A 53653-nucleotide genomic window follows, 5' to 3' on the forward strand; every position below is an offset into this window, starting at 1 on the left:
CCGCCTGATCCTGCTGGTTGGCAGGCTGAACTACATGTGGACCAACACCGAAAGCCTGTTGATCCACCTCATTGCCGGGTTGAGTGGCACAAACAAGGACGTTGCGGTCATCATTTTCCTGACGCTCAACACGACGCGCGCCCGGATCGACCTGGTGGAGCGGCTGGCCAAAATGGAAGGCCGCCCCGCCGATGTCCGCGATCCAATCCTCAAGCACACCCATCGTCTGAGCAAGCTTTCCGCCATTCGAAACCGGTATAATCACTGCATCTATTCCTTCGACGCCGAAAGCGGAAACCCAAAGACCATCCTGATGCGCATTTCCGACCGGAAAACCGACATCAAACTTGGGCGCGAGGACACTGTCGACGAAAAGGCAATACAAGAGATCGAGGATATCGTGGCCCAGCTTTCAGCTGCGAACCGAGACATCTGGCGCCTGATCGGGCAGTTGGGTTTTCCGATCTGACGGGTTAATGGTGCGGATGGCGGGGATCGAACCCGCAAGTCCTAGGACGAGGGATTTTAAGTCCCTTGCGTTTACCAGTTTCGCCACATCCGCTGGTCACCGGATCAGATTATCCGGTGGCTTGAGGCACTCTTACTGCCAACAAAACTGATTGGAAAGGAGGGAAGTAACTCTTCCTTATTGATTGCCGCTGTTCGACGACGAATCTGATTTGAAGGATCGCTGGTTCGACGGAACATCGCAGACGGGCAGCTTCTTCGGTTCCTGGATGTGATGAACAGTCGATTAAAAGAAAAGTGGTGCCCCCACACGGACTCGAACCGCGGACCTACTGATTACAAATCAGTTGCTCTACCAGCTGAGCTATAGGGGCGCTTCGTGTCGATTACTTTCTCTTGTTCGGGACTGCAAGCCCATATTTTTATCTGAACTTAGGGATTACGAACTTTCCTGTCGGTGTAACGGGCCGGGCTGTTGAAAGGCGGGTGGATTTGACTGTGCGGGTCGCAGATTGTAACCCGTCAGGCAGGGCACAAAAGCAAGGACAAGATCCGAGTATGCAGGTTGCTATCCACGCAGGGGCGGCTTTCACCGACGAGGGCCGGCTGTTGAGTTCGCTGCAGAAGAACGCGGACATCCTTGCGCAGAACGGGGTCTCGTTTGTGGGCCCGCGACGATACCGGCAGGTATTCAAACCTGCCTTTGACGGGATGGACACCGAACCCGTCGACATTGGCGCGTATCAGCGGCTCAGGGGTGTATTGCCCGCGGGGCAAGACGGAGGGCGTATCGTCTTTTCGAGCGAGAACTTCGCGGGTGAGACGCCATCGGCGCTTCGGGAGGGGCAGCTTTACCCAATTGCAGGCAAGCGGATAGCGCTGTTGGAGCAAGCCTTTCAGGATCATCAGGTTGAGCTGTTTCTGGGGCTTCGGAACCCCGGCAGCTTTATTCCCAAGCTTCTGATGTCGCTCCCTCTTGAGACCCGCAAGGACATTATCCGCGATACCGATCTGAGTTGCCTCAGCTGGATTGGAATGGTGGAAGACATCCGGGATCTCGCGCCAGGCGTGCGAATAACATTGTGGAGCAACGAAGACACGCCGCTGATCTGGGGTGACATCCTGCGCGCGGTGGGGGCACTGCCTGAGGATGCCGGGCTAAATGACGAATACGATCTGCTTGTATCCCTGCTGGATGAAACGGGCCGGAAGGCAGCATTGGATGTGATCGCACAGGGCGACACGAAAGATAAGGCGCAGCTGCGGAACGATCTGGCCCGTATTCTTGAGGATCACGCGCAGCCGGAAAAGATAGAAGAGGAACTGGACCTGCCGGGCTGGAGCACCGAAATCGTCGATGCCTTTTCCGAATTATACGAGCAGGATCTGGAGCGGCTGGAGACGATGCCGGGCGTGCGGATGCTGAAGCCCTGACGGCCAGTGTACCTGCTTCATACATTGATACAGGTCTCGCGTTACCCGCCTGTTAAATTCTCCGGTCGGTAGCAGGCTGGTGCGCATTTGGCACAGAGGGAGACGCAGGACAACACCCCGCAGGGTGCCGGCGTCTCATCTGCGGTGGTCAGATCGGCCAGGGCCGGGCTCAGCTCATGCCCAGCGCTTCCTTGTACATTTCCAGCACCGCCTCTTCCTCGGCAATGTCGTCCTTGTCACGCTTTCGCAGCGCAATCACCTTGCGCATGACTTTTGTGTCGTAGCCCCGGGCCTTGGCCTCGGCCATGACTTCCTTTTGCTGTTCCGCCAGATCCTTTTTTTCGGCATCCAAACGTTCGAATCGTTCGATGAACTGGCGCAGTTCGCCCGCGGTCACGCGGTAGTTGGCAGAGGCCTGATCTTCGGTCACGTCATCCATTTACATCTCTCCCAGAGGTGGATTTCCAATGCTGTCACAGCGGGCAATATGCCGGATACATCGCCGCCGCCCGGGCCGCAAGCGCACAATCCCCGGCAGCCTTGTGTGAACCGGACCTATCCGCTAAGCGCAGTTGATATTGATAACCAAATGTGGGGAACCATGTTCGAATTCATCACCTGGGGCGGTGCCGCCCTGTCCCTTGCCGGGCTTGTCGGCCTCGTCTGGTGCATTCTGCGTGTTATGAAGGCGCGCAGGTCGGGTCTGTCGGACGACGAATTGCGCGCCGTGGTTCAAAGCGTACTGCCGTGGAATCTGGCGTCTCTGTTCCTGTCGGTGATCGGCCTGATGGTGGTGATCGTGGGGATTTCCTTCGGCTGACAGCGCGAGTCAGATCGGCAGATTGTCGAAACGCGCTTCCATCGCATCTTCGCACAATGCCGCATCCAGATGCCGCAGGCGCGATGGCACGTGCATCCCCTGCTGACGCATACGCTCGATCACTTTGCTTACGCTGGGCTGAAGTGCAAGACGGGTATCAAGACACGCATCCTTCAGCTTTTTCTCAAGCTGTTCGGCTTCGGAGTACAAGTTTACTGTTGTCATTTGCTTCCTCCCAGACGCGGTTCGTTTTTCCGAATATAAGTAACCGTTTTAAGACCTGCACAGAATAATCCGATTTCACGCGGAAACCCGCCTGCCCGGCCTGCGGTTTTGGCTGTACCGCGCAGATTGGTTAAATTTTACTCTGTTTAGAATTAACCTGCCTTGACCGGCATCAAATAACACAGTGTTGATTAGATCACATTCCGTAAATAATATATGTTCGGCAGCGCATCGACGGAGAGCCAGATGACACCAAAAGTGAAAGCGTTTTTTGATCCGGAGACCTTTACGGTTTCCTATATCGCGCAAGAGCCCGAAGGCGTCGCCTGCGCCATCATCGACAGCGTTCTGGATTTCGACCATGCTTCGGGGCGGACCAATACAGGGTCGGCTGATCAGATCATTGATTATGTTCGGTCAAACGGGCTCAGGGTCGAATGGATACTGGAAAGCCATGTTCACGCCGATCATCTTTCCGCGGCCCCGTACCTGCAACAGGAACTGGGCGGCAAGATCGGGATCGGCGATCAGATCGTCACCATCCAGGAAACCTTTGGCAAAATTTTCAACGAAGGGACCGAGTTCCAGCGCGACGGCAGCCAGTTCGATGCGCTGTTTCGTGAAGGCGACAGTTTCCACGTTGGCCAGATGCGCGGCGATGTCCTGCACACGCCGGGCCACACGCCGGCCTGTCTGACCTATGTGATCGGGGATGCGGCTTTTGTCGGCGACACCCTCTTCATGCCGGATTTCGGCACCGCGCGCTGTGATTTCCCGGGCGGATCGTCAGAGATGCTGTACGCATCCATCCAGAAGATTCTGTCGCTGCCCGATGAAACGCGCATCTTTGTGGGGCATGACTATAAGGCACCGGGGCGCGACGAGTTCGCCTGGGAAACGACGGTGGGAGAGCAGAAGGCGCTGAACGTCCATATCGGACAGGGCCGCTCAATCGAAGAGTTCGTCGAAATGCGCGACGCGCGGGATGCGACGCTGGCCATGCCGCGGCTGATCCTGCCGTCTTTGCAGGTCAATATGCGCGCGGGCCAGATGCCGCCCGCTGACGAGCAGGGCGACGTGTTTCTAAAACTACCCATCAACAAACTCTGACACGTCACAACCGGGTAATCGGAGAAGAGACGATGCAAACAGAATGGCTGTGGGGGCTGGCTGGCGGCCTGATGATCGGGCTGGGCGCCGCGATCTACCTTTTGGGAAACGGGCGCATCATGGGGGCCAGCGGTATACTGGGCGGTTTGATCGACAACAGTGATCGTTCGGTCGAACGGCTGAGCTTTCTGGCTGGCGTGGTCGGAGCACCGTTAGTCATCAGCCTTTTTCTGTCCGAGACCCCGCAGACCCATCTGACCAGCAACATTGCCGTAGTGGTTGTTGCGGGATTGCTGGTGGGCATCGGGACGCGCATTGCCAACGGGTGCACGTCAGGCCATGGGGTTTGTGGCATATCGCGCTTTTCGCTACGCGGCACTGTCGCCACCATCGTGTATATTCTGGCCGGAGCAGTCACCCTCGCCCTGTTGCGTAACGTGTGGGGGCTGATCTGATGCGTGTGATCATTTCCCTGATTGCCGGCTCATTATTTGGGGCGGGTCTGCTGATTTCTGGCATGACGGACACAACCAAAGTGCAGGGCTGGCTGGACGTATTCGGGGATTGGGACCCGACCCTGGCCTTTGTGATGGGCGGTGCGATCCTTCCCATGCTGGCTGCCTGGCGGCTGACTGCCAATCGCCGTCCCCTGATCGGGGGGCAGTTTCCAAAGCCGCCACGCGCCGAGTTGGACCGGCGTCTGATTCTGGGTTCTGTGATGTTCGGAATGGGCTGGGGGCTGGCCGGTCTCTGCCCCGGGCCGGCAATCGCGTCATTGACATACGGAGGATTGGGCGGGCTTGTTTTTCTGTTGGCCATGATGGCCGGAATGTATGCAGCGCCGACACTGGGTGCGCAACTGGACAGAGCCGCCAACGCGGCCTAAGCAATTGACATGGAGATTCGACAAATTACCCCCCGCTACGCCGTCTCACCGCAAATCTCGGTCGAAGACGTCCCAGCCATCGCGGAAGCCGGCTTTGTCAAGGTCATCTGCAACCGGCCAAATTCAGAAGTTCCGGCAGATATGCAGTCGGATCTGATCGGTCAGGCCGTACGCGCGGCTGGAATGGAGTATGAAATCCTGGAACTGACGCATCAGACCATGACGCCCGAAAATGTTGCACGTCAGCGGGAACTGTCCGAAAGCTGTGACGGGCCTGTTCTGGCTTACTGCGCCTCGGGCACCCGCTGCTCGGTCGTTTGGGCGTTGGGCCAGTGCGATCAGATGAGCACTGACGACATTCTAAGCGCGACGACAAAAGCCGGATACACACTGGACGCACTGCGCCCGACCCTTGAACAGGTTCGGAACTCCACTCGCTGAAACACCTGTTAGACCGGGCTTTCCCGGTCTTCTTCCGGCCGCGTCAGACCTGCAAGCTGTGAAATTTCGGCGACCATCTGTTCTGAATCATCGAAGTTGAGACCGCCGTCCAATTCGACCTGATCAGTCGGGACCAAGTTTGCCACCTCCGGTATCGGCTCTTCCGGTTCGGGCAGGTCCGGTGTTTCGAATGGTGAGGAAGCGGAGCGAGCCTCCAGAAAATCCTGCGCCTCGTCCTGGGACAAGGCAGGCAAAGGCGCATACTCGTTCAGCCGAACGGCGCGCATCCCACCGCATTGACCCAAACGGCCAACTGCGGTTCGGGAGCGGTCGATTGTCAGGATCTCAGCATGGTCCAGCCTGGCCCCGGTCAAGGGCAATACGTCCCCTGCCCCAAGGCCCGACAGCGATGCCAGCGGTAGGGTCATCCGGCAAATCACCGTATCCAGTTCAGCCCGCAAAACACCGGATGCGTGTTCGAGGTTCGGACCGGTTGCATCCTGCGCGGTGTCGGCCTCTTCAACCTCTGCTGCGCTTTCGGGCAGAAACACCGAAATCTGCCCCTGACGCAGACCGCCGCCCAGTTCCACGGTCAGATCAAACACCCGGTAGCTGTCTTCGACCATTGCCAGTGACACGGACCGCAGGTCAGGAAAGCGTGCTGCGTATTCGCACCCGGACAGACCGGACCGATCCGCTGGCGCATCAACCAACGCAACTGCCCGCGACAGAGCATCCTCTGCCAAAGGTGCCACCATGGCGGCATCCGTATCGGTAAAACCACGCGGCAAGGGCGTATCCGGCATGATTTCACCGATTGTCTGGACCTGAACAATCGCCGACACGGTGCCAAGATCCATGCAGATGGCGACCGGGGCACCATCATCGTTTTCGAACCGCAAGAACAGCCAGTCTTCCCCGACCGATTCCGTCAGGGCCGCAGGAGTGCGGCAGGACTGTCTGGCACCGATGACCGACAAGGCAAGCTGCAACCGATCACCCGCGGCCCGCGCAAACGCCAGCCGCAAGGCGCGCAGCGCGGAACGGGGTTTGTCGCCCTGCTCAGCCTGCCCGAAGGAAAGCTTACGCGCCAAAGCTGTGCTGCCCGTCTGCGTCATCCCCGAAACCACAATTCAATGCCATACATGGCATCCGGTCTAACCCGGCTCGGGTTACGATTGTCTTTACAGCCGCCTCACTGTGCCGCCTGCTGATACGCAAGCGGCAACCTGACACGGAAGGCCGCGCCGCCCTGACCGGGGAGATAGTCGATCTCTCCACCCAGGCGCTGCATGATCTCGCGGCAGATCGCCAACCCCAACCCGGCCCCGCCCGCCTTGTCCACGCCGACGCGGGCGAATTTTTCGAACACCATCGACCGGGCCTCGTGCGGTATTCCGCTGCCATTGTCGATAAAGTCGATGACAAGCTGCCCGCCGACATCATGCGCGGAAATTGTAAGAACCGGGTCTTCCGCGTCGCAATATTTCTGCGCGTTCGAGATCAGGTTGATAAAGACCTGACCAAGCCGGTCCAGATCCGTGTGCAGCGGGATGCGTTCCGACGCCTTTGTCCGCCGCACGGTCAGGCCCCGACTGGACCCGGCCAACGCGCTGGAAACCGCCCGGTCCAGTACCGAACGCAGCGTGTCGCCCCCGACATTCAAACTGACACGGCCGCTTTCCAACACGCTCAGATCCAGCAGATCGTCCAGCAATCGCGTCAGGCGCAGGGCCTCGTCATGGATAATCGCGGCGTAGCGCGTTTGCTCTGCGTCGCTCAGCCCGTCAGAATCGCGCATGATCTCGGAAAAGGCGCGGATTGAGGTCATGGGCGTGCGCAATTCATGGCTCACCTGACTGAGGAAACTGTCTTTCTGTTCCGAGATTTGCGTCAGCTTGGTATTGGCCTCACGCAATTGGCGGGCGGTTCGGCTGAGTTCGGCAGATTTGACTTCCAACTGGCTGGAATACTCCAGCAATTGGGCGGACTCATCGGCAACGGCCAGCAGGTCCTCGACGGAAACCGAGGACCCGCCCACGATCTGGCCGATCATCGCATGGGCCGTCGCCGCCCCGACCGAGCCGCTCAACTCACGTTCAAGGCGTTCCAGAAAAGCGGGCGTAGGCTCGGGCAGGCCGGATCGTCCGCCTTGCTGTTCCGCCTCGGCCTGAAAGAACTCCTGCGCCGGGCCCGTGCCCAGGATGCGCTGCGTCATGATCATCAGATCCTCGCTTTGCGCCACCGATCCGGTCCAGCCACGCAGTGCCATCGAGTGATCAAAGACATTGACGAACTGCGCGCCCTGCAACCGCTCAAGCGGGCTGGGGAAGCTCAGCAGCGACGCCACGCAAAACGCCACCGTGTTCAGCGATAGCGACCACATCACCGTGTGCACCATGGGGTCCATCCCCTCAATCCCGAACAGAGCCTGCGGGCGCAGCCAACCCAAGCCGAAGGGGCCGTTCTGCAATACCGTTTCGGGCATCAGGACGCCGCCCATTCCGGGCAGCAGCAACGTGTAGATCCACAGAAGAAACCCGACCGTCAGGCCAACCAGCGCGCCGGTGCGCGTGGCACCGCGCCAGAACAGCCCGCCGACCAGCGCTGGCAGAATCTGGGAAATCCCGGCAAAGGCCACAAGCCCGATTGATGCCAGCGCGGCACCGCCCCCGGACAGGCGGTAGTAGAAAAAGCCCAGCGCCATGATGACGGCAATGGAAACCCTGCGCGCGACGAGCACAACGTTACGCACGTCACCCGAAACCGACCCGGAACCTTCCTGTGTGCTCAGCCAGATCGGCATGACCAAATGGTTCGACACCATGGTCGACAGCGCCATTGCTGTTACGATGACCATGGATGTGGCCGAGGAGAAGCCGCCAATGAACGACAGCATCGCCAGCCAGTCGTTACCTTGTGACAAAGGCACTGTCAGTACGAACAGGTCGGGGTTTGATCCCTCGGGCAGCAGGTCCAGCCCGACAACCGCAATCGGAACGACGAACAAGCTCATCAGCAGCAGGTACAGAGGAAAAGCCCAGGCCGCGGTTCTCAGATGCGCTTCATCGGCGTTTTCCACGACCATGACCTGAAACATACGCGGAAGGCAGATGAAGGCCGCCGCGGACAGAAAGATGAATGTCGTCCACCGCCCCGCGTCCACGTTCCATTGCCCAATTTCCGAAGCGTCAATGCGGTCCATCATCGGACCAATTCCGCCGGCGATCCCCCAGACGACGAAAATGCCGACGGCCAGCAAGGCAAACAGCTTCACCACGGATTCCACCGCAATGGCGGTAACTACCCCATGGTGGCGTTCATTTGCATCCAGGTTTCGCGTTCCGAACAGGATCGCAAAAACCGCCAACCCGGCCGCCACCCAGAACACGCTGGAGCCTTCGCGGTAGAGACCGGACGGGTCAGCCTCGGCAAAGATCGAAAAGGAAAGGGTGATGGATTGCAGCTGCAACGCGATATAGGGCGTTCCCCCAAGCACCGCCAGAATGGTCACGCAGATCGCCAGCGTGTTGGACTTGCCGTAGCGTGATGAGATCAGGTCAGCGATCGAGGTCACGCGCTGACTGCGCCCGACGCGCACCAGCTTACGCAGACCCCACCACCAGCTGAGCATCACCAGCGTGGGGCCAAGATAGATCGTCACGAACTCCAGCCCCGACCGCGCGGCATTTCCCACGGCGCCGTAAAACGTCCAGGCCGTGCAATAGATCGACAGGGACAGGGTGTAGATCAGTGGTGAGCGCAGCCAGGCCCCCCTGCCCGCCGCCGCCATCCTGTCTGCGGCAAAGGCGACGCCGAACAGCAACACCACATAGCCAAGGCAGACCAGGATCAGGACGTTCAGCGTGGCCATCGTTCCGCATCCGGCTCGGAGTCGTCACCCGCCGCCAGACGTCTGGCGGCAAATCCGAATATAAGGCTGGCCACGATCAGGGCCGCCCAACAGGCAAAGATGTAGAAAATCGCCGATGACAACGGAACGCCATCCGGACTGCTCCGACCATCCGGCCACAGCAACGGAATTGCGATCAGCGCGGCCCCCAGTATCGGCAACAGGCGCGCGGCATCGGTCAGCCTGCGGCGGCGGTAACTTTGGCGCTCCAGAAAAAGCGAAGGCCGGATGCCTGGCGGCTTGCGGTCCTCGCCCGACGTCATGACCGCGTCGCCTGAGCGTGCAGATCGCGCACCGCTGTCAGCATCTCGGCGTTGGAAAACGGTTTGGTCATAAAGCGGCTGACACCGGCGTTTTCAGCCATCTCCCGGTCTCGCGACTGGCCCCGGGCAGTCAGCATCAACACGGGCAGACCCTGCATGTCATCCAATTCGCGCAGGTCGCGCAAAATTTCCATCCCGCTTTTCCCCGGCAGCATCACATCCAGAATAACAAGATCGGGGTTGGCCCCCTGAATGACCCGCAGCGCATCCGAACCCTCGGCATGCGTCTCGACCTGCCAACCCTCACGCGTCAGCAGGAACCGAATGGCCTCAGCAATGTTCGGCTCATCCTCAATCAACAGAACCCTGCGGCTCATAATTTGCATTCCTCCCCTGACGGGTCACCCATCCGTCAACCTGTCGCCGCCAGCTTACGCGCAGTGTCAGGAAACTGTCAAAAACCTTCACTCAGAATCGAAGGCTCGCGACGGGCTTCGCAATCGCTGTTGGGACAAACCCGACAGCTGGGGCCAACCCTGGCCAGAGCCTGACCGTTCTGCGCGACGTCTTCGACCGAACGCACCAGCATGACCGACCGGTACACTGGCCCGTCATCATAGCCCGAGACGGTCTGAGGCCACGCATAGGCATAACAATCAAAGACAGCCGCTGTTCGCCCAAGCTGTATGATGCGCTTTCGGATCGGGACCAGCGGCCTGTTCAGGGCCTGAAACAACGGCCACAACGGGCAGGCTTCGCCAAATCGGGGCATTGCAAATCCCGGCGCCGATTTGGTGAACAGGATGCTGCCGGATGCATCGCATACCACCAAACCTGTGGGGCGGGACAAATAGCCCTCGGGCAGCGCGGCAAGCCGGCGCAGGACCGACGCGACATCTACCGAAAATGTTGCGGCCAGTTTCAACGGGTCAATCTCACCCCCGTTCAGCGTCGCTTTCATCTCTTCCAGAGGCATGGCGCTGGCGTCCGCGGCATAGATGTCCAGAAAATCGCGGGCCAGGGATCTGGCCGTTGGCGATTCAAGTTCGGTCAGGTCGATATCCTCGACGCGCCCGCCCTCTTCAATTCCGGGAAAATGGTGCCCGTTCGCGTCAAAGAAGGCTTCGACATCCTCCAGCGGGACCCCACGGCGATCGTCGGCGGAATCGCTGTCATCCAGATAGGTGACCAGAGATTTGGAACTGTCGGCCAGACGTTCGGCATCCTGATGCAGGTTGCGATGGAACCGGTCCTGCCATTCGGGCTCAATCTCCTGCGTTTCCGCAAGGATCGCCGCGGTGGAACGAATCGCAGCGGCGGTTGACAGAACTTCGTGCATCGAGGCCGCAAGATGGGGGTCATGGGTCAGCCGGTCGGACAATGTCTCGACCGTGCGTTCCAGGGACACCACCCGTCGGTGCATCTGGACAAGCACGCCCGCCCAGCCGGGAAAACGGCCGGCGAATTCCTCAAGCGCGTCCACCTCGGCCTGCTGGCCCACCGCGTCAACGGCAGCTTCACGCAGCGCCGAGATCAGCGTGGCCTCGATGCCCTGCGTCAGAACGGATGGCTCAACCTCAAGCGCAGCAGCGATATTGACCAGCAGTTTCCCCCCGATCCTGCGGCGGTTATGTTCGATCAGGTTCAGGTAGGACGCAGATATTTCCACCCGGCGCGCAAGTTCGGCCTGCCGCATGCCGGCGATCTGGCGTCTTTCCCGAATTCGGCTGCCTGTCAGCGTATCGCGCATTTGCTTGCCTCTTTCCTGTCGCAGCGACCCTTTAAGAGTATCACCACGAGTTTTCAGAACTCCTGTTGTATTTCTAGTGGTTAAGCCGTGATTTTCATAGTCGCTTTACAAGCTTAACTGCCCCCAGACCTCTTCGACGCGAACCATGTCCCTGCCCGCCGCTCAGATTTTACGCACCACCCCTTCTATTTTCACCGAATTCCCTGCACGATGGCCGGATGAGCGACCCCGCGTTTGAATATGCGCCTATCGGACTTGTTGAGTTGGAAAACCGGATCATCCGGCGCTGCAATCTGCAATTTGCGCGCACTTTTGGCGGCGAGGCCGGGGATTACCGCAACATGCCCCTTCTGCATCTTTACCCGTCGGTTGCCGACTGGGAGCGGATCGGCGCGCGCAGCCTGCAGGTGATGCGGGACACCGGATATTACACGGACGAACGCGTCATGCGGCGCAGAAACAGCGATCTTTTCTGGTGCCGGGCACGGGGACGCTCCCTGACCCCTGATGACCCGTTCCGTCATGGGATTTGGAGCTTTTCCGACATCTCCGAAGAACGGCCGCTTGTCGAACTCACAACGCGCGAGCGCGAGGTCGCCATCCTGTCCTGCCGGGGCTTGTCGGCCAAGGAAATCGGGGCCGAACTTGGGCTTAGCTATCGCACGATCGAAGCCTACCGGGCGCGGCTGCTGGAAAAATTCGGCGCGCGAAAACTTCCTGAACTGGTGGCGAAACTTTCCGGAATGCCGCTGTAACGCCATTTGCCCCTAGGAATATTGGGTGAAACCCCCATCTGACAGCCCGAGACTGCGCTTTTCATGGCCGGACGCATGGCTTATAACGCTGCGTAATTAAACCAAAGCCCGCATGACACAGACGGGCCAAAGGGGAACCGTCGAGGACACTCATGACAGACACCAAACACGAAGCGGATGTGGCATTCATCAAGGCACTGGCCGAATTGCTGCGCGAAAACGACCTGACAGAGTTGCAGGTCAAACGCGAATATGGCGAAGAAGACAGCCTGAACGTGCGCGTCAGCCGTATGACGCAGGTCGCGCCTGCTCCGGTTCAGGTGGCCGTTCCTGCGGCGGCACCTGCTGCCGCGCCGGCGGCACCTGCTGCTGCCCCCGCTCCGGCCGAAGCGCCTACCGCCGTCGAAGATCCGGCCAGCCACCCCGGTGCCGTAACCTCGCCCATGGTCGGCACGGTTTATATGCAGCCCGAACCGGGCGCGCCCGCGTTCATCTCGGTCGGGGCGTCGGTGTCCGAAGGCGACACGCTGCTGATCGTCGAGGCGATGAAAACCATGAACCACATCCACGCGCCGAAATCGGGTACCATCAAGCGTATCCTTGTGGGTGACGGCGACGCGGTTGAATTCGGCACCCCTCTGGTCATTGTTGAGTAAGGCGCGCCCATGTTCGACAAGATCCTGATTGCCAACCGAGGCGAGATCGCCCTGCGCGTGATCCGCGCCGCGCGCGAGATGGGGATTAAGACGGTTGCCGTCCACTCCACCGCCGACAGCGACGCGATGCATGTGCGCATGGCGGATGAATCGGTCTGCATCGGCCCCCCGCCCAGCCCGCAAAGCTATCTGTCTGTGCCTGCGATCATTTCAGCCTGTGAAATCACCGGTGCGCAGGCGATCCATCCGGGCTACGGCTTCCTGTCCGAAAATGCCGAGTTCGTGCAGATCGTCGAAGACCACGGCATCACCTTTATCGGCCCCACCGCGGAACATATCCGCATCATGGGCGACAAGATCACCGCCAAGGACACGATGAAGGAACTGGGCGTGCCTTGCGTTCCGGGCTCGGACGGTGGTGTTCCCACGCTGGCCGAGGCCAAGCGCATCGGTGAGGAATTCGGCTATCCCGTCATCATCAAGGCCACCGCCGGCGGCGGCGGGCGCGGCATGAAAGTCGCGATGAGCGCCGATGAGATGGAAAGCGCCTTCATGACCGCGCGGGCCGAAGGCAAAGCCGCCTTCGGCAATGACGAGGTCTATATCGAGAAATACCTGACCACGCCGCGCCACATCGAAATTCAGGTCTTTGGCGACGGCAAAGGCAAGGCGGTCCATCTGGGCGAACGCGACTGTTCGCTGCAACGTCGCCACCAGAAAGTCTTTGAAGAGGCTCCCGGTCCCTGCATCACCCCGGAAGAACGCGCCAAGATCGGCAAGGTCTGCGCCGACGCTGTGGCCAAGATCAACTATATCGGCGCGGGCACCATCGAGTTCCTGTACGAAAACGGCGAGTTCTATTTCATCGAAATGAATACACGCCTGCAAGTGGAACATCCGGTGACCGAAGGTATCTTTGGCGTCGACCTTGTGCGCGAACAGATTCTAGTGGCCGCGGGCGAGGACATGTCGTTCGGTCAGGACGATCTGGTGATCAACGGCCACGCCATCGAGGTGCGGATCAACGCGGAAAAGCTGCCCAACTTCTCACCGTGCCCGGGTAAGATTTCAGCCTATCACGCGCCGGGCGGTCTGGGTGTGCGGATGGATTCCGCGCTCTATGACGGGTATTCGATCCCGCCCTATTACGACTCACTGATCGCCAAGCTGATCGTGCAGGGCCGCGACCGGGACGAGGCGCTGGCGCGTCTGGAACGGGCTTTGGGTGAGTTGATCGTGGACGGAATCGACACCACGGTTCCCCTGTTCCATGCCCTTTTGCAAGAACCCGATCTTCACAGCGGTGACTACAACATCCACTGGCTGGAGCACTGGCTTGCGGAGAATATGGCCGATTAATACGGAACGGTCGAAGGGCAAACGCTCTTCGACCCCCGGGCATTCCAGATGAGCCTTTCACCGGAACTTTTGCTTCATGGCTACTCCATCGGAATTTTTCCGATGGCTGAACATCGCGACGATCCGGAACTGTTCTGGGTCGATCCCAAATTTCGCGGCGTATTCCCACTGGACGGCTTCCACGTCTCTCGCAGTCTGGCACGTCGCATTCGCAATTGCGGGTTCTCCGTCACCATCAATCAGGACTTTTCCGGTGTGGTCGACGGCTGTGCGGATCGCGCGGATACATGGATCAATTCCGAATTGCGGGACTTGTATCAGCAACTCCATCAGACCGGTCATGCCCACTCGTTGGAGGTGCGTGAACAGGATGTCCTGGTCGGGGGCGTTTACGGGGTGACGCTTGGCGCTGCGTTCTTTGGCGAAAGCATGTTCTCGCGCCGGACGGATGCATCAAAAATTGCTCTGGCCTACCTTGTGGACCGCCTGCGGGAAACCGGATTTCAACTGTTTGATACGCAGTTTCTGACCGCCCATCTGGCTTCGCTGGGCGCGATAGAAATTCCGCGCACGCAGTATCGGATTGAGCTTGAAGAGGCGATCAACGCCAGCGCGGATTTCGCAGCCCCGCTGGATCAGTCGCCCGAGGGCGTGATACAGCGGATCACCCAGACGTCATAGCGGGCATGGTCCAACGCATTCAACGCCGGGGACGTGGCGATCATCCAACCGTCAAATAGTTGATCTGATTTACCTTTCTCCCAGATCGTCAGATATGCAAAGGCATCTCCCGTCGGGTTGTCTGCCGGATAGCGGCAATCGCCCAGCGCCACGTCCAGGCCGAAAATCTCTCCGGTTTCGCCGTTCTGCATTTCGACATCGACGGTCTGACCATTGACCTTGTCCAGCCCCCGCAGCATCGCGCCGGGACCGGATTGCACCTTTTGCTGCGCCGATGCACCTGTCGCGGCCAGAATCGCCGCCATCAGGACCAGCCGCTTCATTCGCTTCCGTCCCCGGCTACAAATTTGACCAACAGCGAAATCAGACTGACCGCGCCCTGCGTGTCTTCGACCTGATCTCCGGCCTCGAAATAGAATGGTGACCCGCCGGGCATCACTTCGACAAAGTTACCGCCCAGCAGACCTTCGGAAGAGATCACGATGGCGCTGTCATCAGGCACCAGAATGCCCTCTGAAATCGAAAACGTTGTGTCCGCGCGATAGGTATCAGGGTTCAGGGTAACGCCGGTGACGGTTCCGATCTTGACACCCGCTAGCCGCACATCCGTGCCGACACCGACGCCTTCCAGCGACCGGAACGACGCCCCGAGTTCATACCCCGTGCCATTCTGCGACAAACCGGTGGACTGGCTTGCATAGACACCAAACGCTAGCGCGCAGGCCAAGACGGCCCCGCCGACAAGAACTTCGGTTACATTATAGGTCGACATTGCTCGCCTCGTTTATTCCGGGCTCCAGGCTTCGTAATCCTTGCGATCGACCGGGTCGGGACGACGCAGGGACCCCGCGGGCGTATAAGCCAGCGCTGTGCCCGTCAGATTTTCCTGATGTGGTTTTTCCCAGGATTTATGCGGCAGTGGCTTGTCTGTCGGCGGCTCGTCCCAGGTGCGGTGCAGCCAGCCGTGCCAGTCCGGGTCGATCCGGCTGGCCTCGGCCTCGCCGTTGAAAATCACCCAGCGTTTGCTGTCATCGGCAGTGCGGTAGAACACATTGCCCTCATCATCCTCACCGACCTTGACGCCCTTGCGCGCGGTGTAGAACTGCGTGTTCAGAGTGGCCCCGTTCCACCAGGTTACCGCCCGCAAAAGACTGTTCAGGATACCCATCGGCTGCCTCCGGCATTTCTGTTCCCGCAGATATGGACCAAAGGCACGCCAAGGTCCAGTGTCACAAGGACCGCAGTCACTATTTGGGCAAAGCTGCGGTAACTTCGATCTCGATGCGATCCTTTGGGGTAATAAGATTGCATTCTGTCACCGTGGCAGCGGGCGGGTTGGCACCAAACGCTTCAACCAGCAAAGGCCAGCACGCCTCAAACTCGCTCATATCGGGAAGGTAGTAGTTCACCCTGACAACATCGGCAAAGCTTGCACCAGCTTCCGCCAACGCTTTCCCAATTGCCTCAAGCGCCGATTGGCACTGACCGACGATATCGTCTGGGATGTCATCACCCTGAGCACAGGTTCCGGCAACAAAGACGAAACCGTTTGCAACCACAGCTCGGCAATAACCGACCTTGGCCTCATATTCGCCGCCCGATGAAATGCGTTTGATTGCCATCACATCCCTCATAAGAAAACGGCGCGGTTGATACCGCGCCGCATGTTTCCAGATTTTCCGATCTTATCCGGCTGAAGCGGATTCCGCTGCATCCGCATAGATGATCAAAGGCTGTTTGTCAGAGGACACTGCCTCTTCGTTTACCACGACCTCAGTCACGTTCTTCATGCCGGGCAGTTCGAACATGGTATCCAACAGGATGTCTTCGAGGATCGAACGCAGCCCGCGCGCACCGGTCTTCCGTTCGATGGCCTTCTTGGCAATCGCCTTCAACGCATCGTCGGTAAAGGCCAGTTCGGCATCTTCCAGCTCGAACAAGCGCTGATACTGCTTGACCAGAGCGTTCTTGGGCTTGGTCAGGATGGTGACCAGCGCGTCTTCGTCCAGATCTTCCAGCGTCGCCAGAACCGGCAGACGGCCGACGAATTCCGGGATCAGGCCGAATTTCAGCAGGTCTTCGGGCTCCAGGTCCTTGAAGATTTCGCCCACACCCCGTTCATCATTGTCCCGCACGTCCGCGCCAAAGCCCATGGCAGAACCTTTGCCGCGCTGCGCGATGATCTTGTCCAGGCCGGCAAACGCACCACCGCAGATGAACAGGATGTTTGTCGTGTCCACTTGCAGGAACTCCTGCTGCGGATGCTTGCGCCCGCCCTGCGGCGGAACGCTGGCCACGGTGCCTTCCATCAGCTTCAGAAGCGCCTGCTGCACACCCTCGCCCGATACGTCGCGGGTGATCGAGGGGTTTTCGGACTTGCGTGTGATCTTGTCGACCTCGTCGATATAGACGATGCCGCGCTGCGCGCGTTCGACGTTGTATTCGCTGGCCTGCAGCAGCTTGAGAATGATGTTTTCGACGTCCTCACCCACATAACCGGCTTCGGTCAGGGTGGTTGCGTCGGCCATGGTGAATGGCACGTCCAGAATCCGCGCCAGCGTCTGCGCCAGCAAGGTCTTGCCGCAGCCGGTCGGGCCGATCAGCAGGATATTCGATTTCGCCAGCTCAATATCGCTGCCCGCCTTTTGGGCGTGGTTCAGGCGCTTATAGTGGTTGTGTACCGCAACCGACAGCACCCGCTTGGCGGTGGCCTGACCGATCACATAATCGTCCAGAACTTCGCAGATATCCTTGGGCGTCGGCACCCCGTCGCTGGACTTCAGCCCGCTGGCCTTGGTCTCTTCGCGGATGATGTCCATACACAGTTCGACGCACTCATCACAGATGAACACGGTCGGGCCAGCAATCAGCTTGCGCACCTCATGCTGGCTCTTGCCGCAGAAGCTACAGTAGAGCGTGTTCTTGCCGTCACCGCCTGAATTCGTCGCCATGTTCTACCTTTCGGGCTTCTTCCCTGCGGCCCGGTCGGGCCGCGCTTGCCGCATGTTGGTGCAGCTTAGGCCAGCACCGGGACGGCTACAATCTCAAAATGCGCCCCGCGCCGTTGACGCGGGGGCTAAAACTCAGGCGTCGTCGCCGTCCATTTTGGCACGATTTTCGACGATTTCGTCGATGTGACCCCATTCCTTCGCTTCTTCCGGGCTCATGAAATTGTCACGATCCAGCGCCTTTTCAACCGCCTTTTTGGTCTGGCCGGTATGACGGACATAAATATCGTACAGACGATCCTTGAGCTTCTGCGTCTCGGCCGCATGAATCATGATGTCACTGGCCTGACCCTGATACCCGCCGCTGGGCTGGTGAACCATGATGCGGCTGTTGGGCAGCGAGAATCGCATCCCCGTTTCACCGCCGGCCAACAGGACAGACCCCATCGAGGCCGCCTGACCGATGACCAATGTGGAACATTTTGGCTTGATGTACTGCATTGTGTCGTAGATCGACAGGCCGCTGGTCACGACGCCACCGGGCGAATTGATATAGATCGAGATTTCCTTGTTCGGGTTTTCCGCCTCAAGGTGCAGCAACTGGGCGACGACCAGATGGCTCATGCCGTCATGGATCGGGCCGTTGATGAAAATGATCCGTTCTTTCAGAAGGCGCGAGAAAATATCATATGCGCGTTCGCCCCGGCTGGTCTGTTCGACGACCATGGGAACAAGTGTATTCATATATGTATCAACGGGATCGAACATGAGAAACCTGCCTGTTTTGCGATGGGTCGGGACATTACCCGAAGAAACGTTACCCGAGTCTTAGTGTCGCCACCGGGGGGCTGCAAGGGGGGCCGATTACTTCCTGCACTGCCGGTGCGCATTAACACGTGACCATCCGTGATCACGGGTCTGCGATCCTGGCCTTGCACTGGCAGAATGGCGCTATGGGCACTAATTATGGTAAGTTCCCCTTTTCCCATCACGGCATTTTGATTCATGCATATAGAGATACATGGTCAAAATATGAAACCGCCAAGACTGCTATTGCGGACCCGACAACGGAAACACGCGCCCGGTTCCGGGCTGATAAGGAAAGAACGATGGCCCTTCCCCAGCTTTCGCAAGACATGTCCCCCGAGCAATTCGACAAAATGGTTGGAAACGCGACCCGTGCCTCGAATTTTCTAAAGGCCATCAGCCATGAAGGCCGGCTGATGATCCTGTGTCATCTCGTTTCCGGCGAAAAATCCGTTACCGAACTCGAAGAACTGTTGTCCGCCCGGCAGGCGGCCGTTTCCCAGCAACTGTCCCGCCTGCGCCTTGAAGGTCTGGTGACGCCCCGCCGCGAGGGCAAGGCGATCTTTTACCGTTTGGCCGATGATCGCCCGCGCCGCATGCTCGAAGTGGTTTACGAGCTGTTCTGCAACGATGACGAGGCCTGACCGCCCGTCCCCAAATCACGAACCGCTTGCGCAGCTTTGATAACTGTTGGCCAATCCACGCAACAAATCCGCGTATTGGCCTACGCCCGGATCAAGGTCCACACCGATCGGGTCCAGTTCAAAGATCGTCGCGCCGGATCCCTCGATCGCCGTTTCCACAAGCCGCATGTCATATTGCGGTTCGGCAAATGCGCAGGTGATATTGTCCTCGGCCACTTTTTCCTGCAACGCCGCCAAACGGGCCGGACCGGGGGCCGCAGCATCGCCCAGGCTGACCGAGCCTGACGTTTCCAGCCCGAACCGCTTTTCGAAATACTGGTAAGCGTCGTGGAAGGTAATAAAGCGGCGCGCCTGCATGCCATTCATGCCTTCGGCAATCTCGTCCCGCAGTTCAACCAGTTCCGCATCCGCAGCCTGAGCATTGTCGCGGTATTGCTGAGCGTTCTCAGGATCTGCCTTGGCCAGAGTATCTGCAATCACATGAACCCAAACGCGCGCGTTTTCCGGGTCCAGCCAGGCATGAGGGTCTACGCCTTCGTGATCATGTCCGTGATCGTCATGCGCATGGGAATCGTCGTGTTCGGCCTCGGCGTGATCGTCGTGGTCGTCATGACCGGCGTGGTCTTTGTGGTCGCCGTCATGATCCGCATGGTCCTCGTGGTCCGCGTGATCTTCGTGGTCGGCATGATCCTCATGGTCGTCATGTTCATCATGTTCGTCGTGATGGTCGTCCGCGGCCACGTCCCGAAACTCATAGAGCGCCGTTCCATCCGCATCCAGCAACGCGACGTGCTGAGCATCCGCTGACAAGGCGCCAAGGGGTTTGGTCATCCAGGGGGTCAGTTCCTCGCCAACCCAGAATACAACATCCGCCGATTGCAACGCGCGCGCCTCGGATGGGCGCATTGCATGATCGTGCGGCGACGCGCCGGGCGGAATGATCAGATCAGGCTCACCCACACCCGACATGACCCGGGCGACCAGCGAATGAACGGGGGCAATATCGGCGGCGACGTTCGGGGTTTCAGCGGCGGCATGGCTGGCGACACCGACGCCAATCACACAAAGGGCAGATCGTATCATATGCGCTCCGGGATGATATGTTATTACATTATGCGCCCGCTTGATAAGCCCCACGTTATAACATATCAAGCGCAAAATACGCGGAGCCCTCTATGAGCACAGTTGGATTCAGACAACACGACCACACGCATTGCGTTCACACGGCGCTGGCTCAGGCCGAGGCGAAGTGCAAAGCGCAGCGGTTGCAGTTCACGCCCGTCAGGCGGCGCGTTCTTGAGATTCTGCTGGAAAAACACCGGGCCATGGGTGCGTATGACATCCTGAGCGTTTTGTCCGCCGAAGGCATGGGCTCACAGCCGCCCGTCGCATACCGCGCCCTGGATTTTCTGGTGCAGAATGGATTCGTGCACCGCATCGAACAGCTCAACGCCTACGCCGCCTGCGCGCACCCAACCCACGACCACGTTCCGGCCTTTCTGATCTGCCGCTCCTGCAAGGCGGTCGCGGAAACCGAGACCGAGCTGACTCAGGGCCGTCTGGGCGCCGCGGCGAATACCTCGGGGTTTCGGATCGAACGGGTTGTTGTCGAGGCCGAAGGTCTGTGCCCCGAATGCGTCGGATCACAACCGTGAAGAAAACGCTCATATCCCTGAACGACATGTCCATTCGTGTGGACGGCAGAACCATTCTGGAACGGGTGAACGCCTCGGTTTGCGAAGGCGAGATCGTCACGATTGTCGGCCCGAACGGATCGGGTAAATCGACCCTGCTGCGCGCCATGATTGGAGCGGTGTCCCCGGCCGCGGGCGACGTCCAGCGCGCTGCGGGCCTGCGCATCGGCTATGTGCCTCAAAAGCTGGCGCTGGACGCGGCCCTTCCTTTGACCGTGCAGCGTTTTCTGGGGCTGCCCCGGCGTATATCCGCCCGCGATGCAATCAACGCGCTGGAGCTTGCCGGCGTTCCCGATTTGCGCAACCGGCAGATGACAAAGCTGTCCGGGGGTCAGTTTCAACGCGTTCTGCTGGCGCGTGCCCTGCTGGAAAACCCTCGACTTCTGCTTTTGGACGAGGCGACTCAGGGCCTCGACCAACCTGGTGCAGCAGCCTTCTATCAACGCATTGAACAGGTTCGCCGGGACATGGGATGCGCGGTTGTCATGGTCAGCCATGACTTGCATGTCGTCATGGCGGCTTCGGATCGCGTTCTGTGCCTGAACGGCCATATCTGCTGTGAAGGATCCCCCCGCACGGTGGCCGACGCGCCCGAATATCGCGCCCTGTTCGGCAGCGGCACCAAGGGAACCATGGCTCTGTACCAGCACCAGCACAGCCATTCACACGATCACGATCACCACCACGCACAGGACAAGACGCACTGATGCTGGACGATTTCATGGTTCGCGCCGCCCTTGCCGGGGTTGGCGTCGCGGTTGCGGCAGCCCCATTGGGCTGTTTCGTGGTTTGGCGCCGGATGGCTTATCTGGGCGAAGCAACAGCGCACGCTTCGGTGCTGGGCGTTGCCTTTGCGTTGGCGTTCTCACTGCCGCTTTTACCGGCCATCATCGCCTCGGCGCTGGCGATGGGGATCACTGTAACCCTTTTGCGCGGCAAGGGGTTTGCAATGGACACGTTGCTGGGTGTCATTGCCCACACGGCGCTGGCTGCCGGTCTGGTTACGGTTGCTCTGTTGTCGGACGTCCGGCTGGACCTGAACGCGTTTCTGTTCGGCGACATTCTCGCAGTTTCAAAAAGCGATCTGGTCACGATCTGGGGCGGTGGCCTGCTGATCCTGACAGTGATGATCTGGCGATGGTCCGCGCTGTTGGTCGCCACCCTGAATCCGGATATGGCCTATGCCTCGGGCATTGATCCAAAACGCGAAGAGATGTGGCTGACGCTGGCCATGGCGCTGGCAGTTGCCGTTGCAATCAAAGTCGTTGGCGTTCTGCTTATTGCGGCATTGCTGGTTATTCCGGCAGCTGCGGCGCGATCCCTGGTCAGGACCCCGGAAAGCATGGCGTTTTTTGCAGCCGCGATCGGATCTCTGGCGGCATTGGCAGGGCTGGGTGGCGCGTATCTCGCGGACACACCGGCCGGCCCCAGCATTGTCTGCGCAGCGGCTCTGGCCTTCGTTGTAACCGCTTTGTTCGGGCCGCTGATCCGCCGCGATTAACACCGGTGCAAAGCTCTGGTTCCCTTTTGGAAAAACTGCTACGCAACTGAAAACCCGCACAAAAGGAGACACCGATGATCCGCACAATTCTGATGGGATTGGCCCTGTTCACCCTGACCGCCTGCGAAACCGCAAAAGGCGCCGGAAAAGACATCGAAAAAGCCGGCGACGCAATTCAGAGCGCGGCGACCGACGTTCAGCAAAATCTGTAAACCGGATCAGAATGTAGCGAATATTGGGCAAGCACTCGCAACATGTAGTTGATGTGCGCAGCCATCCACTATAGAGTGCAGGCACAGGTGCATAGACGCGGCATTGCAATTCTGACACAACTTCGGGGTTCCTGTGTTTCCGCAGGAACCCCGTTCTCATTGTAATATTGAGAAAAGTGGCAGCTTGTTTGTTCGTCGCGTCAGACAAAAGGAAAAGGCGTCAGGTGCGCAGACGCGGTCTTTGCACGTACCCTTGCGGATACCCCTGACGCCTTGCCGGGCCGACACGTCCGAGGGGACGTCCCGGTCCAGTTGCTCTGGCCCCCGAAAGGGTCACAGCCGCCGCACAACACCCGAAGACGCTCCGCAGCACACATTGACCTTCTGAGAGTCTGGTCATCTGAACCGGGTCTGACACCCAAATCAGCTAACCATCCACCGGTAAGTCTTTGCGGTTCAACATAAATCCTAAGATCTGCCCTCACCGCTCTGACCCCCTAGGTCTTTGCGTCCCACCCTGGCTCCTAAGAACCGAAGCGGTAACGTGACTGTTACACCCGCGTCATAATCCGACAAGAAAATAGCACTGCAGCATGAAAATTAGACGGGGATAAAGTGTTGATATCCGCTGGGAAAGGAATGTGGATAACTCCAGAATCGCCGCAACGGCACAGGGTTGAGGATGGAAAACTCCTGCCCGTTGCACAGGGCCGGATTCCTGGCTTTTTCTGCGTGTGCAAAGGCCAGCGCGTGCGTCGGAAAGTGTAAATTACCAGTCTGGTTCAGCGGCAGACCGACGAATCTCTCGGATCGAGCACCCACAGATTCGCCAATGCCCCGCCCGACCGGGCTCCTTGTTTTCCCGATCGCGGGACAAGTGGGACGTGATCAAAGTACCGACGAACGGCACAATGGAACCAGGGCCGGGCGGCATCCGCGACACCGCACGGGACACCGCGCTGAAGGATCGCGAGGTTCGGATGACCCGTGCCGGGGGAACGCCGCAATCCGGCACGGGCTTGTCCGGACCCTGTCGCAGGCGGTTAGGGTGCCGCCCGACCCGTCTCCTCCCTGCGGAGACGTTGGTTCCGTTTTTGCGAAGCGCCCCGACCCGATCGGTACCAATTACGCGCTGCATCATAGCGCAGCCAGTACCCCCTACCGACCGACCGGGCCGGGGACGCTTCAGTTCACCTGCCGTTCCAGAACGGTGCTGTAGGTCGTTCCATTCCGCAGGCTACGGAAATCCGCATAGATCTTGCCGTCTTCGTACCGGGCGTCGATCAGCGCATTGGCACCGATCACCAGAGGGGCGGTTTCCACGATGCCGATCACGCCTGACCCATCCAGGCTGATGGTTCCTGTGGCTTCGTATTCGTTCCACTCGGTATCACCGTCCCGGCGCCACTTGCTGGGCCCCCAAAAGACGTTGTCTTCCTGAATCTGGACATCCAGCATCCATTCGGCCTGATTGAACCGGGGATCCCCGCCGCGGTGAAAATGGCTGGGCGACACTGTTGTGTAGGTTCCCAGCCAGGTGCCGCGCAGGTCTGGCGTGGTGTCGGCCAGCGCGGCCGTCCCAAGGGTGAGGGTCGTGGCCAGAGCGGCTGCTCCGGCAGTCATGTATCTGGTCATTGGCTCTCTCCTCCAAAATTTCGGGCCGTTGCTGGCCTGCTGAACAGATTGGAAGGCGGAGAGCCGGTTGCAACTTACCTAAGGGAAACTTCATGATTGCTTTAGAAGGACGTTACGCAGCGCCCGTTCAGGCCCAGGCCAGCGCGGTGCCGATCAGGACCAGACCGATGCCAAACGCTTCACGGTGCGAGAAGTTCTCGCCGAACAGAAAGAACGAGGCGACGGCGATCAGGATGACCTCGGCCCCCAGAATACCGGTGTAGATGATCCCCAATCGCTCCTCGCGCAGCGCGGCAAGCTCAAGCGTCGCCCCGGCCAGCAGGGTTGCGACGATCAAAAACCCCAGCCCGACGCCCGGAACCTTCCACCAGAACTTCATCGCGATCATGGCAACGGAATAGAGACCGGCCGATCCGAGGGCGATGATGGGGATCATGGACATCTGGGCCTCCTGCCGAGGGTTCCGTTAGGTCACCCTAGCAGGTCATTGCGGCAAAGGCTGTGAGGTGGATCACAATGGACTGCGCCGGCGCTTATCCCGTGATCTTGCGGGCCACCAGATAAGAGGCCGGGAAAGCCGCCACAAAGCCAACGGCCGCTGCGGCCAGGATCGGGGTCACCGACGTGTATCCCATCGACAAAACCGCGATCACAGCGGACCCGGCAAGGGTGGAGCCAAGGAAGATATGGACGATCAGCATCAGGGGAAACATGGGTGCCTCGTTTCAGGATTCGTTTGCCGCAGATCCTATGGCCTAGGGAGGCATCGGTCCTTGATCTGGGTCAGGATAGGCTCTGGTACGTGGCCGAGTTTCGTCAGTTGATCAGAAGAACTGAGGGTTGTGACCGACCCGAGGGGGTGAGGCCCGTCTCGGAAACGGTCCAGTGGACCGTTTCAGGGCCGAACGGGCGGAGCCCCGGGGCGCAAACGCGCCGCCCGTTTTGCCGGAGGCAAACCTTCGGTTTGACGGGGGCAGGTCATGCCGGAGGCATGCTTTCAGCATGACGTGGCCCGGCGGTGCCGCCGGGCGGGTAACAACGTCGCAACCAATTCGTTTCCGAAAGGAGCATTATCCTAATGGGCGGATACCATCTCAGACTTGAATTTAGAAGGCGACTCTCAAAGAGTACAAGATACTCGCAATAGAACAATAGATTGGCTTTTCAAACATAATGGCACTGATTAAATCCTTAGCCGAATATCTTAAGTGGGTTTCAACGTTAAGCTCCACCGACGGTGACCGGCGGCTCTTGTTTAGAGGGCATCGTGACAAGAAGTATCACGCGACACCGTCAGCATTCCGGACAACCCAAAGAACGGAAAGTGAAGGTGAGATGTTGAAACGCTTACTCGCGTCCCACCCGGCGGATTTTGATAAAGACGACACAACATTGGAAAGACTTGTCCGGGCTCAGCACTATGGACTGCCAACGAGGTTACTAGATGTAACTAGGAATCCACTGGTTGCGTTGTTCTTCGCATGCGAAACAAAAACCGACCCCATTAAGAGGGAAACGACAGGTGAAGTTATTGTTTTTTCTCCACTTCCGGCGAGACAAAAGTATTTCGACAGTGACACCATTAGCTGTCTATCAAATTTGAGTTTAATGTCACACGAACAAAGGGAGGATATCCATAAGCACGTTTTGAGGAGCCGCTCGAAGGCTTTCGAAGAGGCACCAGATGATGAAGAAGAATTCAGTAAAAAGTGGGTTAGCAACTTTAATCAAAATGAAAACGTTCAGCGTTTAGCCCAGTTGGTAGCTATTGAACGCCCCGGTTTCGTTTCTCGTATCGATCCGCGAGATGTGTCGAACATCTTTGCGGTAATACCTAGGAAGCTAAATGAAAGAATGGCAGCACAAGACGGGGAGTTTCTAGTTCATGGCCTTCGTCTTAACGCTGAAGAACATTTTTTTGTCGACGACGTTGAGGTACAAGAAGTCTATATTTCGGGCGTCTACAAGCAACGAATACTAAACGAGCTTCGCATTTTGACCATCAGCAAAGAAACAATGTTTCCAGAGATAGAGAAAACCGCCGAATATATCGCAAATTCGTCGGAATGACGGCTTAAAGTGAAGCTGTGTTCTTACGTCGAGCGCCCGTCAAAAAATTTCGACTCTACGCAGTATCAAACCCTTGGCCTATGACCCACCGTGTGGGCACGTAGTTGGCTACGCCAACCGCTTTCGCCCACCGTCACTTAATATGGACAGCCCTAGCTATCCATCTTCAACGCTGAAATAAACGCCTCCTGCGGGATATCGACCTTCCCGAACTGGCGCATCTTCTTCTTACCCGCCTTCTGCTTGTCCAGCAGTTTGCGTTTCCGCGTGGCGTCGCCGCCGTAGCATTTCGCCGTCACGTCCTTGCGCAGGGCCGAGAGGGTTTCGCGGGCGATGACCTTGCCTCCGATGGCGGCCTGGATCGGGATTTTGAACATGTGGCGCGGGATCAGATCCTTGAGCTTTTCGCACATCGCCCGGCCGCGCATCTCGGCCCGGTCGCGGTGAACCATGGTTGACAGCGCGTCCACGGGTTCGTCATTCACCAGCACCGACATCTTGACCAGATTGTCCTCGGTATAGCCGGTCATCTGGTAGTCGAACGAGGCATAACCCTTGGTCACCGATTTCAGGCGGTCGTAGAAATCGAAGACGACCTCGTTCAGCGGCAGATCATAGACGACCATGGCGCGGCTGCCCGCATAGGTCAGGTCCAGCTGGATGCCGCGGCGGTCCTGGCAGAGTTTCAGCACGTCGCCGAGGTATTCATCGGGCACCAGAATGGTCGCCTTGATGCGCGGCTCTTCGATATGGTCGACCTTCGAGGGATCGGGCATGTCGGCGGGGTTGTGCAGCTCGATCATCTCGCCGTCTTTCATGTAGACGTGATAGATCACCGAGGGCGCGGTGGTGATGAGCTCGATATCATATTCTCGTTCGATCCGGTCGCGGATGACCTCAAGGTGCAGAAGGCCCAGAAAGCCGCAGCGGAAGCCAAAGCCCAGCGCGGCCGAGGTTTCCATTTCGAACGAGAACGAGGCGTCGTTCAGGGCCAGCTTGTCGATCGCGTCGCGCAGGTCTTCGAATTCCGCCGAGTCCACTGGGAACAGACCACAGAACACCACCGGCTGCGCGGGTTTGAAGCCCGGCAGGGCGACCTCGGTGCCGTTACGGTCATTGGTGATTGTATCACCGACGCGGGTGTCGCGGACCTGTTTGATCGAAGCCGTCAGAAAGCCGATCTCACCGGGGCCAAGACTGTCGACCATCTCCATCTCGGGGCGGAAGACGCCAACGCGGTCGACATGGTGCAGGGTGTTGTTCGACATGAACTTGACCCGCATCCCCTTTTTCAGGGTGCCGTCCATGATGCGGACCAGAACGATGACGCCGAGATAGGCGTCGTACCACGAGTCGACCAGCATCGCCTTGAGTGGGGCGTCGAGGGTGCCTTGCGGGGCGGGCAGCAGGTTGACGATGGATTCCAGCGTTTGGTGGATGCCCTGCCCGGTTTTGGCGCTGACCTGGATAGCGTCGGTCGCGTCGATGCCGATCACATCCTCGATCTGTTCGGCCACGCGGTCACAGTCGGATGCGGGCAGGTCAATCTTGTTCAGCACCGGCACGATCTCATGATCGGCATCAATGGCTTGATACACATTGGCCAGCGTCTGCGCCTCGACGCCTTGGGTCGAGTCCACGACCAGCAGCGAGCCTTCAACCGCACGCATGGACCGGCTGACCTCATAGGCAAAGTCCACGTGGCCGGGGGTGTCGATCAGGTTCAGCACGTATGCCTCGCCATTGTCGGCGGTATAGTCGATGCGGACCGTGTTGGCCTTGATGGTGATGCCGCGTTCACGCTCGATATCCATGCTGTCGAGCAGCTGTTCCTTCATGTCGCGATCCTTGACCGTTCCGGTCTCTTGAATGAGCCGGTCAGCAAGGGTGGATTTGCCATGGTCGATATGCGCGACGATGGAGAAATTGCGGATATGAGCGAGGTCTGTCATAGCGACGGGATATGGTTCGAAAACGGGCGTTGGTCAAGGTGGGACGATACGGTCCGAAAGCCTTTGTTTGATGGGCGGGTCGGGCTGAATTGCAATCCAGGACCGTGGCATCCGAAAAGCTTGACTTTCAGCGTAACACGTTCTTCGTCGGATCGGGCGTCTCGCCAGGCACGCCCTGACCAAAAACCAGACTTACCGGGCGTTTTAGAGGGGTTTTCGCGCTGTTGTCGCAAGAGCGGCAATCATGGAAAACGAACTGGACGTTCGCATTTTCGCAGCGTTTTCAAAGCAAACGCCATCTCGGCAGGTCGTCTGCACGCAAAGTTGCGACAAATCCGGTGCCGAAGATCACATTTGTCACAACGTATGATTGATCCGCATCCCCGTTTGATTCATACTCCCGCGCAGACCGAGAGGGGCAGAAGACCCGTCCGGGCAGGCAAAAACGAGGTTCGAGCATGAAAAAGTTCCTACTTATGGCATTTTGCGCCACGTCGTTGACGGCGGTGGCCCCGGCACCGGCCGAGGCCGCGCAGATCAAGCGGGCGTGTCTGGCCTCTGACCGCGCAGCGGCGACACGGGCGCGGTGCAGTTGCATTCAGCGGGTGGCCAATCAGGCCCTGACGCGCGGCGACCAGAAGACGGTTGCCAAGTGGTTCAGCGATCCGCATCAGGCGCAGGAGCTGAAGATGTCACAGTCCGCGCGCGACGACGCGCTTTGGGATCGGTATCAGAACTTTGGCCAGATGGCGCAGGCGATCTGCAGCTAAGCCGCTCGCAATCCTTGACCTGACCCGCCCTGCGCCGCAGAAAGGCGCAGCGAAAGGTATATCTGATGGTTATCAAAGGGCTGACCCTGCGCGGGCTCGAAGTGTTCGAGGCACTGGCGCGGACGGGATCGGTGGCGCAGGCCGCCGAGATCACCGGACTCAGTCAGCCATCAGTGTCCCAGCAACTGCGCAATCTGGAAAACGCTCTGGGCACCGAGTTGGTGGATCACGGGCGGCGACCGATGCGGCTGACGCAGGCCGGGCGCAGTTTTCTGGCGCGTGCCGAGACGGTTCTGGCGGAACTCCAGATGGCCCAGAGCGAACTGACCGTGATGGATCTGGGGCATCTGACGACGCTGTCGATCGGGCTGATCGACGATTTCGACAATGACCTGACCCCGCGGCTGGCGACCCTGCTGGCCGACAGTCTGACGCGGTCGAAGTTCAAACTGATCACCTTGCCCAGCCTGGACCTGTTCGCAGATCTCGCAGCGCAGCGGCTGCACCTGGCCGTATCGGCCCATAGCGGTGAGGTACTGGAGGGCGTGGTCGAATACCCTTTGGTTCAGGATCCGTTCATTCTGGTCACACCCAAGGGCGCCGGGAACGCCATGCAAGACCTGCCCTTTCTGCGATATGCCCGAGAACAACTGATCAGCCGCCAGATCGAAGGTCATCTGGCACGGCAACAGATGGAGTTCGAAGAACGGTTCGAGATCGGTTCCCATCTGGCATTGATGGCGATGGTCGCACGGGGCCTGGGCTGGTCGATTACGACACCTCTTGGCTATATGCGGGCGGCGCGGTTCCACGACGCCCTGCAGGCACATCCCGCACCGTTCGGAGAGTTTTCGCGCACGATTTCCCTGTTCACCCGCACCGACTGGTCCGATCAGGTTCCGCGAGAGGTCGCCGGGATGATCCGCCGTCTTATGCGCAGCCAGATCGTCGATCCGGCGTTGGCGCAGCTGCCGTGGCTGCAGGACCGGCTGAAAGTGATCAGCTAGCCGCGCAGATGGGCATCAAGCCCCTCGACGGCGGCTTCGATCAGGTCAAGTGCGCCGTTGAAATCACGGGTGTAATATGGGTCTGGCACATGATCTGAACCGGTATGTGGCGCAAAGTCGGTCAACAGGCGTACCGGGGTATCGTTGCCGTTCGGCCGTAGATCCTCAATCCCGGCAATATTGTCCAGGTCCATGCCGATGATCAGATCGAACCGGTCGAAATCTTCGGCCACGAATTTTCGGGCGCGCAGATCACTCAGGTCGATATCGCGCTGCTGCGCGGCCTTTTGCATCGGGCCATAGGGCGGATCGCCGATATGCCAGCCCGAGGTTCCGGCGCTGTCGGTGATGTATTGCGGCGCGCGGGCCCGGAAAACGCCCTCGGCTGCAGGCGAGCGGCAGATATTGCCCAGACAGACAAACAGGATACGGTGGGTCATGGGTCAAGGTGTAACGCGCGGGGCGGAAATGGAAAAGATCGTCATTCTGACAGGGGCCGGAATTTCCGCCGAAAGTGGCCTGGGAACGTTTCGCGACGAAGGCGGCCTGTGGGCACAGCACCGGATCGAGGATGTCGCCACGCCCGAAGGCTTTGCGCGCAACCCTGCGCTGGTTCACGGATTTTATAATGCCCGCCGCGCTCAGGCGGCCAAGGCGCAGGCCAACCCAGCGCACGAAGCTCTGGCCCGACTGCAACAGGACTGGCCCGGAGAGGTCGTGATCGTCACGCAAAACGTCGACAGCCTGCACGAAGCCGGGGGCGCAACAGACGTGATTCACATGCACGGCACTTTGGCCGGGGCGCTCTGCGCAGCTTGCGGCCACCGCTGGCCTGCGCCACCGGAAATGGCAGTAGGTGAACCCTGCCCGGCCTGCCAGGCACCATCTGCACGTCCGGACGTCGTATGGTTCGGAGAGATGCCCTATCGGATGGATGAAATTTACGATCATCTGGCCGCGGCCTCGGTTTTTGCGGCCATCGGCACGTCGGGGCAGGTCTACCCCGCCGCAGCTTTCGTCCACGAAGCCATCATGGCGGGCGCCAGAGCGGTCGAATTGAACCTCGCCCCATCGGACGGGGCCTCAAGCTTTGACGAGGTCATTCTGGGTCCGGCCACAGAAACCGTACCGCGCTGGGTCAACGCGCTTTTGACCCGGGGCTGAGGGTAAAACCCGCAGACACCGGCCGTTTTTTTCGTTTATGGTGAAGGCGTAACAAGCCCGGAGACCGCAATGACTGACCCCCAATCCCCCCGCGAAGAAATCCTTGATGATGGCGCCCGGGACCAGCGCGACGCGCTGGGAGATCAATTGGCGAACCTGTGGTGGACGTTCCTGTTGCGCGGAATACTGGCCGGAGCGCTTGGGATTGCTGCGTTGTTCTGGCCGACCAACAGCATCGCGCTGCTGCTGCGCCTTGTAGGTCTGTTGCTGATCCTGGACGGCGGCCTGACCCTGCTGGGCTTTGGACGGCGCGGACTGATCGGAGGCGTCGGGGTCGGTGCGCTGCTGATCGGGCTGGTGCTGCTGATCTGGCCCGAAGGCGTGGCCCGCCTGACATTCTTTCTGCTCGGCGCCTGGGCGCTGATTGTCGGCATCGGTTCGTTGATGGCGTGGCGGCAGATGCCGGACCAGAACCCGGACGCGCCAACGGTGCGCAATTCGGGTCTCGTGGCGCTGTTGATCGGGCTGGTTCTGCTGTTCTGGCCCGGCAGCGGCATGGTGGCGCTGGGTTGGGCCATCGCATTCCTGGCCCTGGCCTTTGCCGCGGTCATGTTCTGGCTGACGGCCCGGTTCAAGCGGGCCCATGACCGCGTGGCCATGCGGGTGGTCAACCGCTGATCCGGTTCTCGTAACGGCAACAGGCCGGGCTCTGCCCGGCCTGACGCATGAATGACGGCCGTAAAACGGCCTGAAGACAGGCGTTGCCTCAGTTGGAATGCGATCCGTGCCCGCCCGTATCCTGACGTTCGAGGTCGACAGGGATTTCGACCTCAACCTCACCTGCGTTCTCGAAGATCAGGGTCACGGGAACCGTTGCGCCCTGTTCGAACGGCGCGGAAAGCCCCATGAACATCACGTGATCACCGCCGCGCTTCAGCATGTGGGTCTCTCCGGCGGGGATGACAAACCCCTCTTCGACATGAGTCATCTTGGCGACACCGTTTGCGTCGATCAGGTGAGTATGCAGTTCCACCCGCGCGGCGATATCGGATTCGACACCGACCAGCCGGTCGTCGGCCTCACCGGCATTCCGGATCATCATAAACGCCGCACCGGCTTTGGCCGACTTGCCCGAGGAACGGGCATAAGCATCGTCGATGGTGATCGTATCCTGCGCAAAGGCGGCGGTGGCCATGGTTGCGGCGGCCAGAGTTGCAAGCAGTTTGGATTTGAGGGACATGATGCCTCTCCTTCGTAAATATCTGAAAGGTTTCGAAAACGGGTCAGATCACGATCGGAGGGGCACGGGCCGGCCTGCGCGGAACCGGCAGGGCAATCAGATTTTCGGCAACACGCTCAGGCGCTGGCTGGACTATCTTCGGCGCAGCCGGAACGGATACGGCCGCCATGTCAACCGCTCCCAGCAGGGTCAGCGCGTAGTCAGGGCAGAAATGCGGAGCTTGGGTCGGCTGCCCATCACCATCCATATAGACGACCACCGGCCCCGAGCCGGTGCAAAGCACCATCTGCCCCACCGCATTGTCCACGCCGCGCGAGGCGGCAATCCCCTGCCCCGTCAAAAAGACGAGCAGAGAAAGCACCAAAGGCAGAATTCTGTTCAGAGCGGGTTTCATCCTGCGTCCGATATAGGCCGGACGCAAAGCGGGCTTCAAGCGCATTCAGGTGCGCCCGAAGCCCGCAGTCTTAAGTTTCGTGTCAGCTGTCCAGACCCGGACGTTTGACAGAACCTTTGGTCAGGCTGGTATGCAGCCTGTTCACCTGACGTTGCATTCGAATACATGTTCCAAATGATTTGCCGATAAAGGCCGTCAACAGGGAGAAAAAATCAAAGGATTTGAAAGACATAATACTCAACTCCACCAGATGAATATGCACAAACATAATGCAGGGTGGGCGCAGCGTATGTGAACAATTTCACCCAGATCGGAAATTTAATTCCAATTCGGGAACAACTGTGGATCAGGCAAAAGAAAAGGCCCCGCACCGCAAGGTACAGGGCCCGAAAATCCGCTGAAAAAAGGCTTAGGCCGAGGCTTGTGCCTTGGCGATTTCCTTTTTCACTTTCAGTGCGTTGGCGGACAGCTCATCGTCCTTGGCTTTGGCCAGGAACGCGTCCAGACCACCGCGGTGGTCCACCGAACGCAGCGCAGCCGCCGAGATGCGCAGCTTGACGCCACGACCCAGGGTTTCCGACTGCAGGGTGACGTCGTTCAGGTTGGGCAGGAAACGACGACGAGTTCTGTTTTTGGCGTGGCTGACATTGTTGCCAGTCATCGGGCCTTTTCCGGTCAGTTCGCAACGGCGCGACATGGTTTCTTCCTTTGTTTCTGGAGGCCGGGCAGATGCCCTCGGCCAAATCACAAGGGGCGCAACCCGAAGTCGCGCCCGAAAACTGGTTGGATGCGTGTAGTGGGAATCGCCGGAAGGGTCAAGTGCGTGGCGCGAAATCTTTGCGCACCGGTCAAATTCCTATACGCCTTCTGCTGAACGGCCTTGTAGCAGAGGTTTGTTGTTCTTTAAATGCCGGGCAACCAGTTGGGCCTGTTGCCGCCCTTTGGGGATGAAACGGGCCGGATCGACGACCGGGTGATTGTGGGCCAAATCGGGGAAAATCTCAAAAATCTCGCGCTGGGCCGCCGAGCTGAGGGATTTCAGCGCCTCCGGCCCGGTATACAGGCTTTCTGTCGGAGCCTGCTCGGCAAAGATCACCTGATGCTGATCAAACAGCAGGTGGAAATACTCGACCTCCTCCACCGTTTCATCGACGTAGATACCCGGCAGTTCGGTCAGTTTGACTGCGGGGATAAGAACCTCGGTCGCGCCGAACATCCGCTTGGCAATTCTCGACTGCACCAGCATCCGGTGCTGACGCGACACCAGCAGGTCGCGATGTGGCAGTCCCTCACCCAAAGCGCCTGCAAGGATACGCACCGGGCAGAGCCGCGGATTGGCCCGCAGCGCAGCGGTGTCAAACCTTCGCCGGCCGATCCAGCGGATCGCTTGAAGGCCATCCCCCAGCGTGTGGATCAGGTCACCGGGGCGCAGGGTCTGGATGGGAACCGAACCGTTCTGCGAGCGGATGCGTGTATCGCGGGTGAAACAGGGCACACCCGACCCGTTTTCAAAACTCTGATACGAGACCGTGATCCCCGACGGCAGCGTGAAACTGCCGCTGGACAGGGAATAACTGACGCCGTCCTGAACCGTGAAAGTGCCAAACGTATTGTCATTGATCACCGTACCGACCGGCAGGTTCAGCGTATCGGTGCCGCTGCCGCCGCGTACATCCCCCGAAACGCTGGTGCTGCTGAAATTCAGGGTGTCGTTGCTGTTGCCCAGCCGGATCGTGTTGACGGACGACCCGCTGACATTGACCGTGTCCGCCCCCGACCCGCCGGCGATGCGCCCGCCCACCGTACTGCTGGTGATCGTAATCGTGTCGCTGCCTGCGTTGCCGACAACCACGCCCGAAACGGTGCTGTTGATGATCTCGATATCGTCGGCACCGCCCTGTCCCCGGACGTTATCAATCGGCGACCCCTGCGGTGTTCCATTCAGGGTTCCGCTGTTGTTCGTGACATCAATGTCGTCGTTGCCGTTGGTCCCATTTATGTTGGGCATATCAGACGGTTCCCGAACGTTTCGCCAAGCGCCAGCCGTCCGACCATAACATCAAATCGCTGTCGGGTCAGCCCCGGCCACAACTTATAATTGCAGCCCGCCCTTCCGGGAGCCCTTTGTTCAGTCTGACACCAGAGTCGACAACATCCGCTCGGCCGCCGCCGAGGGGCTGATCTGACCGTCGCTTACCTGTGCGCCGAGCTGCTCCATTGCGGCGCGGGCCTGCGGGGTGGACAGCCGCGCCAGCAGGGCCGAGCGCACTTCCTGATCAAACCAATAGCGCGCCTGCGCCGCCCGGTTCGCGTCCCAGTGGCCGTTGTCGCGGCGCCACCGGGTCAGCGACTGCATCTCGTCCCACGCCTGTTCCAGCCCGTGTTCCTCAACCGCCGACACCGTCATCGCCCGGGGAAACCCTTCGGGGTCCTGCGGGCGCTTGCGCAACAGGCGAAGCGCCCCGGCATAATCGGCACAGGTGCGCGTGGCGGTGGCCTTCAGGTCCCCGTCCGCCTTGTTGACCAGGATCATGTCCGCCATTTCCATGATACCGCGCTTGACGCCCTGCAGCTCATCCCCGCCCGCAGGTGCAAGCAGCAAAAGAAACAGATCGGACATTTCCGACACCACCGTCTCGGACTGGCCCACGCCCACGGTTTCGATCAGCACCACGTCGAACCCCGCCGCTTCGCACAGGGCGATGGCCTCGCGGGTGCGGCGCGCGACCCCGCCCAGATGGCTTTGGCTGGGAGAAGGGCGGATAAAGGCGTTCTTGTCGCGGCTCAGGCGCTCCATCCGGGTTTTGTCGCCCAGAATCGATCCTCCGGACCGGGTCGAGCTGGGATCGACGGCCAGAACCGCCACACGCAACCCCTGCCCGGTCAGCATCATGCCAAAGCTTTCGATAAAGGTGGACTTACCCACACCCGGCGTGCCCGACATACCAATGCGCAGGGATTGCCGCCCGGACTCGGCCAGTTGGGCCAGCAACCCGGCCGCCTGTTCTCTGTGATCGGCACGGCCGCTTTCGACCAAAGTGATCGCACGGGCCAGCGCGCGCCGATCCCCTTTCAATATCCTGTCGCCCAGGCTGCCTGTTTCCATCTCGACCCCAATCATTTGCGGCACGACTACTTGCCGCCCGAAGGGGCGGTTTGTCCAGACCGATCCGCCGATCTTTCCAATGCTTGTTGCCGGGGATATGGGCCTGACCGCGAAACTGGACCTTCCCGGATAGTTGGCGGATAAAGCCCGCATGACGACGCGCCTGCCAATTGATGACGCCATTCCCGAATTGCTTGAGGCTCTGACAGCCTCGGGCCGCGCTGTTTTGCAGGCCCCGCCGGGTGCGGGGAAGACGACGCGGGTGCCTCTGGCCATGCTGGATGCAGGGCTGTGCAAAGGTAAAATCGTGATGCTGGAGCCGCGGCGTCTGGCCGCCCGCGCCGCTGCGGAACGCATGGCGCAAACATTAGGGCAGCGTGTAGGCGAAACCGTCGGCTATCGGGTGCGCGGTGAGGCCAAAACCTCCGGCGCAACGCGGATCGAGGTCGTGACCGAAGGTATCCTGACAAGGATGCTGCAATCTGATCCCGACCTGCCCGGAATCGGCGCAGTGATTTTCGACGAGTTTCACGAACGGTCTCTGAACGCCGATCTTGGGCTGGCACTATGTCTGGAAGTGACAGGTGCGCTGCGCGACGATCTGATCCTGCTGGCGATGTCCGCAACGCTGGATGCCGATCCGGTTGGGCGGTTGATGCAGGCCCCTCTGGTCACATCGCAAGGGCGCATCTACGCGGTCGAAACGCGCTGGCTCGATCGCCCGTTGGGGGCACAGGCGCGGCGGCTGGACGCGCTGGTCGATCTGGTTGTCAGGGCCGAACGGGACACGCGCGACATCGGCGGCGGTGTGCTGGTGTTTCTTCCGGGCGAAGGAGAAATCCGTCGGGCCGAGGCCGCGCTGGCCACCCGGTTGCCCGGCAATTGCGAATTGCGGCCTCTGTTCGGGGCGATGCCGTTTGCCGCCCAACGCGCGGCCATTGCACCGGCGGAAACCGGTCGCAAAGTGGTTCTGGCCACGTCGATCGCCGAAACCTCGCTGACCATCCCCGACATTCGCGTCGTGGTGGATATGGGTCAGGCGCGCCGGGCCCGGTTCGATCCGGGTTCGGGCATGTCCCGTCTGGTGACAGAACGGGTGACGCGCGCCGAAGCGACCCAGCGCGCCGGCCGTGCGGGTCGCGTGGCCGAGGGCGTATGCTATCGCCTGTGGTCCAAGGGTGAGGAAGGCGCTCTGGCTGCCTATCCCCCGGCCGAAATCGAAGCGGCAGACCTGACCGGTCTGGCATTGGAGCTGGCGTTGTGGGGCGCAGCGCCGGATGATCTGGCCTTCCTGACACCGCCGCCCGAGGGAACGCTGGCCGAGGCCCGCGCGTTGCTGAAAATGCTTGGCGCTCTGGATGGCAAAGGCAGGATCACAGATCACGGGCGGGCGCTGGCCGCCCTGCCCCTGCATCCGCGTCTTGGGCACATGCTGGAGCATGCCGGCGCGGGTGCCGCGCCCTTGGCCGCTTTGCTGGCCGAGCGCGATCCGCTGAAAGGGGCCCCAGCCGATCTGTTGCTGCGGCTTGAGGCGCTGCGCGACCCACGTGCGTTTCAGCGCAACCGGGTCTGGCAGGTGAATACGGGAACTTTGGACCGGATCCGGGCCGAGGCGAAACGGTTACGCCCGCAGCGCGGGACCGGCGAACTCGGCCCGGCAACAATGGCTGCGCTGGCCTATCCCGACCGGATCGGAAAACGCCGCAAGGGCGACGTCCCGCGCTATGTTCTGTCCGGCGGTAAAGGCGTGGTGCTGGACGGCGGCGACACGCTGGCAAACGCACCGTATCTGGTGGTCACGGACACCGATGGAAACCCACGCGAGGCGCGGGTGCGGATGGCCGTGCAGATTGCGAAACAGGAAATTCGTGATCTGTTCGCGGATCAGATCACCTGGGTCGACTTCTGCGAATGGTCGAAACGCGAGCGCCGCGTCGTGGCGCGCCAACAGGAAAGGTTCGGCGCGATCACTTTGGGCGACCGCATTTGGCGGGATGTGCCTGATGACGCCGTGGCACGGGCCATGCTGGACGGCGTGCGCGATCTGGGGGTGCGGCTGGACGGGGCCGCGGCCCGGCTGGCGGCACGGGTCGAGCTGGTCCGGGCCGAAGGCGCGGATTTGCCCGACTTTTCAACTGAAGGGCTAACCGAAACGCTGGAAGACTGGCTGCTGCCCATGCTCTCGGGCGTGCGCAACGCCGAAGACTGGAAACGGTTCGACCTTTTGCCTGCCCTGCGGACCCGACTGGATTGGGGACAGACGCAAGAGCTGGACCGCCGTGCGCCGGGATCGTTTATCACCCCGCTGGGACGGAAGGTGCCGATTGACTATGGCGGCGCGGTGCCGGAAATCTCGGTCCGGTTGCAGGAATTGTTCGGTGTGACCTACCACCCTGTGGTGGGCGGCGAGGCCCTGAAAATCACCCTGCTGTCCCCGGCCCAGCGCCCGATCCAGATAACCCGCGACCTGCCTGGATTCTGGGCCGGGTCTTATGCTGACGTGCGTAAAGACATGCGTGCGCAATACCCAAAACACCCCTGGCCCGAAGACCCGACACAGGCCGATCCGACACTGCGGGCAAAGCGGCGGAGTTGAGATTGGAACCGGACCCATTTTCCCGGGGATTTTACCGGAAACGTTGAATCTCATATGTTTGATTGGTATGAATTGGCGGTTTCAGGAAAGAATTGCGCGAAATCACTCAAACAATGTCCGCATGGCTGCGAAATATCTGGGAAGAGGTCGCCCGACCGTTTTTCCTGCGCCCGCGCCGGGTGCAGTTCGCGGCCCTGTGCGTGCGCGACTCCGGGGATGGAAAAGAGGTTTTGCTGATCACCAGCCGCGACACCGGACGCTGGGTGATCCCCAAGGGCTGGCCCATGGACGGCAAGGACGGTGCGGAAACGGCCCTGCAGGAAGCCTGGGAAGAGGCCGGCGTGCGGGCCGAACACCTGCATCGGAACTCGGTCGGGCACTTCACCTATGACAAGGTTCTGGATGACGGTTCGGCCCTGCCGGTTCGCACCAGCGTCTATCGCGTGGATGTCAGGGAACTGGCTGATGAATTCCCCGAGGCCGGTCAGCGTGAACGGCGCTGGTTCACTCCGGAAGACGCCGCCACGCAGGTTCAGGAACCGGAATTGAGCGCTTTGCTGCGCCAGATGTAACAATTTCGCAAAGATTTGATGACGGGGCGCTTGCCCGCGCCAAGGAAACCGGATAGCCGCACGCGTCAAATTAACGTCGCCCGATGTGAAACAATGTCTAACTCGAACATAAAATCCCGCTGGCAGGCTCTGGACAGCGACCTGCACCGCATTTCGCGTGTTGAAAACGCGAATGTCCACGTGGCGCGTCCGATGCTGGCACCCGGGATTGCGCTTGCGTTCATCGCGCTGGCCGGGTTGTCGGCGGCGGTATTTTTCGGGCGCGCGGATGGCGGTCTGATCGTCGTCGCAGCAGCAGCTTTCGGCGCCTATATGGCGATCAACATCGGTGCAAATGACGTTGCCAACAACATGGGCCCGGCGGTTGGGGCTAACGCGCTGACCATGGGCGGTGCGATCGTCATTGCCGCCATAGCCGAAAGCGCAGGGGCGCTGCTGGCCGGTGGTGATGTGGTCTCGACCATTTCCAAGGGGATCATCGACCCGGCTTCGGTCCAGAACAGCAACGTGTTCATCTGGGCGATGATGGCAGCGCTGATCTCATCTGCAATGTGGGTCAATCTGGCCACATGGGTCGGCGCACCGGTTTCAACCACGCATTCCGTCGTCGGGGGCGTGATGGGCGCGGGCATCGCCGCCGCGGGCCTCAGCGCTGTCAGCTGGGGCACGATGAGCGCTATTGCAGCCAGTTGGGTGATCTCGCCCGTGCTGGGCGGTGTAATCGCGGCCGGATTTCTGGCCCTGATCAAGGCAAAGATTCAATATCAGGAAGACAAGATCGCCGCCGCACAGCGCTGGGTTCCGATCCTTGTCGCGCTTATGGCGGGCGCATTTGCGACCTATCTGGCGGTCAAGGGCCTGAAGCGGATCGTCAAGGTCGATCTGGAAGTGGCCCTGCTGATCGGTCTGGCCTTTGGTCTTTTGGTCTGGTCGCTGACAGTGCCCTGGGTCCGTCGCAAGTCCGAAGGGTTGGAGAACCGCACGCGGTCGCTGAAGACGCTGTTCGGCTTGCCCCTGGTGATCTCGGCCACGTTCCTGAGTTTTGCCCATGGTGCAAATGACGTGGCCAATGCAGTCGGGCCGCTGGCGGCCATCGTTCACGCGGCAGAGTTCGGCGATTTCGCCTCGAAAGTGTCGATCCCAAGCTGGGTCATGGTGATCGGAGCGTTCGGGATCTCATTCGGTCTGTTCCTGTTCGGTCCCAAGCTGATCCGGATGGTGGGCAGCCAGATCACCAAACTGAACCCGATGCGCGCCTTCTGCGTGGCTTTGTCGGCGGCGATAACCGTGATTGTGGCCAGTTGGATGGGTCTGCCCGTCAGTTCGACCCATATCGCTGTGGGCGCAGTATTCGGGGTTGGGTTCTACCGCGAATGGCATTCGGATCGCCGATGGAAGCACTCGAACCGGCAGCGCCCGCCCGAGCGGCGGCTGGCCCGAGAAGAACATCAGAGGCGCAAACTGGTGCGCCGGTCCCATTTCATGACCATCGTGGCGGCCTGGGTCATTACGGTGCCTGCCGCTGCAACCATGTCCGCCGTGATTTTCTGGATGCTGACCGCCTTTCACTGAGCGCGCGTTACCGGGCGATCTGTTCCGGTGTCATCGCAGCGGATGGCCCCTGCTCGATCATCTTTCGCACTCGGTTACAGATCGGCGTTGGCACCCCGACCTGGGCACCCAGCCGGATGATTTCACCTTGCAGGCTGTCGATCTCGGTCGGCCTGCCCGCCATCAGATCATAGGCCATGGAGGTGCGGGCGCTGGGGTCGATGGTCAGCATCCGCGCCGCAATCCGGGTAAAGATCGGCGTCGGCAGGCGCAGGATAAATGGGGTCATCCCCGCCGGCAGCGGTGTGGTCGAGGCAACCGGCTGACCGGCTGATTTCAGCACTCTCAACGCCTCGGCCATCTGGTCAGCCATCAGGCGACGCCATGAGCGGTCCAGCAACTGGTCTTTCAGGGTCAGTCCGGACAACGCGTTCAGTGCGTTGTTTAGATTGATGACCAGCTTGCCCCATTGCACAGCTTCAATTTCATCGCTTTCGATGACGGGTAGATCGCCGCTGCTGAGCGCTGAGCCCAGATCGCCGGGCCCGCCCTGTACCACAATCTCACCGGAAGTGGCGCGGTGAAAGCTGGCCGGTTCCGTCGGCACCACGTTAAAGGGCACCATTCCGGCCCTAACATCATGATCCGGCAGTGCCGCGCGCAAGGAACGGGCGTTTTCCATCCCGTTCTGCCAGGACAGTACCAGGGCGGATGCCGGCGTATATTTTGCGATCTCGATCGCCATTTGCGCCGTCGCCCCTGTCTTGATTGTCACGATCACCATTTCGGCTTCGCGCAGACAGGCCGCATCCTCGGTCAGCGTCAGATCAGAGGCGGCGACATGGCGGCTCAGACCCGAGAAATCCGTGGCCGTCAGTCCACGTTCACGGATCGGGTCCAGAATGCGAGCACGGCCCAGCAAGGTCACTTCGTGCCCCGCGCTGGCCAGCAAAGCCCCGCAGTAACACCCGATGCTGCCTGCCCCGGCAATCACGATTTTCATGGCGTTCCTCCCTTGGTGGCAGGATTGCCGGGATCAGAAGGGCCGACAAGGCCCCCTGACGTTTGGTCAGCGCGCCAGCCTGGGCCGCATGCGTTCCAGATCCTCAGAGATGGGGATAAACTCCTGATCGTCGCCGGGTGGCAGGTGAAAGGCCCCATTGGCCCAGTCCGCCGTCTTCCATTCGCGCGTCGCGTTTTCGATCTTGTCCTTTGATGAGGAAACGAAGTTCCACCAGATATAGCGGTCTTCGTTCAGCGTCGCGCCGCCCAGCAACATCAGCCGCGCACCCCGAGCCCCGGCCCTGACCGAGAGGTGATCGCCCGGGCGGAACACCATCATGCGCCCCTCTTCGAACCGATCGCCCGAGACTTCGACCGATCCCTGCGTGACATATACACCCCGATCCTCATGATCGTCAGGCAGCGGGAACGATGCGCCCGGGTCCAGCTGCACATCCAGATAGAAGGTTTCCGACAACATCTTCACCGGGCTGGCCACCCCATAAGCGTTACCTAGGATAAGCCGGGCACTGACGCCGGTGTCCTCGATATGAGGCAGCGCACCCTGCTTGTGATGTTCAAAATCCGGGGCCATGTCCTCATGCGCTTCGGGCAGTGCGATCCAGGTCTGAATGCCGAACAGGCTGTGTTTCTTCCCCCGCGTTTCCTTGCTGGTGCGCTCGGAATGGGTCACGCCGCGCCCGGCCACCATCCAGTTGACCTCGCCGGGGTAAATCATCTGATGGGTCCCAAGGCTGTCGCGGTGTTCGAATTCACCTTGATACAGATAAGTTACGGTCCCCAACCCGATATGAGGGTGCGGGCGAACGTCTATGCCGCCATCGGTGATGAATTCGGCGGGGCCCATCTGATCAAAAAAAATAAACGGGCCAACCAGCTGACGTTTGACCGAAGGCAGCGCCCGGCGCACTTCGAACCCACCCAGATCCCGAGCACGGGGGATGATCAAGGCCTCAAGGGCGGGGTTTTCAGACTGGCATTCTGGGTTGTGGGACGGGTTCCAGCTCATTCCTGCTCTCCGATGATCCAAAGACAAGGTTCATTGATGCAGGATATAGGTCTGTTTTTACCAAAACCATTCGCAAATCCGCACAGTCACAGTGCAGATCGCCTGTTATGTCATGCCGTGACCATCGTCATCCGGCGCTACCGCGCGGCCATAATTGTGGGAAAAACGGACCGTCCAGGCGGTCGCCCTCCCGATAGCCGGCAGCTTCGAACTGGGCGCGTTCCCCTTTGGCCCAGTCGCCGCGATAGCGGATGATCCCGTCGGGACCTGTCATCCTGAGCGTGAACCGGCGAACCGTTTCCGTCGGGGTCATGGAAGACAGCCCCCCATGCAACGTGCGCATGTCGAAAAAGATGCAATCCCCAAGGTCCATGTCCCATTGCAGCAGGTCATAGGACTGCGGGTCGGCATTTACGTCGGGCGGCGGGTGATAGGTGCGGCCGGCGACCTCGGTCGGTTCATAGCTGGGATGCCCGTCGGCGAAGCGCACCCGCATGAACAGCTTGTCCCACAGATGCGACCCCTTCACAAAGGCAATGCCGTTATCCCTGCTCACCGGTTCAAGCGGCAGCCACAACACACACATCGTGCCTTCGAAGTCGAAATAGGACAGGTCCTGATGGAAGGGCGGGCGCGACGTCGACCCGGCCTCGCGCAGAAACCAGTTATCCATGACCAGATTAATCTTTGGTGCACCAAGCAGGCCGGCGGCCAGCGGGGCGCAGGGTGAATTGAGGACAAAATCGCGAAATTGCGGGATTTTGTTCCAGGCCCAGTAGTCTTCGAAATAGGCCGGGGCGCGCGGATCTTTGGTGTGGCGGGTGAAATTCCCGGTTGGATTGGCAAGATCCGCGTCGATACCTGCGCGCAGCAACTCAATCCATTGGGTGGCAAATTTCGCCCGCAGGACGATCGCACCGTCCCGCCGGAATGCGGCAATGTCTTCGGCGGTAACAAGGTCATTGGCGGTCATAGGATGGGTTTTCCACGCGATTGTTTTCGTTCGGGAGGATTGCACCCGGCCCATTTCGCGTCAAAGGAAATCACAATTTGGCGGGATAGCCCGCCTGCGACCTCGGCAACGGGATCAATCGTGCTATTATCTGTGCCATTACGGCAGCAGAACGCCAACCAAGCGCGGTTTCGGGGAGGTTTTCATGGCCAACGCTTTTCTTACGCGTCGCAGACTTGTCCTTGTTGGCGGTGCGGCCCTTGTTTCGGCAACATCTGGCCTGACGGTTCCGGCGCGGGCCAAGGGGCTGGCACCCACCCCGTCGATGCGCGGCGGGGCCAACAACTATCGCCCCGGCGCGCCCATCGTGAAACGGATTGGCGGCGGCGGGTTCTGGATGACCGGCACAGTGCGGCGCGCGGGCGATGGCGCCCCCTTGCCCGGACAGCGTATCCAGATCTGGGCGCATACGACCGAAGGGCACGAGCGCGAGCCGCAAAGCCACGGCGCAACGCTGACCGATGCGAACGGGGAATTCCGGCTGGAAATGCCGCAGATCGTGCCTGCATTTGGTCAGCCGCACGGACATCTGGCGTATGACAGCGGTGAATTCGAAACCGTATTCCTGCGGCCGATCATGCCGAGTTCCAGGGATAAGACGCTGGCCGCGCATTTCGTGTTGCAGCCCATCTGACTTTCCGTGAGCAGATCGTTTGTAATCTGGGCGGCGCTGATCGCAGTTATTGCCGCGCCGCTGTTGGCGGCGGCGACCAGCCCTTTGCTGGCCTGGCGTCAGCCGGTCTATATCCTGGCCGGGTTCGCCGGGGTGATCAGCATGGCGCTGCTGCTGATGCAGCCGCTTTTGGCTGCAAAGGACTTGCCCGGGCTGGCCCCAATGACCAGCCGCCGCCTGCATCGGTGGATTGGCTTAAGCCTGGTGATTGCCATTCTGATCCATGTTGGCGGGCTGTGGATCACCAGCCCTCCTGACGTTGTTGACGCCTTGCTTTTCGTGTCTCCCACCCCGTTTTCGGCATGGGGGGCGATCGCGATGTGGGTGGCGTTTGCCGTGGCTTTACTGGGTTTGTTTCGCAAGCGCCTGACCCTGCGGTTTCGGGTCTGGCGGCTGTATCATACGGGGCTGGCTTCGGTGACCATTCTCGGCAGCGTCGTTCACGCCATGCTGATTGAAGGCACGATGGAGGTCATCACAAAAACCGCGCTTTGCATGCTGGTGTTGTTGGCGAGCGCGCGAACGCTCGCCAAATTACGTGTGTGGGATATCAGGCGTCGCGCGGATTAAACACCAAGGCACCAGCGCATCACCGCTTTTTGCGCGTGCAGCCGGTTTTCGGCCTCGTCAAAAATGACCGAGTTCGGACCGTCCATAACCTCGGATGTCGCCTCTTCCTCGCGATGCGCAGGCAGACAGTGCATGAACAACGCGTCGGGCTTGGCGTGCGACATCAGGTCGGTGTTTACCTGATACGGGCGCAGCAGGTTGTGGCGACGTTCCTTGGCCGATTGGGAATCATGCATCGACACCCAGGTATCGGCCACAACCAGATCAGCGCCCTTAACCGCCTTGTACGGATCCCGTTCGACAACGATTTGCGAGCCCTTGCGACGGGCGAATCCCATGAACTCTTCCTCGGGGTCGAACTGCGCAGGGCCGGTGAAGGTCAGGTCGAACCCGAACTGCCCCGCCGCGTGCAGGAAAGAGGCGCAGACATTGTTGCCATCGCCGGTCCAGACCACCTTTTTGCCGGCAATGGGACCGCGATGTTCCTCGAAGGTCAGCACGTCGGCCATGATCTGGCAGGGATGGGTACGGTCGGTCAGTCCGTTGATCACCGGCACGTCCGAGTATTCCGCCATTTCGGTCAGGATCGTTTCATCGAAGGTCCGGATCATGATCATGTCGACATAGCGCGACAACACGCGCGCAGTATCGGCAATGGTTTCGCCGTGGCCCAGCTGCATGTCCTTGCCCGAAAGCACCATGGTCTGGCCGCCCATCTGGCGCACCCCGACATCGAATGAGACGCGCGTCCTTGTGGACGGCTTTTCAAAGATCAGGGCAACCATGCGCCCCTTGAGAGGCTGTTCATCATCCAGCGCTGCCTTGGGGCGGCCAAGGCGGGCCTGTTTCATCGCACCGGCCTTGTCGATCATGGCCCGCAGGTCGGCGGCATCGGTCTTGTGGATATCAAGGAAGTGGTTCATATCATGTCGCTTTTGGCTGTCGGTCGCCGGGGGATCGGCCCCCGGTGACTTTGGAAATATTCAGTCGTCAGGCGGTGGCGTGTTGCGTTTCGACCTGCGTTGCGGCTTTTTCCAGACGGATCATCGCCTGCGCGATGTCATCCTCGGTCAGCGTAAGAGGCGGCAACAGGCGGATGACGTTATCGGCAGCGGGAACGGTGATGACCTCATTGTCATAGCCCGCATTCACGACATCCAGATTAGCCGGCTTGCATTTCAGACCCAGCATCAGGCCGGCCCCGCGCACCTCTTCAAAGACCTCAGGGTGATCGGCGATCAATCCTTCGAGCTTTTGGCGCAGAAGCCCTGCCTTGCGGTTGACGCCTTCTAAAAAGGCAGGCGTGGCCACCTGATCAATCACAGCGCAGCCCACGGCACAGCCCAGCGGGTTGCCGCCATAGGTTGAACCATGTGTGCCCGCGGTCATGCCATTTGCCGCGTCTTCGGTGGCCAGGACAGCACCCAGCGGGAAGCCGCCGCCGATACCCTTGGCCACCATCATGATGTCGGGGGTAATCCCCGCCCATTCATGGGCGAACAGCTTGCCGGTACGGCCGACGCCGCACTGCACCTCGTCCAGGATCAGCAGCAGGCCGTTGTCGTCGCAGATCTGACGCAGAGCCTTGAGCTCGGCATCGGGCACCGGACGGATACCGCCTTCACCCTGAATGGGCTCGATCAGGATCGCGGCGGTCTTGTCGGTGATGGCATCAGTGACACCGTCGAGATCGCCGAAGGCGACATGCACGAAACCGGGCAACAGCGGGCCAAAACCCTTGGTCATTTTCTCGGACCCGGCGGCGGCGATTCCCGCCGAAGACCGCCCGTGGAACGATCCGTCAAACGTGATAATCTCGACCCGTTCCGGCTGCTCCTTGTCGTAGAAGTGCTTGCGGGCCATTTTCACGGCCAGCTCGCAGGCTTCGGTACCGGAATTGGTGAAAAACACCGTGTCGGCAAAAGTATGCTCCACAAGCTTGTCGGCCAGCGATTGTTGCTGCGGAATGTTATAGAGGTTCGAGACATGCCACAGCGCATGAGCCTGTTCGGTGAGCGCGGCCACCAGCGCCGGGTGCGCATGGCCCAGCGCATTGACGGCGATCCCGGCACCCAGATCCAGAAAACGTCGGCCATCTGCCTCGGTCAGCCAGGCACCTTCGCCCTTCACGAAGGTCAGAGGCGCGCGGTTATAGGTCGGCAGGACGGACGGGATCATGGGATCATCCTTTTCAGATAGGTTAAGCCCCGTGAGTGATACACGAAGGCCGGGTTCGTCAACTGATTTGGTTGGGATTGCGCGGAATTGGACAGCGCAAAAGGATCAAACGGGCCGGTTACGCAAAAATGCGTCGGCGTCGGAGGCGCAGGATATGTGCAGGTCTGATCATGCGCGCCGTATAGCGGGGCGCGGGCTTTCTGGAAACCCCGAAAATCGCAGACTTCGGTAAATTCTCCTCTGACACCCGGTATTTGGCGCTTGCTATTTTTCCGGCGCTGACGCACCCGTGAGCCATGACTCCGGTACGCCAGAACCCTGCCCTCGCCGCTATGCTGATTGTCGCGGCCAGTGCCTTTATCGCCAGCACAACATTGCTGGCCAAGGCGCTGGGGACGGACACGCTGGGGCCTGCACTGCATCCGATGCAGATCAGCCACGGGCGGTTTTTGTTTGCGTTTCTGGTGATCGTCAGCGCGGTTGGCATCCTGCGCCCGACCCTTCGGCGACCCCATTGGGGGTTGCATATCGGGCGGACAAGCTTTGGCTGGGTGGGGATCACGCTGATGTTCGCTTCGGTCGCTTTTATCCCGATTGCGGACGCCACGGCGATTTCATTCCTGAACCCGGTCTTCGCGATGGTTCTGGCGATCCCGCTGCTGAAAGAGGGTGTCGGCCCGTGGCGATGGCTGGCCGCGGCAGTGGCCTTGTCCGGCGCATTGATCCTGCTGCGTCCGACACCGGCCAGTTTCCAGCCTGCCGCCCTGCTGGCATTGGCCGCGGCGGCTGTGATCGGGATGGAACTGATTTTCATCAAGAAACTCTCTGGCCGGGAAATCCCGATCCAGATCCTTCTGGTCAACAATGCAATGGGTCTGACGATTGCCTCGGTCGCTGTCAGCTTCGTGTTCCAGATGCCAACCCCCGCGCAATGGGCGGCGCTGGCCGGGATCGGCGTACTGATGGCATGTGCGCAGGCCTGTTTCGTCAACGGCATGGCACGGGCGGATGCATCCTTTGTGGCTCCGATCAGTTACGCAACACTGATCTTTGCTGCGTTTTATGACTTTCTGATATTCGACGTGATCCCGGACTGGGTCAGCCAGGTCGGCTCGGCCATCATCCTGACGGGCGGGTTGATCCTGGTCTGGCGCGAGGCGCGACAACGTCACGCCTTGAGCCGATAGCCCGTCCGCAGCATCTGCCAGGTCAGCGCGCCAACCAGCAGCGTCGCAAAGGTGCACACTGCCATCCCCAGAATGGGCGAGCTGTCGGACACGCCGATCATGCCATAGCGCAACCCGTCGATCAGATAGAACACCGGGTTCACATGGCTGACGCAGTTCAGGACGGGCGGCAGGGCCTCGACCGAGTAAAATGTACCCGACAGAAACGCCAATGGCGTAACGATGAAATTGGTGATCGCCGCCATCTGGTCGAACTTGTTGGCAAAAATTCCGGCAAACAGCCCCAGCGCGCCCATGAACGCGCCGCCAAGTATGACAAAAACGGCAGCGACCAGCGGATTTTGCGGCACTATTCCCAGCACCACCGCCAGCGCGGTGGCAACCACGCAGGCGATCAGCACTCCGCGCGCGATGCCACCGGCCAGATAACCCAAGAGAATTTCAAGCGGTGACAGCGGCGGCATCAGCGTATCGACGATATTGCCCTGAACTTTGGCGATCACCATCGAGGACGAGGTATTCGCAAAGGCGTTCTGGATCACCGTCATCATCATAATGCCCGGCGCAAGAAAGGTCAGAAACGGCACACCCATGACATCGGGCCTGCCAGGCCCGATGGCGATGGTGAAGATCAGCAGGAACAACCCTGCCGTCACCAGCGGCGCCAGAAGGGTCTGGGTCCACACCGCCAGAAAGCGCAGGGTCTCGCGCTGCGCCAGCGTATAAAGGCCCATCCAGTTGACCGCTCCAAAGCGGCGCGCGTTCTGATCTGCGGGAATCTGCATGTTTTGCCCTCAACCTGATTCGAAGACAGCTTGTAACTCGGGCTGCAGTGATTAAAATAGGGGGCTGAGACGATTTCCCAAGGCGGCCCGAATCCGAGGCCGCTTTCCGCTTTTGAAAGGCAAATGATGTCCTGGACTGACGAGCGTGTAGAACTGCTGAAAAAGATGTGGGGCGAGGGCCAGTCGGCCAGCCAGATTGCAAAGGAACTGGGCGGTGTGACCCGCAACGCCGTGATCGGCAAGGTACACCGGCTGGGCCTGTCCAACCGCGCCACCGGCGCTGCCCCGGCCAAGGCGGAACCCAAGGAAAAACCGGCGCCCGCGCCCAAGGCCGAGGCCAAGCCGAAACCGGCCCCCAAGACCGAACCGGCCCGCCCGGCCCCCGCACCCGCGGCCGAAGCCAAGCCCGCGATGCCCGCGCGGCGTCAGATCATCCCCGCCGGTCAGCCGCTGCCGCCGCAACCCTCGGCCAACGAAATCAGCCCCGAGGCGCTGGCCAAGGTCAACGAGGTCGAGAAAAAGGCCAAGAAGCTGACGCTGATGGAGCTGACTGAGAAAACCTGCAAATGGCCTGTGGGCGACCCGGCGACCGAGGATTTCTGGTTCTGCGGCCTGCCCGTTGAGGCGGGTAAGCCCTATTGCGAGGCGCATGTGGGCGTGGCGTTCCAGCCGATGAGCTCGCGTCGGGATCGGCGTCGCTGATCGCTGATGCGCCAGGATCCGACAGCTTTGGAGGATGCCTGGCTGGCCAGGGCGAAACGGCTGTTGGCGCTGTCCGAAACCGGCCAGCATTTCACCAAAGATCCTTTCGACCGTGAACGGTACGAGGAAATCGCCGGCATGGCCCGCGCCATGCTGGCCGATCTGGGTCGTGTGCCCCTGTCGCGGATCGAAGGGCTGGTCTCTGAACATGCGGGTGGCTACGCCTCGCCCGGTATCGATATTCGCGGCGCGGTAATCCGAGACGGGCGTATCCTGCTGGTGCGCGAACGCAGCGACGGCCGCTGGGCCATGCCGGGCGGATTTGCGGATATCGGCAGCTCCCCTGCCGAAAACATCGAACGCGAGGTGTGGGAAGAGGCCGGATTGCGCGTCCGTGCACGGCAGCTTTATGCCCTGCGCCACAAGGCGCGGCACCCCTACCCGCCGGATGCCCGCGATTTCTACAAGATGTTCTTTCTGTGCGACGAGGAAAACGCGGGCATCCCGACCGCCGGGGCTGAAACCAGCGAGGCCAAGTTCTTTGCCCCCGATGCGTTGCCTGAGCTCTCACAGGTGCGGGTATTGGCCTCGGACATAGCGGCGGCGTTTCACGCAACGACCGCGGATCAGGCACAAACCGTATTTGACTGAGCTACTGTGCCGGATGTGACGGCAAATCCGGCATTGGCACCCAGCGCGGCAGATCGTCCGGCGACACCGAAACATGCAGTTTCTCCGAACGATCCTTGCCCACTTTCCGATGCTTTCGCAGCAGGAATATCTTGCCCCAGCCGCGCCAAGTACCGACAGACGGCGCCTGAGGGCTGATCGGGAACCTGTCTCGCCAGCCTTCGGGCAGGGGCAGGCCGTGCAGTTCGGCCTTGTCCAGCATCCAGATCAGAGAGATGTTGCTCAGCGGTCGCGCCTCTTCAAACCCGTTCAGTTGCCCGCCGACATCGCCATGCGTGCCCCGGAACCAGACCTGTTCGACATGACCCTTGAAATCGGGCGTACATTTCCACAGGACCGGCTCGTAAACCTCGCGCGTTTCGTCCAGCGCCATGGCGTGATACCCGTGGCGCGTAGCAGGCCCAAGCTGATGGTTGTGGAAGGCGTGGCGTTCTTCGGCCCAGCGCCACAGCAGGGGCAGGCGCAGACCCAGCGCCTTAACGGTATCCCAGACACCGACCATTTCGATCGCCACATCCTCATGGCAGAACTGACTGCGGAAAGCCGCTGCCGCTGCACCATTGGCATTGCATTCATAATGCCTGTAGGCCTGTTTGATATTGCGCTCGGTGGCATGTTCCGACTTGAGCAGACCGATCATGTCGATCACGCCCGCAAGGCTGCGCACACCGTAAGCCCCACGTGAATATCCGATGAAATAGATCCGGTCGCCGGGTTTGTAACGCGACGCCAGATACCCGTAGGCGCGGCGGATCTGGCGGTTGATCCCCCTGCCCATCATCACGTCCAGCGAGGATTTCCAGCTATCCCATTGCACGCCGGACTCGTAAAAGACCGAAACCTTGCTGCCCATTTCGCAGCACAGGCGCAGGGTCCGGCCGGCATGGGTTTCATATCCCGGCTCCAGCGTCGACATGGTGCCGTCCAGAATGATCACATGGCTGATCGGTTCGCGATGGCGCGTCTCGGCGGAATGCTCGGAGCGTAGGGGCCGTCCAAGCCATCCCAGTACCTTTTTACTCAGCCGCGACAGAACCATGCGTCAGCAATTCCCATACTTTATGCGGTGTGAAAGGCATATCCGCCTGCCGCACCCCGTGATCCCAAAGCGCGTCCTGAACCGCGTTTGCCACTGCGGCCAGTGCTCCGACGGTGCCGGCCTCGCCGCATCCTTTCATCCCCATCGGGTTGGAAGTTGACGGAACCGGCGCCGAGGTAAACTTAATCATGGGTATCTCAGCCGCGCGGGGCAAGGCGTAATCCATCAACGAAGCCGTGAGCAGTTGCCCCTGCGCATCATGTACAACATGCTCTGACAACGCCTGTCCGATGCCCTGCACGACGCCGCCATGCACCTGACCTTCGGCCAGCATCGGATTGATAAGGTTGCCGAAATCATCGACTACTGTGTAACGATCGACCCAGGTTTCGCCAGTGAAAGAATCGATAACGATTTCGGCAACATGCGCGCCATTGGGATAGCTGCGCGCATCCAGATTGGCGCGCGCCTCGTGCTGCAACAGGTCGATACGACCATCGGCGCGGGCCGTCTCGGCGGCCTCGGTCAGCGTTGGTGTCAGGTTCGAGCCGGGCGCGCGAAAGGTCTCGTGATCAAAACTCACATCGTTTTCCTCCGCGCCCATCTTATCGGCCAGATAGGGCGTGAATGCGGCGATCATCACGTCGATTGTGGCCAATGTCGCCGTGCTTTGAACTGTGACCGAACGGGACCCACCGGTCCCGCCCCCATGTGTCAGCCGGTCGCTGTCGCCCTGCACTATGTTGATCAGATCCACCGGAATGCCGGTCTGGTCGGACAGGAACTGCGCATAGACCGTCTCGTGCCCCTGCCCGTTCGACTGGGTTCCGACACACAGGTTCACGGTGCCATCTTCGCAGAATTCCACTTTTGCGTTCTCTGACGGGTCGCCCAAAATGCTTTCGATATAATAACATAGCCCCTGACCGCGGATCAGCCCGCGCTCCGCATCAGCAGCCTTGCGGGCGGCAAACCCTTGCGTCTGTTCCGCGGCGCGGTTCAGAACCATGTCGAAATCGCCCACATCATAGGTCTCACCCGTGGCGCTTTTGTACGGGAAATTCTCGGGACGGATGAAGTTCCTGCGCCGCAGTTCCCAGGGGTCAATGCCCAGTTCGCGCGCGGCACGGTCGATGACGCGCTCAAGGACATAGATCGCTTCGGGCCGACCCGCACCGCGATAAGCATCGACCTGAGTGGTATTGGTAAAGAACCCCTCGACCCGCAAATGGGTGGTCTGCACGTCATAGACGCCCATCAGCACCTTGCTGAAAAGGTCGGTCTGGATCGCCTGCCCGAAATGGCTGTTGTAAGCCCCCAGATTGACCTTGCTGTGCACCCTGTAGGCCGTGATCCTGTAATCGGCGTCAAAGGCCAGTTCGGCCTGCGAGGTCAGGTCGCGGCCGTGATGATCCGACAGCATTGCTTCGGACCGGTCGGACATCCAATGGACCGGCTGGCCCAGTTTCATCGCAGCGACGGCAACGCAGAAATATTCCGGGTAGGGCATCACCTTCATGCCGAACCCGCCGCCCACATCCGGGGTTGTGACGCGGATGGCCTTTGCATCCAGGTTCAGTTTCTGTGCCAATTGTCCCCGCATCGCCCAGACGCCCTGCCCGCCATAGGCAAAGTGCAGTCGCCCGTCGGCCCAGGTCGCCTGACAGCCGCGCGGTTCGATCGAGGTGATGATCACCCGATTGTCCGCTACATTCAGTGAAACCGTATGCGCAGCGGCCTGAAACGCCGCCTCGGTCGCCGCTTCGTCGCCCAGACCCCAGTCAAAGGCGCGGTTGTCCGGGGCCTCGGGGTGCAGGGTTTCACCGCCCGCATCGACATCCAGCTTGGCGGGCAGATCGTCGGTCTCCATCCAGATCAACTCGACCGCGTCGCGGGCCTGCGCCGGGCTGTCCGCTATCACCGCGGCCACCGGCTCACCCACGAACCGCACCCGGTCCTTAGCCAGCATATGGCGATCCGGCGCCGCGGCTTTCGAGCCGTCGCGGTTGGTCACCGTGGCTGCGTTCATCACCGTGTCGATCCCGGCCTCTGTCAGATCATCCAGCGACAGGACCAGACGCACCCCTTCGGCCGCCCGCGCGGCGTCCAGATCCAGCGCGGTGATCCGCCCATGGGCCACCGGGCTGCGGAAGAAAGCAGC

At 60.2% G+C, this 53653-nt stretch carries 62 protein-coding genes and 2 tRNA genes (2 of these 64 only partly in view); 29 read left to right on the forward strand and 35 right to left on the reverse strand.

The window, feature by feature from the left end; all coding sequences use genetic code 11:
- Nucleotides 1–469 carry the 3' portion of a hypothetical protein gene (locus ACR0D8_RS09750; protein WP_475162257.1) on the forward strand. 29 nt of this gene lie to the left of the window's left edge, so 469 of the gene's 498 nt are visible here — the last part of the coding sequence; the start codon falls outside the window, past its left edge; its stop codon occupies nt 467–469.
- An 8-nt stretch (nt 470–477) separates the two neighbouring features.
- On the opposite strand, the gene ACR0D8_RS09755 is transcribed toward ACR0D8_RS09750, so the two are convergent.
- Together ACR0D8_RS09755 and ACR0D8_RS09760 are read right to left on the reverse strand one after the other, a co-directional pair.
- Nucleotides 478–562 (reverse strand) — tRNA-Leu (locus ACR0D8_RS09755).
- 204 nt (nt 563–766) lie between these two features.
- Nucleotides 767–842 (reverse strand) — tRNA-Thr (locus ACR0D8_RS09760).
- Between the two features lie 184 nt (nt 843–1026).
- Here ACR0D8_RS09760 and ACR0D8_RS09765 point away from each other — a divergent pair.
- On the forward strand, nt 1027–1902 hold the full coding sequence (locus ACR0D8_RS09765; RefSeq protein ID WP_480645934.1) for a hypothetical protein: 876 nt from the start codon (nt 1027–1029) through the stop codon (nt 1900–1902).
- Nucleotides 1903–2071: 169 nt separating this feature from the next.
- On the opposite strand, the gene ACR0D8_RS09770 is transcribed toward ACR0D8_RS09765, so the two are convergent.
- The gene (locus ACR0D8_RS09770) at nt 2072–2341 is read right to left on the reverse strand and encodes a DUF2312 domain-containing protein (protein ID WP_480645935.1); all 270 of its coding nucleotides are present in this window, start codon (nt 2339–2341) and stop codon (nt 2072–2074) included.
- Between the two features lie 162 nt (nt 2342–2503).
- On the opposite strand from ACR0D8_RS09770, the gene ACR0D8_RS09775 reads away from it, so the two are divergent.
- Nucleotides 2504–2722 carry a hypothetical protein gene (locus ACR0D8_RS09775; protein WP_480645936.1) on the forward strand — a complete coding sequence of 73 codons (219 nt, stop codon included), beginning with the start codon at nt 2504–2506 and terminating at the stop codon, nt 2720–2722.
- A gap of 9 nt (nt 2723–2731) precedes the next feature.
- On the opposite strand, the gene ACR0D8_RS09780 is transcribed toward ACR0D8_RS09775, so the two are convergent.
- A complete protein-coding gene (locus ACR0D8_RS09780) occupies nt 2732–2947 on the reverse strand; it encodes a hypothetical protein (protein WP_480645937.1) in 216 nt (71 codons plus the stop codon).
- 246 nt (nt 2948–3193) lie between these two features.
- On the opposite strand from ACR0D8_RS09780, the gene ACR0D8_RS09785 reads away from it, so the two are divergent.
- Genes ACR0D8_RS09785 through ACR0D8_RS09800 form a run of 4 tightly spaced genes read left to right on the forward strand, consistent with a single transcriptional unit; the run spans nt 3194 to nt 5384 of the window.
- On the forward strand, nt 3194–4057 hold the full coding sequence (locus ACR0D8_RS09785) for an MBL fold metallo-hydrolase (protein WP_480645938.1): 864 nt from the start codon (nt 3194–3196) through the stop codon (nt 4055–4057).
- Between the two features lie 32 nt (nt 4058–4089).
- On the forward strand, nt 4090–4512 hold the full coding sequence (locus tag ACR0D8_RS09790; protein ID WP_480645939.1) for a YeeE/YedE family protein: 423 nt from the start codon (nt 4090–4092) through the stop codon (nt 4510–4512).
- A complete protein-coding gene (locus ACR0D8_RS09795; RefSeq protein WP_480645940.1) occupies nt 4512–4943 on the forward strand; it encodes a DUF6691 family protein in 432 nt (143 codons plus the stop codon). The genes ACR0D8_RS09790 and ACR0D8_RS09795 overlap by 1 nt, the downstream gene beginning before the upstream one ends.
- A 9-nt stretch (nt 4944–4952) precedes the next feature.
- The gene (locus ACR0D8_RS09800) at nt 4953–5384 is read left to right on the forward strand and encodes a protein tyrosine phosphatase family protein (protein WP_480645941.1); all 432 of its coding nucleotides are present in this window, start codon (nt 4953–4955) and stop codon (nt 5382–5384) included.
- 8 nt (nt 5385–5392) lie between these two features.
- On the opposite strand, the gene ACR0D8_RS09805 is transcribed toward ACR0D8_RS09800, so the two are convergent.
- The 5 genes from ACR0D8_RS09805 to ACR0D8_RS09825 form a co-directional block, all read right to left on the reverse strand.
- The gene (locus tag ACR0D8_RS09805; protein WP_480645942.1) at nt 5393–6502 is read right to left on the reverse strand and encodes a FliM/FliN family flagellar motor C-terminal domain-containing protein; all 1110 of its coding nucleotides are present in this window, start codon (nt 6500–6502) and stop codon (nt 5393–5395) included.
- A gap of 77 nt (nt 6503–6579) precedes the next feature.
- Complete coding sequence (locus tag ACR0D8_RS09810) at nt 6580–9258, reverse strand: ATP-binding protein (RefSeq protein ID WP_480645943.1); 2679 nt, start codon at nt 9256–9258, stop codon at nt 6580–6582.
- On the reverse strand, nt 9246–9560 hold the full coding sequence (locus tag ACR0D8_RS09815) for a hypothetical protein (RefSeq protein ID WP_480645945.1): 315 nt from the start codon (nt 9558–9560) through the stop codon (nt 9246–9248). Before ACR0D8_RS09815 ends, ACR0D8_RS09810 begins: the two co-directional genes overlap by 13 nt.
- Nucleotides 9557–9937, reverse strand: coding sequence for a response regulator transcription factor (locus ACR0D8_RS09820; RefSeq protein WP_480645947.1), 381 nt, complete (start codon nt 9935–9937; stop codon nt 9557–9559). Before ACR0D8_RS09820 ends, ACR0D8_RS09815 begins: the two co-directional genes overlap by 4 nt.
- 77 nt (nt 9938–10014) lie before the next feature.
- Nucleotides 10015–11310 (reverse strand): short-chain fatty acyl-CoA regulator family protein, encoded by a 1296-nt coding sequence (locus ACR0D8_RS09825; protein ID WP_480645949.1) that lies wholly within the window; start codon nt 11308–11310, stop codon nt 10015–10017.
- 218 nt (nt 11311–11528) lie between these two features.
- Between ACR0D8_RS09825 and ACR0D8_RS09830 the strand changes: the two genes are divergently transcribed.
- The 4 genes from ACR0D8_RS09830 to aat all read left to right on the forward strand — a co-directional run bounded on the left by ACR0D8_RS09830 (nt 11529) and on the right by aat (nt 14761).
- Nucleotides 11529–12065 (forward strand): LuxR C-terminal-related transcriptional regulator, encoded by a 537-nt coding sequence (locus ACR0D8_RS09830; RefSeq protein WP_475162297.1) that lies wholly within the window; start codon nt 11529–11531, stop codon nt 12063–12065.
- 152 nt (nt 12066–12217) lie between these two features.
- Entirely contained in the window at nt 12218–12721 is a 504-nt protein-coding gene (accB, locus tag ACR0D8_RS09835; RefSeq protein ID WP_480645952.1) for an acetyl-CoA carboxylase biotin carboxyl carrier protein, read from the forward strand.
- A gap of 9 nt (nt 12722–12730) precedes the next feature.
- On the forward strand, nt 12731–14080 hold the full coding sequence (gene accC / locus ACR0D8_RS09840; RefSeq protein WP_480645954.1) for an acetyl-CoA carboxylase biotin carboxylase subunit: 1350 nt from the start codon (nt 12731–12733) through the stop codon (nt 14078–14080).
- A 48-nt stretch (nt 14081–14128) separates the two neighbouring features.
- Entirely contained in the window at nt 14129–14761 is a 633-nt protein-coding gene (aat, locus tag ACR0D8_RS09845; protein WP_480645955.1) for a leucyl/phenylalanyl-tRNA--protein transferase, read from the forward strand.
- Here aat and ACR0D8_RS09850 read toward each other — a convergent pair.
- The 6 genes from ACR0D8_RS09850 to ACR0D8_RS09875 form a co-directional block, all read right to left on the reverse strand.
- A complete protein-coding gene (locus tag ACR0D8_RS09850) occupies nt 14716–15084 on the reverse strand; it encodes a DUF2155 domain-containing protein (RefSeq protein WP_475162312.1) in 369 nt (122 codons plus the stop codon). The genes aat and ACR0D8_RS09850 overlap by 46 nt on opposite strands.
- On the reverse strand, nt 15081–15533 hold the full coding sequence (gene mlaD, locus ACR0D8_RS09855; RefSeq protein ID WP_475162316.1) for an outer membrane lipid asymmetry maintenance protein MlaD: 453 nt from the start codon (nt 15531–15533) through the stop codon (nt 15081–15083). Before mlaD ends, ACR0D8_RS09850 begins: the two co-directional genes overlap by 4 nt.
- A gap of 12 nt (nt 15534–15545) precedes the next feature.
- A complete protein-coding gene (locus ACR0D8_RS09860; protein WP_475162320.1) occupies nt 15546–15929 on the reverse strand; it encodes an NADH:ubiquinone oxidoreductase subunit NDUFA12 in 384 nt (127 codons plus the stop codon).
- Nucleotides 15930–16008: 79 nt separating this feature from the next.
- Nucleotides 16009–16383: a RidA family protein gene (locus tag ACR0D8_RS09865; protein ID WP_475162322.1), complete on the reverse strand. Its 375-nt coding sequence runs from the start codon at nt 16381–16383 to the stop codon at nt 16009–16011.
- Nucleotides 16384–16446: 63 nt separating this feature from the next.
- A complete protein-coding gene (gene clpX / locus ACR0D8_RS09870; protein WP_170332602.1) occupies nt 16447–17712 on the reverse strand; it encodes an ATP-dependent Clp protease ATP-binding subunit ClpX in 1266 nt (421 codons plus the stop codon).
- Nucleotides 17713–17844: 132 nt separating this feature from the next.
- Nucleotides 17845–18477 carry an ATP-dependent Clp protease proteolytic subunit gene (locus ACR0D8_RS09875; RefSeq protein ID WP_480645959.1) on the reverse strand — a complete coding sequence of 211 codons (633 nt, stop codon included), beginning with the start codon at nt 18475–18477 and terminating at the stop codon, nt 17845–17847.
- A 341-nt stretch (nt 18478–18818) separates the two neighbouring features.
- On the opposite strand from ACR0D8_RS09875, the gene ACR0D8_RS09880 reads away from it, so the two are divergent.
- Complete coding sequence (locus ACR0D8_RS09880; RefSeq protein WP_475162329.1) at nt 18819–19160, forward strand: ArsR/SmtB family transcription factor; 342 nt, start codon at nt 18819–18821, stop codon at nt 19158–19160.
- Between the two features lie 15 nt (nt 19161–19175).
- Here the strand turns inward: ACR0D8_RS09880 and ACR0D8_RS09885 are convergent, their stop codons facing one another.
- Nucleotides 19176–20243 carry a zinc ABC transporter substrate-binding protein gene (locus tag ACR0D8_RS09885; protein WP_480645961.1) on the reverse strand — a complete coding sequence of 356 codons (1068 nt, stop codon included), beginning with the start codon at nt 20241–20243 and terminating at the stop codon, nt 19176–19178.
- A gap of 92 nt (nt 20244–20335) precedes the next feature.
- On the opposite strand from ACR0D8_RS09885, the gene ACR0D8_RS09890 reads away from it, so the two are divergent.
- The 4 genes from ACR0D8_RS09890 to ACR0D8_RS09905 all read left to right on the forward strand — a co-directional run bounded on the left by ACR0D8_RS09890 (nt 20336) and on the right by ACR0D8_RS09905 (nt 22567).
- Nucleotides 20336–20815: a Fur family transcriptional regulator gene (locus ACR0D8_RS09890; RefSeq protein WP_475162332.1), complete on the forward strand. Its 480-nt coding sequence runs from the start codon at nt 20336–20338 to the stop codon at nt 20813–20815.
- Between the two features lie 26 nt (nt 20816–20841).
- Nucleotides 20842–21561 (forward strand): ATP-binding cassette domain-containing protein, encoded by a 720-nt coding sequence (locus ACR0D8_RS09895; protein ID WP_480646406.1) that lies wholly within the window; start codon nt 20842–20844, stop codon nt 21559–21561.
- Nucleotides 21561–22355: an iron chelate uptake ABC transporter family permease subunit gene (locus ACR0D8_RS09900; protein WP_475162335.1), complete on the forward strand. Its 795-nt coding sequence runs from the start codon at nt 21561–21563 to the stop codon at nt 22353–22355. The genes ACR0D8_RS09895 and ACR0D8_RS09900 overlap by 1 nt, the downstream gene beginning before the upstream one ends.
- A gap of 74 nt (nt 22356–22429) precedes the next feature.
- Complete coding sequence (locus ACR0D8_RS09905; protein WP_475162337.1) at nt 22430–22567, forward strand: entericidin A/B family lipoprotein; 138 nt, start codon at nt 22430–22432, stop codon at nt 22565–22567.
- A 1185-nt stretch (nt 22568–23752) separates the two neighbouring features.
- On the opposite strand, the gene ACR0D8_RS09910 is transcribed toward ACR0D8_RS09905, so the two are convergent.
- From ACR0D8_RS09910 to ACR0D8_RS09920, 3 genes are all read right to left on the reverse strand, one after another.
- The gene (locus ACR0D8_RS09910; protein ID WP_475162340.1) at nt 23753–24202 is read right to left on the reverse strand and encodes a hypothetical protein; all 450 of its coding nucleotides are present in this window, start codon (nt 24200–24202) and stop codon (nt 23753–23755) included.
- Nucleotides 24203–24329: 127 nt separating this feature from the next.
- Nucleotides 24330–24644: a hypothetical protein gene (locus tag ACR0D8_RS09915; RefSeq protein WP_475162344.1), complete on the reverse strand. Its 315-nt coding sequence runs from the start codon at nt 24642–24644 to the stop codon at nt 24330–24332.
- A gap of 91 nt (nt 24645–24735) precedes the next feature.
- The gene (locus ACR0D8_RS09920; protein WP_480645965.1) at nt 24736–24915 is read right to left on the reverse strand and encodes a CTP synthetase; all 180 of its coding nucleotides are present in this window, start codon (nt 24913–24915) and stop codon (nt 24736–24738) included.
- A gap of 460 nt (nt 24916–25375) precedes the next feature.
- On the opposite strand from ACR0D8_RS09920, the gene ACR0D8_RS09925 reads away from it, so the two are divergent.
- A complete protein-coding gene (locus ACR0D8_RS09925; protein ID WP_480645967.1) occupies nt 25376–26272 on the forward strand; it encodes an FRG domain-containing protein in 897 nt (298 codons plus the stop codon).
- A gap of 152 nt (nt 26273–26424) precedes the next feature.
- Here the strand turns inward: ACR0D8_RS09925 and lepA are convergent, their stop codons facing one another.
- On the reverse strand, nt 26425–28224 hold the full coding sequence (gene lepA, locus ACR0D8_RS09930; RefSeq protein WP_480645969.1) for a translation elongation factor 4: 1800 nt from the start codon (nt 28222–28224) through the stop codon (nt 26425–26427).
- Nucleotides 28225–28682: 458 nt separating this feature from the next.
- Here lepA and ACR0D8_RS09935 point away from each other — a divergent pair, with 458 nt between their 5' ends.
- Together ACR0D8_RS09935 and ACR0D8_RS09940 are read left to right on the forward strand one after the other, a co-directional pair.
- Nucleotides 28683–28994, forward strand: coding sequence for a hypothetical protein (locus ACR0D8_RS09935; RefSeq protein WP_480645971.1), 312 nt, complete (start codon nt 28683–28685; stop codon nt 28992–28994).
- A 65-nt stretch (nt 28995–29059) separates the two neighbouring features.
- Nucleotides 29060–30001 carry a LysR family transcriptional regulator gene (locus tag ACR0D8_RS09940; protein WP_480645973.1) on the forward strand — a complete coding sequence of 314 codons (942 nt, stop codon included), beginning with the start codon at nt 29060–29062 and terminating at the stop codon, nt 29999–30001.
- Here ACR0D8_RS09940 and ACR0D8_RS09945 read toward each other — a convergent pair.
- A complete protein-coding gene (locus tag ACR0D8_RS09945) occupies nt 29998–30441 on the reverse strand; it encodes a low molecular weight protein-tyrosine-phosphatase (protein ID WP_480645975.1) in 444 nt (147 codons plus the stop codon). The genes ACR0D8_RS09940 and ACR0D8_RS09945 overlap by 4 nt on opposite strands.
- A 28-nt stretch (nt 30442–30469) precedes the next feature.
- On the opposite strand from ACR0D8_RS09945, the gene ACR0D8_RS09950 reads away from it, so the two are divergent.
- Both ACR0D8_RS09950 and ACR0D8_RS09955 read left to right on the forward strand, forming a co-directional pair.
- Nucleotides 30470–31165: an NAD-dependent deacylase gene (locus ACR0D8_RS09950; protein WP_480646408.1), complete on the forward strand. Its 696-nt coding sequence runs from the start codon at nt 30470–30472 to the stop codon at nt 31163–31165.
- A gap of 69 nt (nt 31166–31234) precedes the next feature.
- A complete protein-coding gene (locus ACR0D8_RS09955) occupies nt 31235–31843 on the forward strand; it encodes an HdeD family acid-resistance protein (RefSeq protein ID WP_480645977.1) in 609 nt (202 codons plus the stop codon).
- Between the two features lie 88 nt (nt 31844–31931).
- Here the strand turns inward: ACR0D8_RS09955 and ACR0D8_RS09960 are convergent, their stop codons facing one another.
- The 6 genes from ACR0D8_RS09960 to meaB form a co-directional block, all read right to left on the reverse strand.
- Nucleotides 31932–32405, reverse strand: a complete 474-nt coding sequence (locus tag ACR0D8_RS09960; RefSeq protein WP_480645978.1) for a copper chaperone PCu(A)C — start codon at nt 32403–32405, stop codon at nt 31932–31934.
- A 43-nt stretch (nt 32406–32448) separates the two neighbouring features.
- Nucleotides 32449–32844 carry a hypothetical protein gene (locus tag ACR0D8_RS09965; protein WP_480645980.1) on the reverse strand — a complete coding sequence of 132 codons (396 nt, stop codon included), beginning with the start codon at nt 32842–32844 and terminating at the stop codon, nt 32449–32451.
- 37 nt (nt 32845–32881) lie between these two features.
- Nucleotides 32882–33031 (reverse strand): hypothetical protein, encoded by a 150-nt coding sequence (locus ACR0D8_RS09970; RefSeq protein WP_480645981.1) that lies wholly within the window; start codon nt 33029–33031, stop codon nt 32882–32884.
- 177 nt (nt 33032–33208) lie between these two features.
- Nucleotides 33209–33496 (reverse strand): 50S ribosomal protein L28, encoded by a 288-nt coding sequence (rpmB, locus tag ACR0D8_RS09975; protein ID WP_008756960.1) that lies wholly within the window; start codon nt 33494–33496, stop codon nt 33209–33211.
- Nucleotides 33497–33655: 159 nt separating this feature from the next.
- Entirely contained in the window at nt 33656–34807 is a 1152-nt protein-coding gene (locus ACR0D8_RS09980; RefSeq protein WP_480645983.1) for a Hint domain-containing protein, read from the reverse strand.
- 120 nt (nt 34808–34927) lie between these two features.
- Entirely contained in the window at nt 34928–35905 is a 978-nt protein-coding gene (gene meaB / locus ACR0D8_RS09985; RefSeq protein ID WP_480645985.1) for a methylmalonyl Co-A mutase-associated GTPase MeaB, read from the reverse strand.
- Between the two features lie 151 nt (nt 35906–36056).
- Here meaB and hrpB point away from each other — a divergent pair, with 151 nt between their 5' ends.
- The 3 genes from hrpB (at nt 36057) to ACR0D8_RS10000 (ending at nt 40645) form a co-directional block, all read left to right on the forward strand.
- Entirely contained in the window at nt 36057–38501 is a 2445-nt protein-coding gene (gene hrpB, locus ACR0D8_RS09990) for an ATP-dependent helicase HrpB (RefSeq protein WP_480645987.1), read from the forward strand.
- A gap of 113 nt (nt 38502–38614) precedes the next feature.
- Nucleotides 38615–39073, forward strand: a complete 459-nt coding sequence (locus ACR0D8_RS09995) for an NUDIX hydrolase (RefSeq protein WP_480645988.1) — start codon at nt 38615–38617, stop codon at nt 39071–39073.
- A 93-nt stretch (nt 39074–39166) separates the two neighbouring features.
- The gene (locus ACR0D8_RS10000; RefSeq protein ID WP_480645990.1) at nt 39167–40645 is read left to right on the forward strand and encodes an inorganic phosphate transporter; all 1479 of its coding nucleotides are present in this window, start codon (nt 39167–39169) and stop codon (nt 40643–40645) included.
- A 7-nt stretch (nt 40646–40652) separates the two neighbouring features.
- Here ACR0D8_RS10000 and ACR0D8_RS10005 read toward each other — a convergent pair whose 3' ends face one another.
- The 3 genes from ACR0D8_RS10005 to ACR0D8_RS10015 form a co-directional block, all read right to left on the reverse strand.
- The gene (locus ACR0D8_RS10005; RefSeq protein ID WP_480645992.1) at nt 40653–41627 is read right to left on the reverse strand and encodes a 2-dehydropantoate 2-reductase; all 975 of its coding nucleotides are present in this window, start codon (nt 41625–41627) and stop codon (nt 40653–40655) included.
- A 66-nt stretch (nt 41628–41693) separates the two neighbouring features.
- On the reverse strand, nt 41694–42656 hold the full coding sequence (locus ACR0D8_RS10010) for a pirin family protein (protein WP_480645994.1): 963 nt from the start codon (nt 42654–42656) through the stop codon (nt 41694–41696).
- Between the two features lie 127 nt (nt 42657–42783).
- Nucleotides 42784–43629 (reverse strand): phytanoyl-CoA dioxygenase family protein, encoded by an 846-nt coding sequence (locus ACR0D8_RS10015; RefSeq protein ID WP_480645996.1) that lies wholly within the window; start codon nt 43627–43629, stop codon nt 42784–42786.
- Between the two features lie 184 nt (nt 43630–43813).
- Here ACR0D8_RS10015 and ACR0D8_RS10020 point away from each other — a divergent pair, with 184 nt between their 5' ends.
- Together ACR0D8_RS10020 and ACR0D8_RS10025 are read left to right on the forward strand one after the other, a co-directional pair.
- Complete coding sequence (locus ACR0D8_RS10020; protein WP_475162418.1) at nt 43814–44302, forward strand: twin-arginine translocation pathway signal; 489 nt, start codon at nt 43814–43816, stop codon at nt 44300–44302.
- Nucleotides 44303–44308: 6 nt separating this feature from the next.
- Nucleotides 44309–44911 (forward strand): ferric reductase-like transmembrane domain-containing protein, encoded by a 603-nt coding sequence (locus tag ACR0D8_RS10025; RefSeq protein ID WP_480645998.1) that lies wholly within the window; start codon nt 44309–44311, stop codon nt 44909–44911.
- Here ACR0D8_RS10025 and argF read toward each other — a convergent pair.
- Both argF and ACR0D8_RS10035 read right to left on the reverse strand, forming a co-directional pair.
- Complete coding sequence (gene argF, locus ACR0D8_RS10030) at nt 44908–45834, reverse strand: ornithine carbamoyltransferase (protein ID WP_480645999.1); 927 nt, start codon at nt 45832–45834, stop codon at nt 44908–44910. The two genes, ACR0D8_RS10025 and argF, sit on opposite strands and share 4 nt — an antisense overlap.
- Nucleotides 45835–45901: 67 nt before the next feature.
- Nucleotides 45902–47089, reverse strand: a complete 1188-nt coding sequence (locus ACR0D8_RS10035; RefSeq protein ID WP_480646001.1) for an acetylornithine transaminase — start codon at nt 47087–47089, stop codon at nt 45902–45904.
- A 296-nt stretch (nt 47090–47385) separates the two neighbouring features.
- Between ACR0D8_RS10035 and ACR0D8_RS10040 the strand changes: the two genes are divergently transcribed.
- On the forward strand, nt 47386–48276 hold the full coding sequence (locus tag ACR0D8_RS10040) for a DMT family transporter (RefSeq protein WP_480646003.1): 891 nt from the start codon (nt 47386–47388) through the stop codon (nt 48274–48276).
- On the opposite strand, the gene ACR0D8_RS10045 is transcribed toward ACR0D8_RS10040, so the two are convergent.
- Nucleotides 48258–49061: an ABC transporter permease gene (locus ACR0D8_RS10045; protein ID WP_480646005.1), complete on the reverse strand. Its 804-nt coding sequence runs from the start codon at nt 49059–49061 to the stop codon at nt 48258–48260. The genes ACR0D8_RS10040 and ACR0D8_RS10045 overlap by 19 nt on opposite strands.
- A 126-nt stretch (nt 49062–49187) precedes the next feature.
- Here ACR0D8_RS10045 and ACR0D8_RS10050 point away from each other — a divergent pair, with 126 nt between their 5' ends.
- Together ACR0D8_RS10050 and ACR0D8_RS10055 are read left to right on the forward strand one after the other, a co-directional pair.
- Nucleotides 49188–49763 carry a GcrA family cell cycle regulator gene (locus ACR0D8_RS10050; RefSeq protein ID WP_475163478.1) on the forward strand — a complete coding sequence of 192 codons (576 nt, stop codon included), beginning with the start codon at nt 49188–49190 and terminating at the stop codon, nt 49761–49763.
- 6 nt (nt 49764–49769) lie between these two features.
- On the forward strand, nt 49770–50414 hold the full coding sequence (locus tag ACR0D8_RS10055; protein WP_480646007.1) for an NUDIX hydrolase: 645 nt from the start codon (nt 49770–49772) through the stop codon (nt 50412–50414).
- Between the two features lies 1 nt (nt 50415).
- Here the strand turns inward: ACR0D8_RS10055 and ACR0D8_RS10060 are convergent, their stop codons facing one another.
- Nucleotides 50416–51492, reverse strand: coding sequence for a DUF2235 domain-containing protein (locus tag ACR0D8_RS10060; RefSeq protein WP_475162436.1), 1077 nt, complete (start codon nt 51490–51492; stop codon nt 50416–50418).
- Nucleotides 51470–53653, reverse strand: partial view of a xanthine dehydrogenase family protein molybdopterin-binding subunit gene (locus tag ACR0D8_RS10065; RefSeq protein ID WP_480646009.1) — the 3' portion only. The gene runs 108 nt beyond the window's last position; 2184 of the gene's 2292 nt are visible here — the last part of the coding sequence; the start codon falls outside the window, past its right edge; the stop codon is at nt 51470–51472. The genes ACR0D8_RS10060 and ACR0D8_RS10065 overlap by 23 nt, the downstream gene beginning before the upstream one ends.

This window comes from Ruegeria sp. BG10 (assembly GCF_056538575.1).

Bases quoted from the DNA above. Each gene is read 5' to 3' on its own strand.
- ACR0D8_RS09765 (WP_480645934.1), top strand. From the start codon at position 1,027: ATGCAGGTTGCTATCCACGCAGGGGCGGCTTTCACCGACGAGGGCCGG.
- ACR0D8_RS09770 (WP_480645935.1), bottom strand. From the start codon at position 2,341: ATGGATGACGTGACCGAAGATCAGGCCTCTGCCAACTACCGCGTGACC.
- ACR0D8_RS09775 (WP_480645936.1), top strand. From the start codon at position 2,504: ATGTTCGAATTCATCACCTGGGGCGGTGCCGCCCTGTCCCTTGCCGGG.
- ACR0D8_RS09780 (WP_480645937.1), bottom strand. From the start codon at position 2,947: ATGACAACAGTAAACTTGTACTCCGAAGCCGAACAGCTTGAGAAAAAG.
- ACR0D8_RS09785 (WP_480645938.1), top strand. From the start codon at position 3,194: ATGACACCAAAAGTGAAAGCGTTTTTTGATCCGGAGACCTTTACGGTT.
- ACR0D8_RS09790 (WP_480645939.1), top strand. From the start codon at position 4,090: ATGCAAACAGAATGGCTGTGGGGGCTGGCTGGCGGCCTGATGATCGGG.
- ACR0D8_RS09795 (WP_480645940.1), top strand. From the start codon at position 4,512: ATGCGTGTGATCATTTCCCTGATTGCCGGCTCATTATTTGGGGCGGGT.
- ACR0D8_RS09800 (WP_480645941.1), top strand. From the start codon at position 4,953: ATGGAGATTCGACAAATTACCCCCCGCTACGCCGTCTCACCGCAAATC.
- ACR0D8_RS09805 (WP_480645942.1), bottom strand. From the start codon at position 6,502: ATGACGCAGACGGGCAGCACAGCTTTGGCGCGTAAGCTTTCCTTCGGG.
- ACR0D8_RS09810 (WP_480645943.1), bottom strand. From the start codon at position 9,258: ATGGCCACGCTGAACGTCCTGATCCTGGTCTGCCTTGGCTATGTGGTG.
- ACR0D8_RS09815 (WP_480645945.1), bottom strand. From the start codon at position 9,560: ATGACGTCGGGCGAGGACCGCAAGCCGCCAGGCATCCGGCCTTCGCTT.
- ACR0D8_RS09820 (WP_480645947.1), bottom strand. From the start codon at position 9,937: ATGAGCCGCAGGGTTCTGTTGATTGAGGATGAGCCGAACATTGCTGAG.
- ACR0D8_RS09825 (WP_480645949.1), bottom strand. From the start codon at position 11,310: ATGCGCGATACGCTGACAGGCAGCCGAATTCGGGAAAGACGCCAGATC.
- ACR0D8_RS09830 (WP_475162297.1), top strand. From the start codon at position 11,529: ATGAGCGACCCCGCGTTTGAATATGCGCCTATCGGACTTGTTGAGTTG.
- accB (WP_480645952.1), top strand. From the start codon at position 12,218: ATGACAGACACCAAACACGAAGCGGATGTGGCATTCATCAAGGCACTG.
- accC (WP_480645954.1), top strand. From the start codon at position 12,731: ATGTTCGACAAGATCCTGATTGCCAACCGAGGCGAGATCGCCCTGCGC.
- aat (WP_480645955.1), top strand. From the start codon at position 14,129: ATGAGCCTTTCACCGGAACTTTTGCTTCATGGCTACTCCATCGGAATT.
- ACR0D8_RS09850 (WP_475162312.1), bottom strand. From the start codon at position 15,084: ATGAAGCGGCTGGTCCTGATGGCGGCGATTCTGGCCGCGACAGGTGCA.
- mlaD (WP_475162316.1), bottom strand. From the start codon at position 15,533: ATGTCGACCTATAATGTAACCGAAGTTCTTGTCGGCGGGGCCGTCTTG.
- ACR0D8_RS09860 (WP_475162320.1), bottom strand. From the start codon at position 15,929: ATGGGTATCCTGAACAGTCTTTTGCGGGCGGTAACCTGGTGGAACGGG.
- ACR0D8_RS09865 (WP_475162322.1), bottom strand. From the start codon at position 16,383: ATGGCAATCAAACGCATTTCATCGGGCGGCGAATATGAGGCCAAGGTC.
- clpX (WP_170332602.1), bottom strand. From the start codon at position 17,712: ATGGCGACGAATTCAGGCGGTGACGGCAAGAACACGCTCTACTGTAGC.
- ACR0D8_RS09875 (WP_480645959.1), bottom strand. From the start codon at position 18,477: ATGTTCGATCCCGTTGATACATATATGAATACACTTGTTCCCATGGTC.
- ACR0D8_RS09880 (WP_475162329.1), top strand. From the start codon at position 18,819: ATGGCCCTTCCCCAGCTTTCGCAAGACATGTCCCCCGAGCAATTCGAC.
- ACR0D8_RS09885 (WP_480645961.1), bottom strand. From the start codon at position 20,243: ATGATACGATCTGCCCTTTGTGTGATTGGCGTCGGTGTCGCCAGCCAT.
- ACR0D8_RS09890 (WP_475162332.1), top strand. From the start codon at position 20,336: ATGAGCACAGTTGGATTCAGACAACACGACCACACGCATTGCGTTCAC.
- ACR0D8_RS09895 (WP_480646406.1), top strand. From the start codon at position 20,842: ATGTCCATTCGTGTGGACGGCAGAACCATTCTGGAACGGGTGAACGCC.
- ACR0D8_RS09900 (WP_475162335.1), top strand. From the start codon at position 21,561: ATGCTGGACGATTTCATGGTTCGCGCCGCCCTTGCCGGGGTTGGCGTC.
- ACR0D8_RS09905 (WP_475162337.1), top strand. From the start codon at position 22,430: ATGATCCGCACAATTCTGATGGGATTGGCCCTGTTCACCCTGACCGCC.
- ACR0D8_RS09910 (WP_475162340.1), bottom strand. From the start codon at position 24,202: ATGACCAGATACATGACTGCCGGAGCAGCCGCTCTGGCCACGACCCTC.
- ACR0D8_RS09915 (WP_475162344.1), bottom strand. From the start codon at position 24,644: ATGTCCATGATCCCCATCATCGCCCTCGGATCGGCCGGTCTCTATTCC.
- ACR0D8_RS09920 (WP_480645965.1), bottom strand. From the start codon at position 24,915: ATGTTTCCCCTGATGCTGATCGTCCATATCTTCCTTGGCTCCACCCTT.
- ACR0D8_RS09925 (WP_480645967.1), top strand. From the start codon at position 25,376: ATGGCACTGATTAAATCCTTAGCCGAATATCTTAAGTGGGTTTCAACG.
- lepA (WP_480645969.1), bottom strand. From the start codon at position 28,224: ATGACAGACCTCGCTCATATCCGCAATTTCTCCATCGTCGCGCATATC.
- ACR0D8_RS09935 (WP_480645971.1), top strand. From the start codon at position 28,683: ATGAAAAAGTTCCTACTTATGGCATTTTGCGCCACGTCGTTGACGGCG.
- ACR0D8_RS09940 (WP_480645973.1), top strand. From the start codon at position 29,060: ATGGTTATCAAAGGGCTGACCCTGCGCGGGCTCGAAGTGTTCGAGGCA.
- ACR0D8_RS09945 (WP_480645975.1), bottom strand. From the start codon at position 30,441: ATGACCCACCGTATCCTGTTTGTCTGTCTGGGCAATATCTGCCGCTCG.
- ACR0D8_RS09950 (WP_480646408.1), top strand. From the start codon at position 30,470: ATGGAAAAGATCGTCATTCTGACAGGGGCCGGAATTTCCGCCGAAAGT.
- ACR0D8_RS09955 (WP_480645977.1), top strand. From the start codon at position 31,235: ATGACTGACCCCCAATCCCCCCGCGAAGAAATCCTTGATGATGGCGCC.
- ACR0D8_RS09960 (WP_480645978.1), bottom strand. From the start codon at position 32,405: ATGTCCCTCAAATCCAAACTGCTTGCAACTCTGGCCGCCGCAACCATG.
- ACR0D8_RS09965 (WP_480645980.1), bottom strand. From the start codon at position 32,844: ATGCGCTTGAAGCCCGCTTTGCGTCCGGCCTATATCGGACGCAGGATG.
- ACR0D8_RS09970 (WP_480645981.1), bottom strand. From the start codon at position 33,031: ATGTCTTTCAAATCCTTTGATTTTTTCTCCCTGTTGACGGCCTTTATC.
- rpmB (WP_008756960.1), bottom strand. From the start codon at position 33,496: ATGTCGCGCCGTTGCGAACTGACCGGAAAAGGCCCGATGACTGGCAAC.
- ACR0D8_RS09980 (WP_480645983.1), bottom strand. From the start codon at position 34,807: ATGCCCAACATAAATGGGACCAACGGCAACGACGACATTGATGTCACG.
- meaB (WP_480645985.1), bottom strand. From the start codon at position 35,905: ATGGAAACAGGCAGCCTGGGCGACAGGATATTGAAAGGGGATCGGCGC.
- hrpB (WP_480645987.1), top strand. From the start codon at position 36,057: ATGACGACGCGCCTGCCAATTGATGACGCCATTCCCGAATTGCTTGAG.
- ACR0D8_RS09995 (WP_480645988.1), top strand. From the start codon at position 38,615: ATGTCCGCATGGCTGCGAAATATCTGGGAAGAGGTCGCCCGACCGTTT.
- ACR0D8_RS10000 (WP_480645990.1), top strand. From the start codon at position 39,167: ATGTCTAACTCGAACATAAAATCCCGCTGGCAGGCTCTGGACAGCGAC.
- ACR0D8_RS10005 (WP_480645992.1), bottom strand. From the start codon at position 41,627: ATGAAAATCGTGATTGCCGGGGCAGGCAGCATCGGGTGTTACTGCGGG.
- ACR0D8_RS10010 (WP_480645994.1), bottom strand. From the start codon at position 42,656: ATGAGCTGGAACCCGTCCCACAACCCAGAATGCCAGTCTGAAAACCCC.
- ACR0D8_RS10015 (WP_480645996.1), bottom strand. From the start codon at position 43,629: ATGACCGCCAATGACCTTGTTACCGCCGAAGACATTGCCGCATTCCGG.
- ACR0D8_RS10020 (WP_475162418.1), top strand. From the start codon at position 43,814: ATGGCCAACGCTTTTCTTACGCGTCGCAGACTTGTCCTTGTTGGCGGT.
- argF (WP_480645999.1), bottom strand. From the start codon at position 45,834: ATGAACCACTTCCTTGATATCCACAAGACCGATGCCGCCGACCTGCGG.
- ACR0D8_RS10035 (WP_480646001.1), bottom strand. From the start codon at position 47,089: ATGATCCCGTCCGTCCTGCCGACCTATAACCGCGCGCCTCTGACCTTC.
- ACR0D8_RS10040 (WP_480646003.1), top strand. From the start codon at position 47,386: ATGACTCCGGTACGCCAGAACCCTGCCCTCGCCGCTATGCTGATTGTC.
- ACR0D8_RS10045 (WP_480646005.1), bottom strand. From the start codon at position 49,061: ATGCAGATTCCCGCAGATCAGAACGCGCGCCGCTTTGGAGCGGTCAAC.
- ACR0D8_RS10050 (WP_475163478.1), top strand. From the start codon at position 49,188: ATGTCCTGGACTGACGAGCGTGTAGAACTGCTGAAAAAGATGTGGGGC.
- ACR0D8_RS10055 (WP_480646007.1), top strand. From the start codon at position 49,770: ATGCGCCAGGATCCGACAGCTTTGGAGGATGCCTGGCTGGCCAGGGCG.
- ACR0D8_RS10060 (WP_475162436.1), bottom strand. From the start codon at position 51,492: ATGGTTCTGTCGCGGCTGAGTAAAAAGGTACTGGGATGGCTTGGACGG.